Annotated in this window: 62 protein-coding genes and 5 tRNA genes (1 of these 67 only partly in view); 27 read left to right on the top strand and 40 right to left on the bottom strand. The window is 43.5% G+C overall.

Annotated features, from left to right (window positions below; all coding sequences use genetic code 11):
- Together ABI430_00335 and ABI430_00330 are read left to right on the top strand one after the other, a co-directional pair.
- Positions 1–264 carry the end of an ATP-binding protein gene (locus ABI430_00335; GenBank protein MEO8637334.1) on the top strand. The gene continues 1,959 nt to the left of window position 1, outside the view, so only the last 264 of its 2,223 coding nucleotides appear in the window; its start codon lies beyond the left edge, outside the window; the stop codon is at positions 262–264.
- 35 nt (positions 265–299) lie between these two features.
- On the top strand, positions 300–710 hold the full coding sequence (locus ABI430_00330; protein MEO8637333.1) for a response regulator: 411 nt from the start codon (positions 300–302) through the stop codon (positions 708–710).
- A gap of 133 nt (positions 711–843) precedes the next feature.
- On the opposite strand, the gene ABI430_00325 is transcribed toward ABI430_00330, so the two are convergent.
- The 9 genes from ABI430_00325 to ABI430_00285 form a co-directional block, all read right to left on the bottom strand.
- The gene (locus ABI430_00325) at positions 844–1,740 is read right to left on the bottom strand and encodes a zinc metalloprotease HtpX (GenBank protein MEO8637332.1); all 897 of its coding nucleotides are present in this window, start codon (positions 1,738–1,740) and stop codon (positions 844–846) included.
- Positions 1,741–1,829: 89 nt separating this feature from the next.
- Positions 1,830–2,312, bottom strand: a complete 483-nt coding sequence (locus ABI430_00320; GenBank protein ID MEO8637331.1) for an NUDIX domain-containing protein — start codon at positions 2,310–2,312, stop codon at positions 1,830–1,832.
- 102 nt (positions 2,313–2,414) lie between these two features.
- Positions 2,415–4,559 (bottom strand): DUF2207 domain-containing protein, encoded by a 2,145-nt coding sequence (locus ABI430_00315; protein ID MEO8637330.1) that lies wholly within the window; start codon positions 4,557–4,559, stop codon positions 2,415–2,417.
- Positions 4,560–4,668: 109 nt separating this feature from the next.
- Positions 4,669–5,223: a LemA family protein gene (locus tag ABI430_00310; protein MEO8637329.1), complete on the bottom strand. Its 555-nt coding sequence runs from the start codon at positions 5,221–5,223 to the stop codon at positions 4,669–4,671.
- Positions 5,224–5,247: 24 nt separating this feature from the next.
- A complete protein-coding gene (locus ABI430_00305) occupies positions 5,248–5,766 on the bottom strand; it encodes a hypothetical protein (GenBank protein MEO8637328.1) in 519 nt (172 codons plus the stop codon).
- Positions 5,767–5,880: 114 nt separating this feature from the next.
- Positions 5,881–6,240, bottom strand: a complete 360-nt coding sequence (locus tag ABI430_00300) for a hypothetical protein (GenBank protein MEO8637327.1) — start codon at positions 6,238–6,240, stop codon at positions 5,881–5,883.
- Positions 6,241–6,252: 12 nt separating this feature from the next.
- Positions 6,253–6,999, bottom strand: a complete 747-nt coding sequence (locus ABI430_00295; GenBank protein ID MEO8637326.1) for a hypothetical protein — start codon at positions 6,997–6,999, stop codon at positions 6,253–6,255.
- A 154-nt stretch (positions 7,000–7,153) separates the two neighbouring features.
- Positions 7,154–8,806, bottom strand: a complete 1,653-nt coding sequence (gene groL / locus ABI430_00290) for a chaperonin GroEL (GenBank protein ID MEO8637325.1) — start codon at positions 8,804–8,806, stop codon at positions 7,154–7,156.
- 126 nt (positions 8,807–8,932) lie between these two features.
- A complete protein-coding gene (locus ABI430_00285; protein ID MEO8637324.1) occupies positions 8,933–9,226 on the bottom strand; it encodes a co-chaperone GroES in 294 nt (97 codons plus the stop codon).
- Positions 9,227–9,408: 182 nt separating this feature from the next.
- On the opposite strand from ABI430_00285, the gene ABI430_00280 reads away from it, so the two are divergent.
- The 6 genes from ABI430_00280 (at position 9,409) to ABI430_00255 (ending at position 15,834) form a co-directional block, all read left to right on the top strand.
- Complete coding sequence (locus tag ABI430_00280; GenBank protein ID MEO8637323.1) at positions 9,409–9,801, top strand: hypothetical protein; 393 nt, start codon at positions 9,409–9,411, stop codon at positions 9,799–9,801.
- A gap of 23 nt (positions 9,802–9,824) precedes the next feature.
- Positions 9,825–10,079, top strand: coding sequence for a hypothetical protein (locus ABI430_00275; protein ID MEO8637322.1), 255 nt, complete (start codon positions 9,825–9,827; stop codon positions 10,077–10,079).
- Positions 10,080–10,193: 114 nt separating this feature from the next.
- Positions 10,194–10,424: a preprotein translocase subunit SecG gene (gene secG / locus ABI430_00270; GenBank protein MEO8637321.1), complete on the top strand. Its 231-nt coding sequence runs from the start codon at positions 10,194–10,196 to the stop codon at positions 10,422–10,424.
- A 257-nt stretch (positions 10,425–10,681) separates the two neighbouring features.
- Positions 10,682–12,421 (top strand): ABC transporter substrate-binding protein, encoded by a 1,740-nt coding sequence (locus ABI430_00265; GenBank protein MEO8637320.1) that lies wholly within the window; start codon positions 10,682–10,684, stop codon positions 12,419–12,421.
- A 134-nt stretch (positions 12,422–12,555) separates the two neighbouring features.
- The gene (locus ABI430_00260) at positions 12,556–14,481 is read left to right on the top strand and encodes a ribonuclease J (protein MEO8637319.1); all 1,926 of its coding nucleotides are present in this window, start codon (positions 12,556–12,558) and stop codon (positions 14,479–14,481) included.
- A 174-nt stretch (positions 14,482–14,655) separates the two neighbouring features.
- A complete protein-coding gene (locus tag ABI430_00255; GenBank protein MEO8637318.1) occupies positions 14,656–15,834 on the top strand; it encodes an MFS transporter in 1,179 nt (392 codons plus the stop codon).
- Between the two features lie 107 nt (positions 15,835–15,941).
- Here the strand turns inward: ABI430_00255 and ABI430_00250 are convergent, their stop codons facing one another.
- The 6 genes from ABI430_00250 to ABI430_00225 form a co-directional block, all read right to left on the bottom strand.
- Positions 15,942–16,814, bottom strand: a complete 873-nt coding sequence (locus ABI430_00250; GenBank protein ID MEO8637317.1) for a CAP domain-containing protein — start codon at positions 16,812–16,814, stop codon at positions 15,942–15,944.
- A 376-nt stretch (positions 16,815–17,190) separates the two neighbouring features.
- Positions 17,191–17,262, bottom strand: a tRNA-Arg gene (locus ABI430_00245).
- A 29-nt stretch (positions 17,263–17,291) separates the two neighbouring features.
- Positions 17,292–17,852 carry a Gmad2 immunoglobulin-like domain-containing protein gene (locus ABI430_00240; protein ID MEO8637316.1) on the bottom strand — a complete coding sequence of 187 codons (561 nt, stop codon included), beginning with the start codon at positions 17,850–17,852 and terminating at the stop codon, positions 17,292–17,294.
- Positions 17,853–17,975: 123 nt separating this feature from the next.
- Positions 17,976–18,734: a class I SAM-dependent methyltransferase gene (locus tag ABI430_00235; GenBank protein ID MEO8637315.1), complete on the bottom strand. Its 759-nt coding sequence runs from the start codon at positions 18,732–18,734 to the stop codon at positions 17,976–17,978.
- A 101-nt stretch (positions 18,735–18,835) separates the two neighbouring features.
- The gene (locus ABI430_00230; GenBank protein ID MEO8637314.1) at positions 18,836–19,195 is read right to left on the bottom strand and encodes a hypothetical protein; all 360 of its coding nucleotides are present in this window, start codon (positions 19,193–19,195) and stop codon (positions 18,836–18,838) included.
- Between the two features lie 55 nt (positions 19,196–19,250).
- Positions 19,251–19,508 (bottom strand): hypothetical protein, encoded by a 258-nt coding sequence (locus tag ABI430_00225; GenBank protein ID MEO8637313.1) that lies wholly within the window; start codon positions 19,506–19,508, stop codon positions 19,251–19,253.
- Positions 19,509–19,598: 90 nt separating this feature from the next.
- Between ABI430_00225 and ABI430_00220 the strand changes: the two genes are divergently transcribed.
- Both ABI430_00220 and ABI430_00215 read left to right on the top strand, forming a co-directional pair.
- Positions 19,599–19,769, top strand: a complete 171-nt coding sequence (locus ABI430_00220; protein ID MEO8637312.1) for a hypothetical protein — start codon at positions 19,599–19,601, stop codon at positions 19,767–19,769.
- A gap of 313 nt (positions 19,770–20,082) precedes the next feature.
- Positions 20,083–20,280 (top strand): hypothetical protein, encoded by a 198-nt coding sequence (locus ABI430_00215; protein ID MEO8637311.1) that lies wholly within the window; start codon positions 20,083–20,085, stop codon positions 20,278–20,280.
- Between the two features lie 194 nt (positions 20,281–20,474).
- Here the strand turns inward: ABI430_00215 and ychF are convergent, their stop codons facing one another.
- The 14 genes from ychF to zwf form a co-directional block, all read right to left on the bottom strand.
- Positions 20,475–21,659, bottom strand: a complete 1,185-nt coding sequence (ychF, locus tag ABI430_00210) for a redox-regulated ATPase YchF (protein ID MEO8637310.1) — start codon at positions 21,657–21,659, stop codon at positions 20,475–20,477.
- Between the two features lie 98 nt (positions 21,660–21,757).
- Positions 21,758–22,435, bottom strand: a complete 678-nt coding sequence (locus ABI430_00205; GenBank protein ID MEO8637309.1) for a hypothetical protein — start codon at positions 22,433–22,435, stop codon at positions 21,758–21,760.
- 166 nt (positions 22,436–22,601) lie between these two features.
- Positions 22,602–22,991: a cupredoxin domain-containing protein gene (locus ABI430_00200; GenBank protein ID MEO8637308.1), complete on the bottom strand. Its 390-nt coding sequence runs from the start codon at positions 22,989–22,991 to the stop codon at positions 22,602–22,604.
- Between the two features lie 12 nt (positions 22,992–23,003).
- Complete coding sequence (locus ABI430_00195; GenBank protein ID MEO8637307.1) at positions 23,004–24,107, bottom strand: sulfite exporter TauE/SafE family protein; 1,104 nt, start codon at positions 24,105–24,107, stop codon at positions 23,004–23,006.
- Positions 24,108–24,125: 18 nt separating this feature from the next.
- Positions 24,126–24,746 carry a DUF305 domain-containing protein gene (locus tag ABI430_00190; protein MEO8637306.1) on the bottom strand — a complete coding sequence of 207 codons (621 nt, stop codon included), beginning with the start codon at positions 24,744–24,746 and terminating at the stop codon, positions 24,126–24,128.
- Positions 24,747–24,769: 23 nt separating this feature from the next.
- Complete coding sequence (locus ABI430_00185) at positions 24,770–24,892, bottom strand: hypothetical protein (protein ID MEO8637305.1); 123 nt, start codon at positions 24,890–24,892, stop codon at positions 24,770–24,772.
- Positions 24,893–25,403: 511 nt separating this feature from the next.
- A complete protein-coding gene (locus ABI430_00180; GenBank protein ID MEO8637304.1) occupies positions 25,404–27,722 on the bottom strand; it encodes a heavy metal translocating P-type ATPase in 2,319 nt (772 codons plus the stop codon).
- Positions 27,723–27,725: 3 nt separating this feature from the next.
- The gene (locus ABI430_00175; GenBank protein ID MEO8637303.1) at positions 27,726–27,992 is read right to left on the bottom strand and encodes a metal-sensitive transcriptional regulator; all 267 of its coding nucleotides are present in this window, start codon (positions 27,990–27,992) and stop codon (positions 27,726–27,728) included.
- A gap of 201 nt (positions 27,993–28,193) precedes the next feature.
- Positions 28,194–28,544: a hypothetical protein gene (locus tag ABI430_00170; GenBank protein MEO8637302.1), complete on the bottom strand. Its 351-nt coding sequence runs from the start codon at positions 28,542–28,544 to the stop codon at positions 28,194–28,196.
- Positions 28,545–28,581: 37 nt separating this feature from the next.
- Entirely contained in the window at positions 28,582–29,163 is a 582-nt protein-coding gene (locus tag ABI430_00165) for an NAD(P)H-dependent oxidoreductase (GenBank protein ID MEO8637301.1), read from the bottom strand.
- A 110-nt stretch (positions 29,164–29,273) separates the two neighbouring features.
- Positions 29,274–29,480 carry a hypothetical protein gene (locus ABI430_00160; protein ID MEO8637300.1) on the bottom strand — a complete coding sequence of 69 codons (207 nt, stop codon included), beginning with the start codon at positions 29,478–29,480 and terminating at the stop codon, positions 29,274–29,276.
- Positions 29,481–29,554: 74 nt separating this feature from the next.
- Positions 29,555–30,520: an SIS domain-containing protein gene (locus ABI430_00155; protein MEO8637299.1), complete on the bottom strand. Its 966-nt coding sequence runs from the start codon at positions 30,518–30,520 to the stop codon at positions 29,555–29,557.
- A 471-nt stretch (positions 30,521–30,991) separates the two neighbouring features.
- A complete protein-coding gene (locus tag ABI430_00150; protein ID MEO8637298.1) occupies positions 30,992–31,621 on the bottom strand; it encodes a cyclase family protein in 630 nt (209 codons plus the stop codon).
- Between the two features lie 29 nt (positions 31,622–31,650).
- Positions 31,651–33,096, bottom strand: coding sequence for a glucose-6-phosphate dehydrogenase (zwf, locus tag ABI430_00145; GenBank protein ID MEO8637297.1), 1,446 nt, complete (start codon positions 33,094–33,096; stop codon positions 31,651–31,653).
- A 201-nt stretch (positions 33,097–33,297) separates the two neighbouring features.
- Between zwf and ABI430_00140 the strand changes: the two genes are divergently transcribed.
- The 8 genes from ABI430_00140 to ABI430_00105 all read left to right on the top strand — a co-directional run bounded on the left by ABI430_00140 (position 33,298) and on the right by ABI430_00105 (position 37,581).
- A complete protein-coding gene (locus ABI430_00140; GenBank protein MEO8637296.1) occupies positions 33,298–33,537 on the top strand; it encodes a GIY-YIG nuclease family protein in 240 nt (79 codons plus the stop codon).
- Positions 33,528–33,601 (top strand) — tRNA-Ala (locus ABI430_00135). Before ABI430_00140 ends, ABI430_00135 begins: the two co-directional genes overlap by 10 nt.
- Positions 33,602–33,821: 220 nt before the next feature.
- Positions 33,822–34,280: a DUF1801 domain-containing protein gene (locus ABI430_00130; protein ID MEO8637295.1), complete on the top strand. Its 459-nt coding sequence runs from the start codon at positions 33,822–33,824 to the stop codon at positions 34,278–34,280.
- Positions 34,281–34,296: 16 nt separating this feature from the next.
- On the top strand, positions 34,297–34,659 hold the full coding sequence (locus ABI430_00125) for a DUF2200 domain-containing protein (protein ID MEO8637294.1): 363 nt from the start codon (positions 34,297–34,299) through the stop codon (positions 34,657–34,659).
- Between the two features lies 1 nt (position 34,660).
- Positions 34,661–35,056, top strand: a complete 396-nt coding sequence (locus ABI430_00120; protein MEO8637293.1) for a hypothetical protein — start codon at positions 34,661–34,663, stop codon at positions 35,054–35,056.
- A gap of 227 nt (positions 35,057–35,283) precedes the next feature.
- Positions 35,284–36,492, top strand: coding sequence for a fibronectin type III domain-containing protein (locus tag ABI430_00115; protein MEO8637292.1), 1,209 nt, complete (start codon positions 35,284–35,286; stop codon positions 36,490–36,492).
- Between the two features lie 244 nt (positions 36,493–36,736).
- The gene (locus ABI430_00110) at positions 36,737–37,366 is read left to right on the top strand and encodes a SurA N-terminal domain-containing protein (GenBank protein ID MEO8637291.1); all 630 of its coding nucleotides are present in this window, start codon (positions 36,737–36,739) and stop codon (positions 37,364–37,366) included.
- A 141-nt stretch (positions 37,367–37,507) separates the two neighbouring features.
- Positions 37,508–37,581, top strand: a tRNA-Val gene (locus ABI430_00105).
- A gap of 144 nt (positions 37,582–37,725) precedes the next feature.
- On the opposite strand, the gene ABI430_00100 is transcribed toward ABI430_00105, so the two are convergent.
- Together ABI430_00100 and tgt are read right to left on the bottom strand one after the other, a co-directional pair.
- Positions 37,726–38,694 carry a D-alanine--D-alanine ligase family protein gene (locus ABI430_00100; protein ID MEO8637290.1) on the bottom strand — a complete coding sequence of 323 codons (969 nt, stop codon included), beginning with the start codon at positions 38,692–38,694 and terminating at the stop codon, positions 37,726–37,728.
- A gap of 134 nt (positions 38,695–38,828) precedes the next feature.
- The gene (tgt, locus tag ABI430_00095) at positions 38,829–40,085 is read right to left on the bottom strand and encodes a tRNA guanosine(34) transglycosylase Tgt (protein ID MEO8637289.1); all 1,257 of its coding nucleotides are present in this window, start codon (positions 40,083–40,085) and stop codon (positions 38,829–38,831) included.
- A gap of 139 nt (positions 40,086–40,224) precedes the next feature.
- Between tgt and ABI430_00090 the strand changes: the two genes are divergently transcribed.
- Positions 40,225–40,962, top strand: coding sequence for a TIGR00730 family Rossman fold protein (locus tag ABI430_00090; protein ID MEO8637288.1), 738 nt, complete (start codon positions 40,225–40,227; stop codon positions 40,960–40,962).
- A gap of 54 nt (positions 40,963–41,016) precedes the next feature.
- On the opposite strand, the gene ABI430_00085 is transcribed toward ABI430_00090, so the two are convergent.
- From ABI430_00085 to ABI430_00065, 5 genes are all read right to left on the bottom strand, one after another.
- Positions 41,017–41,958, bottom strand: a complete 942-nt coding sequence (locus tag ABI430_00085) for a phosphotransferase (protein ID MEO8637287.1) — start codon at positions 41,956–41,958, stop codon at positions 41,017–41,019.
- Between the two features lie 28 nt (positions 41,959–41,986).
- On the bottom strand, positions 41,987–42,349 hold the full coding sequence (locus tag ABI430_00080) for a GIY-YIG nuclease family protein (GenBank protein MEO8637286.1): 363 nt from the start codon (positions 42,347–42,349) through the stop codon (positions 41,987–41,989).
- Positions 42,350–42,378: 29 nt separating this feature from the next.
- Positions 42,379–42,449, bottom strand: a tRNA-Trp gene (locus ABI430_00075).
- 115 nt (positions 42,450–42,564) lie between these two features.
- On the bottom strand, positions 42,565–42,723 hold the full coding sequence (gene rpmG / locus ABI430_00070; protein ID MEO8637285.1) for a 50S ribosomal protein L33: 159 nt from the start codon (positions 42,721–42,723) through the stop codon (positions 42,565–42,567).
- Positions 42,724–42,944: 221 nt separating this feature from the next.
- Positions 42,945–43,220, bottom strand: coding sequence for a metalloregulator ArsR/SmtB family transcription factor (locus ABI430_00065; GenBank protein ID MEO8637284.1), 276 nt, complete (start codon positions 43,218–43,220; stop codon positions 42,945–42,947).
- Between the two features lie 267 nt (positions 43,221–43,487).
- Between ABI430_00065 and alr the strand changes: the two genes are divergently transcribed.
- A complete protein-coding gene (gene alr / locus ABI430_00060; protein ID MEO8637283.1) occupies positions 43,488–44,630 on the top strand; it encodes an alanine racemase in 1,143 nt (380 codons plus the stop codon).
- A gap of 195 nt (positions 44,631–44,825) precedes the next feature.
- On the opposite strand, the gene ABI430_00055 is transcribed toward alr, so the two are convergent.
- Entirely contained in the window at positions 44,826–44,990 is a 165-nt protein-coding gene (locus ABI430_00055) for a hypothetical protein (protein MEO8637282.1), read from the bottom strand.
- A gap of 157 nt (positions 44,991–45,147) precedes the next feature.
- On the opposite strand from ABI430_00055, the gene ABI430_00050 reads away from it, so the two are divergent.
- Positions 45,148–46,047 (top strand): PLP-dependent lyase/thiolase, encoded by a 900-nt coding sequence (locus ABI430_00050; protein MEO8637281.1) that lies wholly within the window; start codon positions 45,148–45,150, stop codon positions 46,045–46,047.
- 75 nt (positions 46,048–46,122) lie between these two features.
- Positions 46,123–48,312 (top strand): class I tRNA ligase family protein, encoded by a 2,190-nt coding sequence (locus ABI430_00045; GenBank protein MEO8637280.1) that lies wholly within the window; start codon positions 46,123–46,125, stop codon positions 48,310–48,312.
- A gap of 52 nt (positions 48,313–48,364) precedes the next feature.
- Here the strand turns inward: ABI430_00045 and ABI430_00040 are convergent, their stop codons facing one another.
- Both ABI430_00040 and ABI430_00035 read right to left on the bottom strand, forming a co-directional pair.
- Complete coding sequence (locus ABI430_00040; GenBank protein ID MEO8637279.1) at positions 48,365–49,495, bottom strand: hypothetical protein; 1,131 nt, start codon at positions 49,493–49,495, stop codon at positions 48,365–48,367.
- A gap of 281 nt (positions 49,496–49,776) precedes the next feature.
- Positions 49,777–50,691 carry a DUF475 domain-containing protein gene (locus tag ABI430_00035; protein ID MEO8637278.1) on the bottom strand — a complete coding sequence of 305 codons (915 nt, stop codon included), beginning with the start codon at positions 50,689–50,691 and terminating at the stop codon, positions 49,777–49,779.
- A gap of 116 nt (positions 50,692–50,807) precedes the next feature.
- Here ABI430_00035 and ABI430_00030 point away from each other — a divergent pair.
- Positions 50,808–50,880 (top strand) — tRNA-Ile (locus tag ABI430_00030).
- A gap of 442 nt (positions 50,881–51,322) precedes the next feature.
- Here ABI430_00030 and ABI430_00025 read toward each other — a convergent pair.
- Complete coding sequence (locus tag ABI430_00025) at positions 51,323–53,821, bottom strand: O-antigen ligase family protein (protein ID MEO8637277.1); 2,499 nt, start codon at positions 53,819–53,821, stop codon at positions 51,323–51,325.
- 169 nt (positions 53,822–53,990) lie between these two features.
- On the opposite strand from ABI430_00025, the gene ABI430_00020 reads away from it, so the two are divergent.
- The 4 genes from ABI430_00020 (at position 53,991) to ABI430_00005 (ending at position 56,392) form a co-directional block, all read left to right on the top strand.
- Entirely contained in the window at positions 53,991–54,440 is a 450-nt protein-coding gene (locus ABI430_00020) for a hypothetical protein (GenBank protein MEO8637276.1), read from the top strand.
- Between the two features lie 153 nt (positions 54,441–54,593).
- Positions 54,594–54,842: a helix-turn-helix domain-containing protein gene (locus ABI430_00015; protein MEO8637275.1), complete on the top strand. Its 249-nt coding sequence runs from the start codon at positions 54,594–54,596 to the stop codon at positions 54,840–54,842.
- Between the two features lie 11 nt (positions 54,843–54,853).
- A complete protein-coding gene (locus ABI430_00010; GenBank protein ID MEO8637274.1) occupies positions 54,854–55,678 on the top strand; it encodes an ABC transporter permease in 825 nt (274 codons plus the stop codon).
- 117 nt (positions 55,679–55,795) lie between these two features.
- Positions 55,796–56,392, top strand: coding sequence for a hypothetical protein (locus ABI430_00005; protein ID MEO8637273.1), 597 nt, complete (start codon positions 55,796–55,798; stop codon positions 56,390–56,392).
- The last annotated feature ends 137 nt before the right edge of the window (positions 56,393–56,529 follow it).

The following is a 56,529-nucleotide window of genomic DNA, read 5'->3' as shown; positions in this document are numbered from 1 at the left end:
GACAACGCCAAGATAATAGACCCCGATGGCACGGGCTTGGGTCTTTATATTGTTAAAGCAATTATTGATGCGGTTGGCGGCAAAATATGGTTTGAGTCGCCCGCCCGAATGACCGACTCTCGGTCGGGCGGGCCCGCCCGCCAAAGCCCACACGGCAAGCAAGAAGAGCAGGGCACAACGTTCTTTTTTAGCATTCCACTTTCGGGAATGAAAAGTCGTCAAGGCGAACAGCAATTGGTGGAATTGCCTTCCCAAACTCACTAGAGTATAATTACCATTATTGTAACTTCATTATTCAAATGGATAAAACAGAAGAAAAAAAAACGAATGTGCTACTTGTTGTTGAGGATGAAAATGCGATGCGCGTGGCTCTTATAGATAAGTTCAAGCGAGAGGGTTTTTTTGTGACAGAGGCAAGCAATGGTTCGGAAGGACTCACACGCGCCTTAAAAGACCATCCAAATGTTATCATTCTTGACATTCTCATGCCCGTGATGGACGGACTCACTATGCTCAAGAAACTGCGTAAGGAAGGCGGGGAATACGGTAAGAAAGTGCCCGTGATTCTTCTCACAAATGTGGTCCCCGACACGGAAAAAATAAACCAAGCCGTTGTCGAAGATGAACCGGCCTATTATATGATGAAAACCGATTTCACCATTGAAAATGTCGTGGAGAAAGTGAGAGAGAGGTTGGATAGAGTCGGATAAATCGTTAAAAAACCACGACAATTAGGTTGCGTGGTCAGGTAAACCAGAGAGATTTTCCGGCATTCGTGAAATAGTATGGTCGGATTGTGAAGCGCCCTTTCTACTCCGAGTAGAAAGGGCGCTTTCCTATTCGTTATTGCCTCATATCCCTCAAGGCTGCTATTCTTTCCGCTGTGGGTGGATGAGTGCTAAACATTCTGCTCCAGAGTGAAATTTTTTTGCCGGCACCGAACGGATTTGAGATATAAAGATGCGCCGTGGCATGATTGGCCCTTTTCATCACTCCGCCGTATTCCTCTAGTTTCGAAAGAGCGCTCGCAAGTCCTTCCGGATAGCGGGTTAAAAGCGCGCCGGATACATCAGCGAGGAATTCCCTTTTGCGGGAGATTGCAAGCTTAAGAAGTGTGGCGATGATTGGCGCGAGAATCATAAGAGCAATACTTATGATGAGCATGATAGGATGAACGTCCGAATTACCTCTTTGCTTCCTTCCGAACATGGTATTGCGAAGCAAAAAATCAGAAATCAGGGTGATGAAACCGACCAAAACGACTACAATCGTGGAGAGCAGGATGTCTCTGTTGCCCACATGCGAGAGCTCGTGCGCAATAACCCCTTCAAGCTCGTTTTTGTTCATTATGGAGAGAAGGCCTGTGGTCACGGCGACAACCGCGTGCTCTTTGTTTCTTCCCGTTGCAAAAGCATTCGGCACCGGGTCGTCTATTTTATAAATCGCAGGTATCGGAAGTCCTGCGGTGATGGAGAGATTCTCGACAATCGTATAAAGCTCGAAATTTTCTTCCCGAGATACAGGCTTTGCGCCTGCGATTGAAAGCACGATTTTGTCCGAAAACCAGTAACTTACTATGTTCATGACAATGCTAAAAACTACCGCAAAAACTAAAATTAGAGAGCTGTCGTAGAGATAGCTAGCGATCCACCCTAAAGCAATTACCACGACGAAAAATATGGTCATAAGAAACCATGTTTTTGCTATGTTTTGAGATTGGTGTGTGTAGAGGGTAGCCATGAGAATTCTTGTAACGTATAGCGTGTAACGTGTAACGTCTGAAAAAACTTTCTTTTCTCTTCTTACGTTACACGTTACACGCTACACGTTCAACTTTTTTTTGCCTTCAATATTGCATCAACCATTTCAATTTCTCCCGCGATGCCTTCTATCAAATCATATTTCTTTGCCTCGCTCGCGGAGACCCACGCCATTTCGACCGATTCTTCGCTCGATTTGAATTTTCCAGAAGCGTATTTAGCATAATACGTAAGAACAATAACAGGAACTCCGTTGGGCAAAATGAACGCGACATCTAAAAGATAAGTAGGTTTTCCAATTTCCAATCCGACCTCCTCCCGAACCTCCCTGCGAAGCGCCCGCTCTATGACATAATACCACTGTTTTTGTTTTGGCGATGAGGACGGCAGATTCATATAATCGTCCATCGAAAGCCCTCCTCCGGGCACGTGCCACTTTCCCGGAAAAATTTTGAGTCTCGAGCTTCTCTTCACTATGAGAAATTTTCCTTCACTGTTGTAAATAATGACCGCAGGAACAACTCTGTGTAATTCTTTTTTAGGGACGGACATATGTATGAAAATTTCTAATTTCTAATGAAAAATGATGTTTAAGTATCAAATTTTTATTTGAAATTCAGTTGAAAATTGGAAATTAGATATTAGAAATTTCTTCTACCAGCTTCCCCCTCCCCCGCCGCCTCCACCCCCACCAGACGACCCTCCACCTCCAGACCCACTTGACGATCCGGGTGTCGATGCCAAAGACGAATTGCTTGCCGTGCTAAATGACGTCATGTTCGAAGCAAACGCACCTGCGCTAAATGCAGACAAGGAGGAATCGTTATACCAATTTGGTTGTGGCAAATCTATCCCTTCAAATACTTTCGCCCACTCTTTTTCAACACCAAGCGCCATGGCATACGGAAGGAATTTCTCAAACTGTTCCGGATTTTTAGTCGGAGCGTTATGAAAATTAATCCTATCCCTTTCTGCAACAGAAAGATAAAGCTTGAATCCACTGATATGCTCCTTCGCATGTACACCTTTTTCACTCATGCGTGACATAAGAATCTGGAAAATAGTCCAAATAAGTACGGAAACATCGTATGCAATTACTGCTAGGGCATTCTGGAAAAATATTCCGATAAACGTGCTCCCGAAAATAAGAAAAAATACTGCCCCGACGATAATGCCCCCCGCTCGTGAAGCTTTTTTATTTCCTATAGTAGCTGAATACGTGGAATATGTTTTTTTTCCTTCAGGAAAATATCCCTTTTCAACAAGTGTCGACTCACAGTATCGCTCAATCATGTTACTCACAGTGAAAAAACGATACTGTAAATCAGAAAGTCGAACTTTGTTTTCAACCAATCGTTGTGACGATTCGATATCTTTCTTGGCTCCAATTGCCGCCATGCCTTCGACCAAATGTGCCGCAATTTTCGTCATTTTTGAAGCGTTTTTATCTGAATTCGCCAACGTTATCGTCCGTGCAATTTCGGTTGCAGAATTCAGCGCAACCATATTGGGCTCGAACAATCCATTTAAGAGCGCTGCCTGAAAAGTGTTGAGTGCACCGTCAGACAATTTTAATTTTTCCAACTCATAATCGTCTTTGGAAATAAAAACCCCTTTATCGGTAACTTTGGAAATTTTTAAATACCCCTTAGTGGCCAAATACACAATTTCCGCTGAAAGCGAGTTTCCAAATGACTGCTTAAAGATAAACCTTATCTGCATCGGTGATAGACCGTCAGGCACATCGTACTCCGGAACAATGACCCCCGTACCTTTCGGATCTCTCCCGTATTTTGACCATCGGCGGTACATGAAAATAAAGATAAGAATCGGCAGAATGAGCCAATACCAGCCTGCAGATAAAAAACCTATCCAAAAGCGTTCTGCGTATGGAGGTTCCACAACAACTCCCTTCGGAAATCCAACGGCAACAGTGATTCCTTCATAGGGATTTAGATATTTCTGCGCAAATGAAATTTCGTGAATACTACTATCATCAGAATCAAAACTTTCAACAGCACCGTAACTATCACATTCATCAGTTGAATCGGAAAAACCAGAATAGCAAGATATGGTTAGATCAGATTTTTTAAAGACGGATGGTAATTCGACTGTTACAGTCACATTATGTATCGGAATCTGCCATCCAGTACCAATTGCATTCCAATATATTTCGTCAAAATCCTTAAAAAATCCAACAACTAGGGGAACGGAATATTTGATTACATAGGTATGAGTGCCGGTAATAAGAACATCGGGGTCGCCAATTTTTATCCTTCGGTCATTGCCATTTTTTGAAGTTGTAAATTGATATTGATGATTATTCTCATCAGTAACACTAATATTTCTCAGATCCAATCTCATCTTCAAACCAGTCTTTGTCCTATAGTTAATAGGGACATCGCGATATATGCCGTGTTTGGATTCAGCGTCAAAGTTGTATGTAATAGTCTCCGCTACATCAATCGAAGCGTCACGGTTGACTTTTATTGAGACTACAAAACTATCTACTCGTTCTCCCTCTTTCTGTAGAACTTCCGCCGTATCATCAATAGCCGTATAATCATTGAACGTTCCGTTCAAGCAAGCTTTGATATTTACACAATACGAAGATAATTCTGCAGGAGTTGCAAATGAAGCTTCTTTATATTTTGAAAAAGTTGGATCAATACAATAATAATCGTAAGCCTCCTGATACCCAGTGGTATCAGGGCATGAATTTGATGTTTGCGCAAAAGCAATTGCGTTTGTACCCAAAATTGAAAATAGAGCCAAAAACCCAATTGTGAGAAATCGCATCCTCATATTTTTAAGCAAAGGGCTCGTTCACAAATAATCTATTTCACTATTTGTGAACTACCACTTGTGCCGTGTCCTTTTGCTGTAGAATCGCATTAACGGGCGGAGGCTAAAAGCTAACGTTCACCGGCTGTTTTGCAGCTTCATCTGCGCCTTCAAGCTCAAAGAATTCCATTTTTCCGAATTTGAATGTCTTGGCAATCACATTTCCGGGAAAAACATCAATAGCAATATTCAAGTCGCGCACATTGCCGTTGTAGAACCTTCGAGCGGCCTGGATTTTATTTTCCGTATCGGAAAGCTCGTTTTGAAGCGAGAGAAAGTTCTGATTGGCTTTCAAATCCGGATACGCTTCGGCAACCGCGAAAAGCGACTTCAGAGCGCCGGAGAGCATATTTTCATTTTTTGCTTTGTCTTCCGGATTCGTAGCCCCCATCGCCGCCGCTCGCGCCTTAGTAACATTTTCAAAAGCGGAAGACTCATGGGTGGCATAGCCCTTGACCGTGTTCACCAAATTGGGAATGAGGTCGTAACGACGCTTTAACTGGACATCGATATCGGACCATGCTTCTTTCGTTCGATGAATAAGAGAAATAAACTTATTGTAAGCAAATACGGCCCACAATATAAAAACGACGATTATACCGAGAATAATGTATAGCATATTAAATAATCTAAATAATAATTTCTAATTTTTTTGTTCAAGAAGAGCGACTTTTTTCTCTATTGAAACAACATACTCTGCATTTGCCTTCTTAGGAAGGGTTGTTTTTATTTCTCCGATATCTTTTTTGACAATCTTCATGTCACCCTTGAGGACGCCTACATCCTCTTTAAGAACACCTACATCTTCCTTAAGGATACCGACGTCTTCTTTGAGAACCCCTACATCTTTTTTAAGAACACCTACATCTTCCTTAAGGATACCGACGTCTTCTTTGAGAACCCCTACATCTTTTTTAAGAACACCTACATCTTCCTTCAGAACACTCATATCCTCCTTAAGAATAGTAACATCCACTTTAAGTTCTCCAATTATTTCGGTGTGAGAATCAACTGTACCTTGAATCTTGTCAATCTTTAAATTAAGGCCTGTAAATTGCTCTGAAATGCCCTTAACTTGGTCTCTAAAATCTTCTGAAACTGCTCCAATGTATCGTTTTACCTCATCAGTTGTATATTTTTCTTTTGGAAGTTTCTTTTTCATAATTATTCAGAATATCCCAATAATACAAGAGAGAGGTCAGCAACAAACGCCCAAAGTCACTTGCAGGGGAAATTTTCTTTTTCCTAACAGCTAATAGCTAATAGCTATCCGTAATTACATCGTCGATTTAATAGAGGCAATTTTCGCCTTATCTACAGATTCTCCAAGATCTTTGACCGTGGTTTCGAGGTCATTCATCTCTTTATCAACAAATGCCATATCTTCGTCTAAATCTTTTTCTATCTTTGTGAGGTCGCGGGAAAGCTCCTCGGTTGCAGAATCAATTTCTTTTTGGTCATCTGCCGTCATTGGAACGCTTTCGTCGGAGTCAATGTCTTCCTGAATAATATCTTTAATTTGCTCGCTGGTTTCTGAATCGAGGTCATGGTCGGCAAGCAAGGCAAAAATTTTCTGCTTTCTCTCCTCGTTCATTTTGCTCGCTTTTATTTTTTCGATAAAATTTTGTTTGTCCATATGTATAGATGATTAAGCTCTCTGCGTTGATAATGCTCCCAAGAGCCCGATCTTTTCTTGCAGATCTTCTCTTTGTTCTCGGAGTCTTTGAGCTCGTTCAGAATTTGCGGATTCCGCTTTTTCAACTTGGCCGTACTGCTCAAGAAGGCGGTTCATTCTAATCGCGTTCATTTTTTCTCGAAAGGCATCTTTCCTTTTCATTATTTCAAAGCGAGCCGCAGCCATGGCGTTTTCTCCAAAGCCTACAATTTTATCATATCGGTTTTTTACACCGTCTTTGACTTTGGTCAGCCCTTCCACAGTTTTCTCTTTTGCATAAAAAGCCACATCTTTCCCAAGCTCAACCTTATCTTTTGCAAATTCCTTTACCTGTTCACCTTTATGCTTAACCCATTCTTCCGCTTCCGCGCCTTTTTTCCCAAGATACTCGCCCGTCTCATATGCCTTTCTGCTCGTCCATTCATCTGCAACTTGCGCTCCTTTTTTTGCTAAGACGTCCGCAGAAAGTGTCGCGGCAACCGCCTCACCCCCGAACGATTTTGTCCGTGACCAAAAACGGGATACGGTTCCTCCAACTCGACTGGCAAGTGCAATCGCCTGTTCCTTTTTTCTGGAGAAAAAACCCCCTATTGACGCCATACGTTCTCTTCCCTTTGCAAATGGATTTTCAGCAGATTTTGAACTTTCCACTTTTTTTCCTTCACCACCTGTCGCGGACTCCGCCCCTGCGTGCTCCGCATGTAACTTTTCGTGCTTCATAAAAAATAGAGCTTAGATTACTAATGCGATGATTATATAACACTAACAATTCCCCCGCAAACGCCGAATACCTGTAACGCAAAACGTGTAACGTGAAGCGTCAGAAAAGAAAATTTCTCCCCTTCTTACGTTACAAGTTACACGTTACACTCTTTTAGTATCCTCCCATGTCTGGCGCTCCTCCCCCCGAGGGCTTCTCCTCTTTCGGTTCGTCCGCAATAGCCACTTCCGTCGTAAGAAGAATCGCCGCGGCAGATGCGGCATTTTGAATTCCGCTACGAGTTACTTTCACAGGGTCAATAATTCCCGCAAGAAGCATGTCGGGGATTAACTCATGCGTAAGCGCGTTGTATCCGCTGTTTCCCTTTGACTTTCGAACCCTCTCCACAATAACCGCCCCGTCTTCTTTGCCGGCGTTCACTGCAATCTGTTTCAATGGCGCTTCCAAGGCTTTCAGCACGATGTTAAATCCGACTTCGCTTTCGCTTTCCATAATTCCTCCGTCCGTGGTTTTCCTAGAAGCATCGCTTCTTACTTTCTCCGCCGCCCGAATGAGGGCTGACCCTCCGCCGATGACAATTCCCTCTTCGATTGCAGCCTTTGTGGCATTCACCGCGTCCTCAATCTTCAACTTCAAATATTTCATCTCGGTCTCCGTGGCCGCTCCCACCCGAATGACCGCCACTCCGCCCGAGAGCTTGGCAATTCTTTCCTCAAGTTTTTCTTTATCAAATTTTGAATCGGTATTCTTGAGCTCGGTACGAAGCTGAGAAACTCTCTTCTCGATATCCGATTTCTTGCCCTTGCCTCCGACGACAACTGTTTTCTCTTTGGTTGCGATGACCCGATTGGCGCGCCCGAGCACAGAAAGTTCCGCATTCTCCAATTTGGTGCCTGTTTTTTCCGAAATCACTTTTGCTCCGCAGGTAGTGGCGATATCTTCGAGCATCTCTTCTTTACTGTCTCCATATCCCGGCGCTTTGACCGCGAGAATGCTGAATGCTCCCCTGATTTTGTTCAACACGAACGTTGTAAGGGCTTCGCCGTCAACATCATCCGCAATAATCACTAATTCTTTCTTCCCGGTCTGCGCAAGTTTTTCGAGCAGGGGCAGAATTTCTTTGATTGTCGAAATTTTCTTGTCCGTTATCAAAATGTTCGCGTCGGAATACTCCGCCTCCATTCGCTCCGCGTTCGTAATCATGTAGGGAGAAACATATCCTTTGTCGAACTCCATTCCTTCAACTACTTCGGAGTCCACGCCCGTCGTCTGCGACTCCTCCACCGTGACCACACCGTCCTTGCCCACTTTGTCGATCGTGTCTCCGATGATTTTTCCGATTTCCTCCGACTCCGACGAAATACTTGCAACCTGCCGAATCTCATCCTTCGTCGCAATCGGCTTGGCAATAGCCCGAAGAGCTTTCACCACTTCCGCCGACGCTTTTTCAATTCCAATCCGAATGCCCATGGCGTTCACTCCCATCGTGGCATGACGCATTCCTTCGGCTACAATTGCCTGCATGAGAATTACGGACGTAGTTGTGCCGTCTCCCGCCATGTCGTTCGTCTTTTGCGCGACTTCCTTCACTATTTCCGCTCCCATGTTTTCAAACTTGTCGGAAAGAGAAATCTCTTTTGCGATAGATACTCCATCGTTTGTGATGGTTGGCGCTCCGTAGCCCTTATCCAAGACGACATTTCTTCCGCGAGGACCGATGGTGATTCTCACAGCGTCTGCCACCTTATCAACTCCTGCTTTCAGACGTTTCCGCGCGTCTTCGTTGTATAGTATTTGTTTAGACATATTTTAAAAAATTCGAAATCAGAAATTCGAAATCCGAAAAATAGTTAAATACAAAAAAGATGAGACGAAGATTTTTTGATTTAGAATTTTTTGATTTTTTCGAATTTCGTGCTTCGTATTTCGTGCTTATTTAATGACTGCCAATATATTTTCCTCCTTAATAATATAATACTCCTCGCCCTCAACTTTCACCTCATCAAATCCGTATTTGGAAAACAATACTTTATCGCCAATTTTTACTTTTACTGGCACAAGTTTTCCATTGTCGTCCGTTTTTCCTTCACCAACCGCTACTACTCTCCCTTGTTCCGGCTTTTCTTTCTCAACTGTGTCAGGAATGATAATGCCCGATGTGCTTTTCTTTTCATCTGCCGAAATCGGCTTCAAAAGCACTCGGTCAGCAAGTGGGCGGACAGCTATCTTTGGCTCGCTCACCTTTTCTGCTTTTACCATTTTTTCTTTGGCTACTTTTTTGGGCATAGAAATAAAAATATGTAACGTGTAACGTCTGAAAAAAAGGGAAGAATCTTTATCCCTCGTTTTTACGATACATGTTACATGCTACACGTTTCGTGATTAATAGCCTTAATTATAGGCATTTTTTGGCTTTCTTCAACTTGACAAAATCTACCACACGTGATAACGTAAAATTCGTTTTGCTCGTTCGAAAACATCAGCCCAACAACCCTGGCTCAATCAAAAGAGACCAGCTTACTAATGGAAACGGAGGAATTATGACGGACAACAAAGTAACAGTGAATGCGGAATGCAGAGATTGCGGAGGAACTGGTATTTACTCGAGCTCGGCAGCTCTCCCGACCGGTTCTGGCATCATCTGCAAGGATTGTGGAGGAAGTGGCAAGCGAGTTATCAGCTTCACCTCGTTCACTCATCGCAAGGAACGGACAGACATTCAGACCGTCTTCTTGGAGCGATGCGGGTCAGCTGCAATCACTTATTCTGAATTTCTGGTACGCCCCACCTTGGCGACCTAATCAAAAGTGAAGGGAAAGCAAATATGTCGCAAGAAATATTTTCCGTTGCCGATGATGTGGAATGCCTGGTCGGATGGGATGTTCCGATGCAAACTTTCTTCGGTCAAGTTTATCGGGTGGATGAAAAGGGTGAACGTGCAGAAGATGAGCCGATTCTCTGGGTTGGGAAAAAACCTGAAGCAATCCGGACGGTGGATCATCTGCAAGAACTACTACGTCCTCGTACGGTCATTCCTCCAGTGATCCGCAGAAGACTCTTCGAGATTGAGATCGATTGATGTCAACCGCCCGAGCACCCTAGCTCCGGCGGTTTTTTTCTTGAATCATGAATCTGGATTCGAGCACAGCCCGAGATTTGCTTCAAATCTCGGGCTGTGCTATTCTTCTTGGTAATGAATACCCTCTCGGCAATTCTTCCATACATACAAATCGCTTTGTCTGTGCTTCTCGTCGTGGGCGTTCTCCTCCAGCAATCGAGTTCCGGTCTCGGTGGCGCTTTCGGAGAAGCAAACAATATGAGCGGATTCCATACCAAGCGCGGATTTGAAAAAACTCTTTTCAATGGAACAATCATTATTGGTATTCTTTTTGCAGTGAGCGCCTTTGTAGCTTTGCTCATATAACCTGCGTAGTTGGCGAATTTCTTCGTCGCCAGCCCGTCCGAACGGATTCCCGCCAGAATGACTCTGTCGGGCTGGCATCCGGGCGGACTCCGTATACTCCCGCGCAGTAGATCGCACTACAGCTTGGTCGCATTACTCGCTGGCTCCTTGAACTTCATCCAACTACTCAGGTTCTATCAAAAATACAATTCTCTCCGCATCTTTCGCATCTTTTTTTGGCTTTTCTCTTTCTTCTTTACACTTTATAACTATCTTCAATGCCTCCTCCAATCGAATCCGAATCAAATTCACTATCTCTAAGCAAGACAATACTAAAGTCTTTCTCAATTACCGAGAAGGTCATTTTCGCGCTTGCCTCAATCACCCTTACGTTAAGCGCGCTTGCCCTTCTTTGGCAGGTAAATGAAAATTTCGTTGTTACTGTTCCCGCAAGAGGAGGCACGCTCGTCGAAGGGGTAGTGGGTTTTCCCCGTCTTGTGAATCCCCTTCTCTCGTATACAAATGCAGGTGAAGACATGGGAGCCTTGATTTACTCCGGCCTTTTGAAAGCCGCTCCCGATGGCACGCTTATAAACGACCTGGCAAAAGAATATACGATTTCAGAAAATGGACTTACGTATACCTTTGTGCTCAAAGACAATATCTTTTTCCATGACGGGAAGCCGGTGACGACGGATGACATCGAGTTCACCATTAAAAAAGCAGTTGACCCGGCCTTAAAAAGCGCCGAGAGGGTGAAATGGGAAGGCGTCACCATAGAAAAAGTGGACAAAAAAACAATCAAATTCACTTTGAAAAATCCCTACACCCCGTTTCTTGAAAATATGACGTTGGGAATCTTGCCGGAACATATCTGGAAAAACGCCGACCTAGACCAGTTTACTTTCAGCCAGTTTAATACCGAGCCGGTGGGTTCTGGGCCCTACAAAGTGAAAAGTCTGAAAAGAAATGAAGAAGGTATTCCCCTTTATTACAAACTGGAAGCATTCGACAAGTATGCGCTCGGAGAACCCCTAATAAAAAATATCATTCTCAAATTTTACACGACAGAAGCCGATCTCCTGGTAGCTTACAAAAGAGGAGAAATCGATACCGCAAATGCCATCTCCGGCGAGAATGCCTCGCTCATAGTGTCAAAAGACGCGGAGATTCACAAATCTCCCCTGCCCCGCGTATTCGGAATTTTTTTCAACCAGAATCAGTCGGAAATTTTAGCGGACATCAAAGTTCGGGAGGCGCTCAACCTTGCGCTTGATAGAGATGAAATCGTAGCGAAAGTACTTCATGGATTTGGAGACGCCATAGAGGGACCTATTCCCCCGGGACTTATTCCGGATTCTCAAATTTTGCCCCAGACGAAAGATGATATTGAGTCGAGAACTGAAAAAGCGAATAAAATTCTCACCATCGCGGGGTGGAGTAAAAACGCAAGCGGTATTTTAGAAAAGAAGGACAAAGATGGAGCTTCCACCCCACTTGCGTTCAGCATATCCACCGCAAACACTCCCGAACTTGCGCAAACCGCAGAACTGGTCAAGGAGCAATGGAGAAAAATTGGCGTAGAGGTGACCGTCAAGGTCTTTGACCAGGGAGATTTCAATCAGACCATTTTGAGACCGAGAAAATATGAGGCGCTTCTTTTCGGAGAAATCGTCGGGAGGGATTTGGACCTTTATCCTTTCTGGCATTCGGCAGAGAGAAACGACCCTGGGTTGAATATCGCTCTTTACGCGAACAGCAAAGTCGACAAGGCTCTCTCCGAGGCTCGCACCACTTTGGACCGCACTGGGAGACTCGCTGAACTCAACGTCGTGCAACAGGAAATCAGCAAGGACCTCCCCGCATTGTTTCTGTATTCGCCCGAATATATTTACATCCTTCCCAAAAGGGTAAAAAATTTCAAGATGAAGGAAATCGTAAGGCCGGAGGAGAGATTTGTGAACGTGTACGAATGGTATATAAATGAAGATAAAGTGTGGAAAGTTTTCGCTCGATAAAATCACTAAAAAACTACTAATTAATAACAAAGCAAGCACGAAACACGAAATTCGAAAAAAACGAGAAATTCTAAATTCAAAACTTTACTTTTTTTTTGACTTTGTTTTTTCGGATTTCGAATTTTACTAACTATATGGAAAAAAATATTCAACGAAACGAAAGACCAGGAGAGGCTAGGAGAGGAGGATTCGCGGAAGGAGCTCAACGTGGAAGAGGGGTAAGACGCCCGCATCCCGCGGGTCCTCCCAAAAGAAACCCGCTGTTCGGCTCGCATTCGGAAACGCATGCCCCAAAAAAGTCCCGAATGTCGGCGGACAAAAGATTTCACCGTACAAGACCTCTGATTCGGCCCAAGGCGGATGACCTCATTCCCCCAATAGGTAACGACGTCATACGCATCATTCCCTTAGGCGGAGTGGAAGAAGTGGGAAAAAACATGACAATCGTCGAGTACAAAGACGACATCATCATCCTAGACGCCGGCTTCCAATTTAAAGAAGAGGCGACGCCGGGAATTGACTACATTCTCCCCAATACGAGATATCTGGAAGAGCGGAAGCATAAAATCCGCGCTCTTGTCATCACTCACGGACACCTCGACCACGTCGGAGGCATCCCCTACATCATGGACAGAATCGGCAATCCCCCCCTCTACACCCGCAACCTGACCGCCATCATGATTCAAAAGAGACAGCAAGAATTCCCGCACTTGCCACCCCTAAACATTCAGATCGTGGAGAAAGAAGATCGGGTGCGTATAGGAGGCATGCTCGTCCGATTCTTTGCAGTAACCCACACGATTCCCGACTCAATGGGTATCATTATTGAAACTCCATACGGCTCTATCGTGAACCCGGGCGATTTCAAACTGGATCACGTAAACGGAGTGCCGACCGACCAAGAAGAGGAAGAATACAAAATCTTTGAAAAAGAAAAAACGCTTTTATTCATGACCGACTCCACGAATATCGAGAATCCGGGATTTTCAACGCCCGAAAAATTGGTTCACAAAAATCTCGAAGAAATCATAAAAAATATAAAAGGACGCCTCATTATCGGCACCTTCGCTTCTCAACTCGAGCGAATGATTAAAATCATCGAGATAGCGGAGCGTTACAATAAAAAAATCGTAGTGGAAGGCCGAAGCATGAAGACCAACATCGAGATTGCGACCCAGGCCGGCATCCTCCACGCAAAAAAAGACACCCTCATATCCTCCGAAAATATCGAGAACTATCCTCCGGACAGGATTATCGTGCTTGCCACCGGCGCTCAGGGAGAAGAATTTGCGGCTTTGATGCGAATGTCTACCCAAGGCCACAAGCACATCCGTTTCAACAAAAGAGACACCGTTCTTCTTTCTTCTTCCATCATTCCGGGCAACGAGAAAACAGTTCAGAAGCTCAAAGACAACATCGCGAGACAGGGTGCGAAAATAATCCACTACAGAACATCAGACGTATTCATCCATTCCACAGGACACGGCAATCGTGGAGAAATTGAATGGCTCCACAAAAAAATAAAGCCAAAATTCTTTATGCCGATCCACGGCAACCATTACATGCTTCGGCTCCACGCCGAGCTCGCGATGAATCTCGGAATGAAAGAGGAGAATATCGTTGTGCCGGACAATGGAACGATTGTGGAAATTCGCGATAAGGGCGAAAAATTGGTGAGACTGCCCGAAAAGGCGCCTTCAGGCATAGTTATGGTGGACGGATTTGCGATTGGCGATATTCAAGAAGTTGTCATACGAGACCGGCAGATGCTTGCACAGGACGGAATGTTCGTGATCGTCGCCACGATTGATGTTTCAACGGGAAAACTTCGCAAATCCCCGGACCTGATTTCTCGCGGATTCGTTTATCTTCGGGAATCCCAAGAACTTCTGCGCCAGACCCGCTTTATCATAAGAGACACGATTGAGCAGTCGACAAAAGGGATGAACCCGATCAATTTCGACTACGTAAAAGGAAATGTCACGGATGAGGTTTCAAAGTATCTTTTTCAAAAGACAGCCAAACGACCGATTGTGATACCGGTACTTCTAGGAATATAACCCTGAAAATTTCTAATTACCAAAAATGAAATCCGAAATCCGAAGCACGAAATCCGAAAAAATCCAAAACATTTAAAAAGAATAAACGTAGAATCAAAGCATGCTTAAAATTTCTAATTTAGATATTTTTCTAGTTTCGAATTTCGGATTTCGTGCTTTTTAAAGTCCAAATTTATGTCTTTCCGCTTTTCTTTAAGAAAAAACTTGAACGGAAACCTCTTCTCCCTCTATCTTATCGGTTTTTTCTTTTCACTCCACATCGCTCTTCCCGCGTACATAAATTCGACATTTCTCTCGGGCTTTGTCACCGAGCGCTATGTGGGACTTCTGTATGCTCTCTCTTCGCTGTTAACAATCGTCTCATTCTCAATGATTCCGAGAGTACTCTCGAAGTTCGGAAACTACAAAACAGCAACTACGCTCGCAGTCGTCGGGGCAATTTCGCTGGTTATTCTTGCCACGAGTCATAACCCCTATATTGTCGAAGGCGCTTTCATTATAAATTTCGTCATCATCTCGCTCGTAAGCTTCAATATCGATATTTTTCTCGAAGAATTCTCCCCAGTCCGTTCAACGGGAAAAGTAAGAGGGACCTTTCTTACCTTCACAAATAGCGCGTGGGTTATCTCCGCTCTTTTTGCGAGCTTCATACTAGCCGCAGGCAATTATTCCAAAATATATCTTGCGAGTGCTATTTTAGCACTGCCCGTTATTGGGCTTCTCGGAAGCCAGTTTCGCAAATTCAAGGACCCGCAGTATCATACTTCCTCCTTACTTAGAACTTCGGCCGAAGTGTGGAAAAACAAAAATGTGCTTGACGTATTTCTCATGAATTTTTTGCTTCAATTTTTTTACGCGTGGATGGTGATTTACACTCCTCTCTATCTTTACGAAAATGTGGGTTTTACGTGGAGCGAAATCAGTCTCATGTTTGCCATTATGCTCCTAGCTTTTCCCATTCTTGACTGGCCTTTGGGAAGACTTGCAGACACTCGGTTTGGGGAAAAGGAAATGCTCACTATCGGATTTATCATCATGGCCATATCAACCACTCTTATCATTTTTATTCCCGGGCACAATTTTCTGCTTTGGACTTGCCTTCTTCTTGGAACTAGAATCGGCGCCGCCATGGTAGAGGTCATGAGCGAAATATATTTCTTCAAGAAAGTGCCAGACACATCTTTGAATACCTTGAGCTTCTTTAGAACTATGCGCCCGATTGCTTATCTTGGAAGTCCCATTCTCGCAACAATAGTTCTGGCTTTTTTTGACATTAAATTCCTTTTCATTTTTTTAGGAATCCTAATGCTGTATGGTCTTCGATTTTCACTTACGATGAAAGACACAAGATAATCGGAGCCGAGGTGTTAGCTTTTAGGTGTTAGGTGTAAGAAATAGTAAGAAATTTTGAGATTTTTCTTCATTGACTTACACCTAACACCTTACACCTGCAACCTTCTTCAGACTCCTTCCGCGCATTTATTATATTCCCTGACTTCGGCATTGTAGGATGCAATAAGGGTCTGCGTGTTTTTCACTAGCGTATTGTATTCATTCACGACGGCATTGTACCCCGTAACTTTTGCGTTATACTCTTTTCCCGATTTTGGCTCGGAGACATCGAGCGCATTTTTTTTCGCTTCCAAATCTTGCTCAAGAACAGTAAGACGGGCCTTATTATCTTCAATTTTCCGCTTTAGGCTCGTATCGATGGATATGCAAGAAGAAGCCGGAACTCCGAAAGTCTGCACGGCAAGCCAGGCAGTTTTTCCCTCGAATGTGCCTTTTCTGACCGCAATGCCTATGTCCTCAAAGCGTTTTGTGAGGATATTTGCTCTGTGCCCGGGGCTTGCCATCCATGCCGCCACAAGCGCGCTATCGTTAGCGAAATTCCCGAGGGCGAGATTCTCTCCGATTGCAATATAGTCATAGCCGGCGCTTTTCGCCAACTCCGGCGCGCCGATTCCCTCCGGTGAAATGTGAGCGAAAAACTGCTCGGCAAACATTTCGTCAAGTTTTTTCTCTGCGGCACTATTGAGTTTAGTATTGATTTTAAGCGGTAAAATTCCGCCAGCCACTCTTTCATTGTTGGTGTATAAAAGAACGCCGTCCCTCGAAAGTTTGGAATCAAATGACCCCCCAAAAAATTTCAAAGGAGCGGGGTTGGCAATCTTCTCCGGAATGATAGAGTCCAAAAAATCCCCCGTTATTTTCTCGACATTGCTCACTCTCGTCCCCAGAAACGACTCGCCAATGGGGAAAAATAAAATGACGACAGCAACAATTGCGACAGAGATGTAGATAATCTTTTTTTTCTTTATAGCTTTCTTCATTATATTTAGTATAACATAGGGACATATTCAATTCTTTCGATTCCTGGACGCAAGCAAAGTAGCTTGGCTCCACCAGGAATCGAAGCTTACAGCTTCAGTACCCCGATTGGATTTTTTGTTCATTCAGAAATTCCAAAAAATGCTCAATCGGGCTTCGATTCCTGGACGCAAGGTAAGTAGTTACCTTGCTTGGGAGCATAAATTTACTGCGTAAAATTTATGCTCCCACCAGGAATCGAAGCTTACAGCTTCAGTACCCCGATTGGATTTTTTGTTCATTCAGAAATTCCAAAAAATGCTCAATCGGGCTTCGATTCCTGGACGCAAGGTAAGTAGTTACCTTGCTTGGGAGCATAAATTTACTGCGTAAAATTTATGCTCCCACCAGGAATCGAACCTGGATCGCGAACTTCGGAGGCTCGCATTCGATCCATTAAACTATGGGAGCTTGAGATTGTAAATCTGCAGTTGAAAAATTTAATGAGAGGTAGAAGTTGTGGCAAATTTTACTGGAACTCGAAGCTCGTCATCCAATTCCCTTTTGTCCGATGGATTGTCTTTGTGGAAGATGAGAGTGCCCTTTTGCGTCCACGGATTCTTAAATTCTAAAGTAGACTTGAATGGCACAAATTCCGTGGTCATCCATTCGCCTTGCGCTTCCGCTATAAAAGTCGAAATACGTTTACCGCCCTCATCCAGAAGCTCTCCGCTAAAACTACCTTCAAAAAACCAATTCCCTCTCGCCTCTCCTTCTATAAGAAACGGGCTTGAAATAATTTCGTCCACTTTTGGATTGCTTACACGAATCAGATTTGATTTGTCCCCCATGGGCGTCGGAATCGGAGTCACTTTCTCGACGAACAACGTGCCGTCGCTTCCCCGGCACATGCGGGGGTAGCTCTCGAGAATAATATTTCCGGCTTTTGCGCACTCTTCAAAGCTACGAAAAACGACTTTGGAGTTGTTTTTGTAGATGAAAACACCTCCGATTACGAGGATGAGGATCACAATCAATATAATTTTGGTTCTTTTTGACATATCTAAGTAAATTCGAAGCACGAAATCCGAAATTCGAAAAATAACTAAATTCAAAATGTATAGGGAAAATGATTCGTTTTTTTATTTAGATTTTTTTCGAATTTCGAGCTTCGAATTTCGTGCTTATAAATTAGCTCCTAATTTAACTCCTTCAATCATCATAAAAAGGGGAAATTCTTTTCGCGCGCGGTTCTCGGCTTCCATTCGCGCCCCGGGCTCGCTCTTCGCATTCCCCGTCCATTCTTCAAGCCGGGAGACGACAAATCCGGCTTTCGTCAATAATTTGAAATAGGTTTGTAAAGGGCGATGAAATGAGACTGTCTTTTTGCCGTTTTTTTTGCCGGGCTCCATGTCCATCTGCGCTTTCACTTCCGACAGATAAGCATCCACTCTCCGATATTGCACTTTCACCTCTTCTTCATACCCCCAGCTCGATTTTTTGGGAATCCGGAAAGCGGGGTGGTTCAAAACAAGAAAAATTTTGCCGCCCTTTTTTAACACCCTTCCGCACTCGTCAAAAACGCCCTGCGCATTTTCAATATTTTGAATTGCCAAAATAATCGTGATTGTATCTACCGAGCCATCCGAGAGCGGTGAAAGGTCATCTGCAGACCTTGCGAAAAATTCTATAGAACTCGGTGAATTCTTCTTAGCGATTTGAATAAGTTCGGGCGCAATATCAACACCGATTACTTTGGCTTTCTTCTTAGCAAACTCGCGAGCAAAAAATCCTTCACCGCAGGCAAGGTCTAGCAAAACAGTGCCCTCTTTGATATCGAGAAGCCGAAGAATGTTCGGCAAGATAACATCACTCTGGTATGTACCTTCTCTCTGCAACAAATCGTGATACCAATCACCCACTTTTCCCCAAGAAGTGTCCATGATAGTACTTATAACCTTATGACGAATAACAGAATGACTGAATAACCAGAAAATATTCTGCGCGTCGTCCGTTATTCAGTTATCGGTCATTCAGTTATATGTTATTTCTTAGGCTTCGTCTCGAGAGCTTTCTTAATATGCTTCCACTGGTCGCGAAAATGTTTTGAGAGCTCCTCCATTTCAGTTGTGTCAACTTCTTTGAGCGCCTTGTATTTCGCTACGACTTCGTTCACGATAGTGTTGTAAATTTCCTCGTTCATCTCTTTTACGCTTTCCATCTTTTTCATCACATCCGCCTTCGCGCTCTGCATCCAGGCCTTTATTTCCTTTCGTTTTTTCTTTCTTGCATCAGAACCATACAAAAGATATGCTCCCGCAGCGGCAGCGGCCAATGTCGCAATGCCTGCTCCCATCAATATTTTTTTTCCCGCACCCATTCCACTTTCATGTTTTTTTGTCATATTAATATGATACTAATCCACGAATCCCTTCGTTGATTTGTGTTAACTTTTAATTTTACTTCTTCTTAAATACTTTTCTAAAAAAACGCATAATATGTCCGAGCTTCCATCCGTTATCTTTCACATTGCTTCGAAGCTCACCCAAGTCTTCAATCACTCTGTCGCTCTCTTCTTTGACCTTGGTTGAAATATGGTCGACACTTTTCAAAATTCGAATAGCATACACAAGCGCGACAATTAAACCTAGGGTAAGAAGGATTACTGCGATGGTGGTAATAAAAAAGAAAATGTCAGCGTGAATCAAGCTATCCATGCATTAAATATAGCACAGAATAGGTTCTATTTTGTACATTACTAGTGTCGTGTTATGTGGTATAATAATAAAAGGCACAGAAACAAACCTATGAGCACACCAGACGAATTCAAGCCCACAGAGCCTGAACCGGAGCAACAGACCTCGGAGCCATCACAGGGAGAGATTCCCGAAATCAGCTCGCGCCCTGACACTCCTGAACCGAAGGACGTTCGCTTCAACTTTAAGCAACATCGAACCCTTCCCGATATTTTGGAGTAGTCTCACGAACCAGAGCAATCTGGTTTTTTTTTATATTTAGCATTGCAATCGACACACTTGCATTTACCACTAACTCTTGTATTATATAGCTATCACCACGAAAAAGCTCCTGTAAGGCCCGTCCTTACGGGGCCTTTTTCTTTACATGGGTGTACTCAATCTTTGTTTTAGCGTCACTAAGAAAAGCGAGAAATTTTTCAGCTCGCGAGCTTTGACATGGCAGAAGAAAGATGTGTCAACCTGCCACGTTGACACAAACACCGCCTTCTTCCGAACTTGACAAGTGGTCTCATCTTTGCTACCATATCAGCAGATGAAAGCTACTAATCCGTCCAATTGGGATGGTCGTGATCCTTACGAACTTTTTCCAAGAGTTGCAACGTATGATGCCGATGTTTCACTCGAAAAGCCAATCGAGCAAGTGGATGAAGAACTGCGTGAAATCGGTCTCGATCCACAGAAACTTTCGTCAAATGCTGAAGCAGCTCTGAAAAAAGCCTTGAAAAAATAGGACTCGATTTCCCCAAATGCTTCGCTCTAGCCCGGCGAAGCATTTTTCCTAAATTTTAAACTCTACCTATCCCTCGCGAGGCTCGGGATCTCGGATTTAAAATTTTGCTAAATTTTAAACTCTACCTACCCGTTCGATTCGCTTTGTTGGCGAATCTCAGGGTGATTGAATTTAAAATATAATCTCTTACGAGATTATATTTTAAATTCAATCACATCCCCGTCTTTGACCACATATTCCTTACCTTCCGTTCGGACCAGTCCTTTTTCTCGGGCTGATGCATATCCCGCCCGTACCGAACTACCGTCCTCGGTACGTTCGGGCGAGGAACCGGCTTCGAGAAGCTTGTCCCATTCAATAACCTCGGCGCGAATAAATTTATCTTTGAAATCGCCGTGAATTGCAGTACCTGCCTCGGGTGCTGTCCAACCCCGCTTTATGGTCCACGCTCGCGTCTCGTCCTCGCCAGTCGTGAAATAGGTGATGAGATTCAAAAGTTCGTAGCCTTTTTTAATTAAATTATCAATGCCGTCATCTTTTGAGCCAAGTCCTTCCCGAAGTTCTTTTTTGTCTTTGTCTTCAATATCCTTGAGTTCATGCTCAATTCCCGCATCAACTATTACATATTTTGCTCCCGTTTTATTAAAAAAATCCATAAGCTCCTCCCATCTCGTGTCTTTTCCCCCATTCGTGGCATTCGCATTCATTTGTGGATTTGCATTATGCCTCTCATCCAAGTTAGTACCTCCGGCTTTTTTATTCAAAACATAGAGAAACGGCTTAGCGGTCAAAAGATGGAGAGACTTTAAAAACGGTTTTTCAAATTCGTCCACTGTAACTTCCGAAGCCAGCTTGCCAGCCTCGAGCATGGCAATCAATTTCTCGATAAGTTTCCCCTCGATAATCGCCTCTTTCTTCCCCGCCTTCACATCCTTGCCCAGACTTCCGCTTCTTTTGCTAACCGTCTGAAGGTCGGCGAGAATGAGTTCGAGATTTACAACTTCAATGTCCTTTAGTGGATTAATTTTCCCATCCACGTGGATAATATTTTCATCATCAAAAATCCGCACTACCTCCGCAATCGCATCAGTCTCTCTAATATTGGAAAGGAATTGATTGCCGAGCCCCTCTCCATCCGACGCTCCTTTCACCAATCCGGCAATATCCACGAACTCAAGTACGGCAGGAATCGTCTTTGCCGATTTGCTAAATTCCGAAAGTTTCCACAACCTCTCATCCGGAACAGCAACAACGCCCACCGAAGGGTCGATGGTCGCAAAAGGATAATTGGCAACAAGAACGCTCTTCCGCGTCAGCGCGTTGAACAGAGTCGACTTACCGACGTTTGGGAGTCCCACGATTCCTATACTTAATGACATTTTGAAAGCTTAACATATTGATTTTATTTAGTCTCAAAATTCAGTGATTTCAAATATTATAATTCACATTTTTAATAAAACCCCTTAATTTCCTTACCTCATTTTCTCTCTAGCTTATATATTTTTTCCCCTTCCTCACCAGCCCATTGATAAAGATAATCTCCGTCTTCAGAAATATATATGGGAATACCGAGGCTTGCAGGCTGCCCAGATACTTCATGGAAGTAGAGTTCTACAGTTTGATATGACTTTCTTTCGCCAATCATCCAAGTACCTTTTCCGTTAAGTTTTCCTGATTGATCTGCCCGCCAAAAAATTTCTCGTGGTAGGAGGCGGGCATTAAATTGTCCATTTTCATCCAAGATAAGTTCGGCCCCATTCGAATTAACCCACATACCTGCAACAGTATAGGCTCTGTGTTGAAAGTTAATATGTATCCCGTTGTATTCTTCAATCAATTTTGAAACTTTAATACCAGAATATTCTACGTAGAGAGTCTTATTGTCTATCCATCGGGTCTTAAGATCTCCAAGTCTTGCCCGAACTATTTCTTTTTCGTCCAACGTAATATATCCAACATCTTCACTAATAGCGCCACAACGCTTTTCTGTATATACTGCCTCATGCATTCCATTAGGAGATTTATAGGATCCGATAAATTCGTTATCACAAATATTTTTCCCTAGAAAATAAATACCTCCCATAATTAAAAGAATGATACCGAGAATTACCCCCATAGATATTCTTAAAATTTTAAATAAAAGTTTTTTATTCATAATTTAGATTCAATAAAGCAGGAGATAGATTATTATAAAGAAATCTGGTTTAGCAAGATGAAATGGTTATATTGAAGGAAAATAGAATGAGTTTCGTGTCGATATGTCTAGGTGTATTCACTCTATTCCGATAATTTACTTCGCCACCAATCTCACTATTCATGCGTTAACTTTGAAACTCAACTTCAAATGGGTACATCCCCATTCCACAGCTTCCTTGGAGAGTTCCGAGTATGCCTAACCCAATATCAATATCCGTGCTTCCTGATTGTGGAAGCGATTTACTTACATTCATGCTTGGAATGCGAACTGACGATGAACAGTCAAATGTGCCATTCGTGTTAAATCTCAAAATCGTCGGGATGCCCGCCTTGGCAGTACTTTTTCTCGGCTGATATCCCCCTTTAGCCCATATTTCTATAATCTGCTTGCCATCAACAATGCTTACATTATTTTCGGGAATAGCGCGAGATGGCCGAGAACTTCCACTGGTTACCCAAAAAGAACCTCCAATAATAGCACCTGAAAGCACGAGTGAAATGAGTAGTGGTTTCATAGAATAATGTAACTAAAAATTAAAAATCGGCGGAAGAAGCCCTATCACTACAAAGCTGTTAATCAGATTAAATAACGCAAACAGAATCACAATGAGTCCAGCGGACTTGAAAAAAACTCCCGCTTTTGAACTTTTTTTAATGCTGAATGAACTGACGCTAATCAATGCAAGAACTGGCAAAGTCCCCAAGGCGAAAGCGAGCATGGTGAAGCCACCTTTTAAGAAACTCCCAGTCGTGAGGGTATAGAGTTGCATGGACTGCGTGAACCCGCATGGCAAGAAGAAGGTCGCTATACCGACAAGTAGAGGCGTAAGGGCCCGCCCGACCGAGAATCCTCGGCCGTTCGGGCGGGTGTGACTCAACTTTGAGACTCCGTGAGCATGCTTTGCGATAAATTTAGGCATCGACGGCTGAAGTTTCTTTGCCCATGGAAATACATCGAGGAGATTAATTCCGAGAATAAGCATGACAATTCCGATGATCAAGCTCAGGGTAAAAGTTGCTGAAGTACTAAGAGTAAATACCGCACCGAGCGCACCAATAACTCCGCCGAGAATGAAGAATGCTACAATGCGTCCGCCATGGAACATGAGTTGAGGTTTTATCTTTTCACCTCGCTGACCCTGATGGCCATCAAGAGACCGAATGGGCTCTTTTGCAAACGTGGCGGACATCGAGAGTAGAAGGCCACCGACCACCGCCATGCAGGTTGAAAGTGACGCGATGATACCAATCACGAACGCCGTGCCGTAGGTGACATTCCCCCCACCCACCCAACTAACGATACCGATCTTTTGCAAAACAACAAACAAGACGGCGAATCCGAGCGCAATAGGTACTGCAATTTTAAAGTCCGACCATTTCTTTTCCTTGATTTGTTTTTCAACTGAAACTGTATAGCCGTGTGACTTGAGGGGGATAGTCAATTCTTCAGCGATTTGTTTAGGTGTTTTATTTCCAAAATCCCCGATTACTTCTACTGAGTTATTTTTAAGGCTCGATTTAACGTGAGTGATGTTCGGCATATCGGCTAGTTCGCTTTCGGTCATCAAAATACATGCATTGCAGTGCATACCATGCACATGAAAGGTATATTTTTGTGTTTGAGCAGTCATGTTTATTCTTGGTTTATATTACTTATACCACTCTCGATACCACGTCTGCATTTGCTGGATTTCCTGTGACTGAGAACTCTGGATATTCTTTGCGAGCTGTAGCATTTCTGGACGCTCTGTTCCGTATTCAAGCATACGAGCCATCATAATTGCCATCTGGTGATGAGGAATCATTTGCTCGATAAATTCTTTGTCAAAATCGGGTGCATTTTTTAACGCGTCAATATCCTGAGTACTTCCCATATGCATACCGCTTCCTGACATCATTCCACCGGAAAATGTAGTGCCCTGCTCCGACACGTTTGTTCCAAACCAGTCCTTGTACCAAGAACGCATTTCCTGATTTTCTGCTGTCTGCGCTGTAAGTATCGCCTTTGAAAGTGTTTTTAACTCTGGATGTGTTGCTTTTAAAAGCGCGAGATTCGCCATAGCAATGGCCCCTTCATGGTGCGGTATCATCTGCTCAATGAAGTGCTGGTCTATCGAACTGATACTAACTGTTCTTGGAGAATAATTCGTGTTTCCTCGGAACATCATTCCTTCGTACCTCATAATGGGCGTGAAGACTGTAGCAAGAAGAAGTCCTAACACAATTCCCCCGATTCCGAATAGCATTTTGTTGTTTTGATTGTTGTTCATATTGTTTTGGTTATTTTTATAATTTATTCCCCAACATACTTCACAGAATCGGCTGTAAAGTGATTTTTACAGTGGATGGCGCAAAAGTAGTATGTTTTACTTTTGTAATCTGCTGACGCTTTGATATTATTCGCATCCAGCTCCATTCCGCAGACAAGATCAATGGCCAAAGATGGATCAGTGAATTTATAGTTTTTATTATTTTTAGATTTTTTTGTTTGCATAGATTTATGAGATTTGAGGTAATAAAAGAAATCCTATGCAATGATGGACTATTTTCAAGTAGGGAAAGCCAGCGAGTAATTTTACGAGAACGAGCGATCGAACGTTCAGGATCATGCAGGACCCGCCACAAAGACAGACCGGCGGAAGTATGATCATGCTGTTTTGTATTGAAAACCCCTGTACTCAAAAGCAGAGTAACCAGAAGTAAAAAGAATAATGCGAACGACACTGGACGAGTTACGCTGAAAAATGAAATATATGCCTGAATATGATGAATTGGCATTGCTGTTATATTTTTGGAACACAGAGTATTATTAACCGCCGATGCAATACATCCGGAAGTATGATTCAATTCATGGCTCATCGAATTAAAGCCAAAAACCCCCACCATGAGGACACCGGCGAGAAGCAATAATGAGAGGTATTTTTTCATTATAGTTTTTTAGCCTTAATTCTTAGTGAGTTCGAAACTACAGATACGGAGGACATCGCCATCGCAAAACCAGCAAAAACTGGGTTCAAGAGCCAGCCAAAGATGGGGTAGAAAACTCCAGCGGCAAGCGGAATTCCGACAATGTTGTAGAAGAACGCCCAAAAGAGATTCTGCTTGATGCCACGCATGGTAATCTTTGAGAGTTTGATTGCTTTGGCGAGCTTTGAAATATCTCCACCGAGCAAAGCGATGCCTGCCGATTCTATCGCTACATCAGTCCCCGTCCCCATAGCAATACCTACATCGGCCTGCGCCAGTGCCGGAGCATCATTCACGCCATCACCTGCCATTGCGACTACATGTCCCTGCGACTGAAGTTCCTTTATCTTTGCTAATTTGTCTTGTGGCAAGACGTGGGCAATCACGTCATCGATTCCAACAAGTGACCCCATATACTTCGCAGCCTTCTCATCATCTCCAGTGAGCATGACCACCTTGATTCCAAGTGCGTGAAGATTTTTTACCGCCTCGACTGACTCTGTTTTTATCTCATCAGCGACCGTAACAAAACCGAGCACTTTATCTTTTGTCGCAAGAATGACTGGTGTTTTACCTTGTGAAGTAAATTCATTTAATTTTGTAGGTTCAAAGGAAATCTTGAGATCACTTACCAGTTTCGCATTCCCGACATAATATTCCGTGCCCTCAATTGTCCCTTTAATTCCTTTACCTGGGAGACTTTCAAAATTCGAGACATCACGGATAGGGATATTTTTTTCTTTCGCGTAATTTACAATCGCATGCGCAATCGGGTGTTCTGACTTTTTTTCAAGCGATGCAAGAATCGATACAAGTTCTTCGTTTTTTTGATCTGATAAATTTTGTATATCAACCAGTGTCGGTTTTCCAATCGTAATCGTCCCTGTCTTATCTACAATGACTGTATCAACTTTGTGGAGTTTTTCTAGAGTCGCGGCATCTTTGATAAGAATTCCTTCTTTGGCACCTTTACCAACTCCTACGATAATCGCTGTCGGAGTGGCCAATCCAAGAGCACATGGGCAAGCAATAACCAAAATGCCCACAAATGAAACGAGACCAAATGATAGGGCTTGAGAAAATCCAAGATATTGGGAACCGACAATAAGCCATGTGCCGAGGGTCAGAAACGCAATGACGAGCACGATTGGCACAAACACGGATGAAATCTTGTCCGCCAAGGCTTGAATCGGCGCTTTGCTTCCCTGCGCATCCTCAACCATTTTAATAATTTGCGCGAGCAGTGTCTCGGAGCCAACTTTCGTGGCTTTGAACGTGAATGACCCACTTGTGTTTATTGTTCCTGCCACAACACTTTCTCCAATCTTTTTTTGCGCAGGCATCGGTTCGCCGGTAACCATTGACTCATCAACGAAAGATCCTCCTTCGATAATAACTCCATCAACCGGAATTTTTGCACCGGGCTTAATGATAATCAAATCTCCATGCTTCACCTCGTTTACTGAAATCTCCACTTCTTTACCTTCGCGGACAACAAGCGCAGTCTTTGCCTGAAGATTGAGAAGTTTTTCTATAGCGTCACCTGTTTTTATTTTTGAGCGTGCTTCAAGATATTTACCAAGCGCAATAAAAGTAATAACAACAATCGTCACATCATAGTATTGATAGTCCACATTTATAAAAGGTCGCAGGGTTTCCTCAAATGCTGTGACAGTGAAACTGTATAAATATGCGACGACGGTTCCAATACCGATGAGAGTGTCCATATTTGCCTTGCCAAAGCGCAAGAAGCGATAGAGGCCAAGTAGATAGGGCTTGCCCACCACTAAAAGCATGTAAGTCGCCATGAGTGGCAAAAGATGATGAAAAAATTCCCTGACAGTAAGACCCATTTCTCCGAGAGACCCATATTGAGAAAGAATATCCCAACCCATAACAAAGATGGCGATAACGGCAATCGGAATGGCTGAAATAACTAAAAACTTTTGGCGCGTAACTTCGGCAAGTTTTTCCTTCTTGGACTGATTCAAACCAAGATGTTCGGCATGCTCATTTGGGGGCATTCCCATCTCGCTCGCGCTCGGCATCGTCGAAGTATCTTCCCCTTCCAAAACAAGAGAATACCCTAATTTTTCTATTTTTTGGGAAAGGTCATGGGCATTTGTCTTCGATTCATCAAAGGCGACCTTCACCGCTTCGGTGCCGTAGTTCGCTTCGGCAGAATGAACACCTTCCGTCTTTCTGAAAGTTTTTTCGATAATGCCGGCGCACGAGGCGCAATGCATTCCTTTTACTTTGTACGTCTTGGCTTCATTCATGATTTATTTGCGCTTGAGGCGATACACTTTAAGAATTTCATCTACAGCCTTTTTTTCCTTGCTCTTTTTCATCTGGTGAACTACACATGTCCCTAAATGATTCTCCATGAGGGCATCCTCGATGCCGGAAAGAGCCTGCTTGACCGCGGATGTTTGAGTTATAACATCGATACAATATGCGTCTTCTTCGAGCATGGTCTGCAATCCCCTGACCTGACCTTCAACTATTTTGAGTCGTTTCATTGCCCTCTCTTTTATATCTTTTTTCATATAGAACAAGTATACCCCCTAGGGGTATTATCTGTCAACATGTAAGTCATGCTTTCAAATTAATTCCCTCTCTGTTTGTTCCAAAATTCTCGAAAACGCCCGCTTTGCTCATGCAATTCATTCAATATTTTCGAAGAAATTGCCTATAGTAGGCAAAGACCCTGCGGTAAGAATGGTCCATAAATCAGATGAAAAAATAATTTAGTTCATCTTGCCAGTAAGTCTCTCGTATCGGGTACGAATAAATTCTTCTATTGAATCATCTCCCGGAAAATCACACTCCTTCACCGGGTACAGTCTATTCGATGGAGTGCTCCCAATAAGAATGTAGTAGAGATAATATTTGTAAATATTGAGCCCACCGAGTCGAACCTTCATCTCATCAATATATTTCTTATTTAAATCAAAAAATAACACAGGTCCTTCGGCGTCCCTTACGACTTTGAGTTTATCTTTAACCTCTTCCCCCTTCTTAATAAACTCTGCTGGGATACCGTTCTCCACTTCTTCAACTGTGTTCTTATTTTTTTCTTCTGGAAAAATTTCAGTCATATATTTTGTGTAATAGAATTAAATCGTACTCCAGTTTCTAACACCGGCTCCCTAATTTTTTCATTTTGGCCTGCCATATTTTGTGGCGCTCATCATTAATGCCTTTCATCGGACCAACCTTGGTAACGCGCACGGGCGAGATGCCGGCGAAGCCCATGATTCCATTCTTTATTTCATTGCTAAAGTCGCCAAACAAAAGTCTCTCGATAAACGGATTCGCGTCCATGGTGATAATCACGTCCGCGCTCCGTCCCTTAAGAAGCCGCTGCCAGCCCGAATATCGGCCAGGAAGAAAATGGTAGGCAAACCCCGGAAGCCAGACGCGGTCAAAAAAACCTTTGAGGAGCGCGGGCATGGTGATAAACCAGTTTGGATAAAAAAGGGCGATATGGTCGGCCCACTTCCAAGCTTCCTGCGCCATTTTTAAGTCCGGCTCAAGCTCCTGAATAACTTTGTAGCCCTTGTGTAAAATCGGGTCAAATTTGAGGTCGCCCAAATTAATCCGCTTCACCTCATACCCGGCTTTTCGAGCACCCTCCTCATAGGCATCGGCAAAAGACCCGCAGAGCGTTTTCTCGTTGTTGGGATGACCAAGAAAGACGAGGACTTTTTTTGTCATAGGTATAAAGTTGATAGTCTATAGTTGTTAGTCTTTAGTAAGATTAAGGAGATAATTTTCTAATTCTTTTCGATTCTATAAACTATTGACTAACAACTATGGACTACCAACTAGTTCACTAATTTACGAAGCTCCTGTTCGTGTGTTTTCATCACCTCCATGCTTGCCGTCATTTGGTCCGCTCCTTTGTCCATTTTCTCTTTGATTTCTTTCGCAACTTTCATAAAAAGCTCCGGATTTTTGTTGAGCATCGCCATAATTTTCATCTGCTCTTCAGCGGGAACGTCTTTAAGCTTGGACTCCACCATTTTTTTCATCAGGAAATCTTTGAACATTTTATGACACCGCACCACCTTGACAAACACCCTTAGTAAATCAAGATGGTGTGGTATTAACGCATCATTTTTTTAAACTCCTCCACCATAGGTACTTGTTCCGGTTCGGCTCCATAATGGAGAGCGGTATAATATGCTGTCCAGTCGGCAAGAGTCAAGGAATTGAAGACCTTCTCAAAAGTGGCGCTACCGGCAAGAACCATCATAGTGACAGGCAATCCTCTTTTTTCGAAGAGTTCTCGACATATTTTCATGCGTTTCAAAATGTTCGGATGATCCGACGCGTCTTCGATGAAAAAAAAATGGAATTTCGACGAGAGCTCTTTTGTGGACGGAATGACGTCGAATCCGGTCATCTCGTTGTGATTGAGCTCGGGAAACACATTAAAAAATGCGGGAATTTTTCCTGTTTCATTAAATTTTATTTTCCAGTTGTAAGCAATCTCTTTGTTCGAATTGGACGTATAGATAACTGGCACTTTTCCTTCAAAGCTCAGAGCGAGCTCCTCTCCAGACTTTCGAAGGCTTTCTGGCTTTAAAATTCGAGAAAGTGAGGTGAGCTCATCGTTTAAAGCCTCCCGCCCCATCAATTTCACAAGCGACTTGAGCGCATATCCCAGGGCCATTCGGGGCTGAATACCGGTAGAGGGAATGACGATGTACGGAAGCTCATGTTTCTTTGCAAAATCGATAAGTTTTCCGCCGGTCGCTATCACCGCGATTTGAAGACCCTTCTCGAAGGCTTTTTCCGCAAAATCAAGAGTCTCTTCGGTATTGCCGGAATATGAAGAAGCGATGCAGAACCTCTCCTTTAGGTCAGCATCGAGAAGCCCTGGAAGACCATAGTCGCGATGAATAAAAATATCCATGCTGGGCTCTCTCATTTTGAGAAGCCCCACCGCCAAGTGCGACCCGCCCAAGCCACATACCAAAAATTTTCTGGCAAGCTTGAGAGACTCGGCATTTACAATTTCCGGCTCAAACGTAAACTGCTTTGCAAATTTTTGGATAGCTTCTTCCATCACGCGTAATTATATACCGCCCATTGGTTTTCGTATACCTCCCAAAGATGAAGGCATTTCACGAAACTCTCAACCCTAAAATACTTCATGACCAAATACTCAAAGCAAGAGAAGAACTTTTTCGTGGAGCAAAATTCACGAGAAGTAATATGATGTAAATGCTGATTTTCGGTAACACTTAATTATTGTCTAACAAGCCTCCATGTATAAGCCGCCCATCTTCGCATCTTTTCCTCCTCTTTTACTCCTCTTTTTTCCTTTCCTCCTCTTTTTAAAAACTACTCTTTTTCCCCGCCACTTTAAGCACGCTATAGCGTGCTTAAAGTGGCGGGGGAGTTTTTCCGCAAATATCAAAAAATTTCTAATTGCCACCCAACGCTAACTCCATGCTAACTCTGCGCTTCAGCGTAGAGTTAGCATTGGGTGGATTGCTAAAAAATTTATTTCTATCGCCCGATGCAAAAGAAAGAATTAATTTTTCTTGTCTAAAAGAATCACGCGAGCCGGAGCTCCTTCGAGCCCGATAAATTTGAGCGGAAGACAAAAAAGCTCGTACACCCCTTCTTCGACATCTTTGAGATTCAGCCCTTCGATAATGGGAATATTTTTTGAAAGAAGCGACGTATGGGGACGATGGTCCGAGCTCCCACGCTGTTTAATCGAAAGATAATCAATGCCGAAAAGTGCGATTCCAAGCTCTGCAAGATAATCCGCGGCATCTCCGTCAAGATACACGTAGTCTTCGCGGAAAACTTTGAAACCAATCAAAGAATTTTGTGTTTTTGCGAGAATGCGCTCACCCGCTTTTACCCCCTTCTTTTTAAGCTCCTGAATTTTAATCGCTCCCGCGGAACTCGTAAAATCCAATACTTTACACGGCCCGACCAATGTTTCAAGCGGAATCTGGTCAAGCGTCTTTGCACCCAGTATTGCGTGCGACGGAGCGTCGACGTGAGTGCCGGTGTGCGAGCCCATTGTGATTTTGGAGAGATGCGTCGCAGACCCAGGCATCGTCGCATGAGCCTCGACAGTAAGAGCGACATTCCCGGGGTAAATCAGGGTGTGTTTGTCCAATGGAAGTGAAATATCGATGATTTTCATAGAAATTCAAAGTTAAAATATCAGCTGGTTCACATAATCATTTGGCGTGGATGCTCCCCCGCTTTATATATCAAAAGCGGAATCTTCTGCCACTCTTTCCCTATTGGAGTTATGATTTTCCACTCTGTTTTAACTTCATCCGTCGAAGAAAAGAGGGTTTGGTCTCCGCGAATGCAATCAAAGAGCACTCGCTCGTATGCGTCGGGAATAAGATGGTTTTCCGAATCCGAATCCCGATAAGAAAACGAAAGCGATTGTGTATCGAGGCCAAACTCGAACCCCGGGCGCTTCGCCCAAAACAAAATCGAGATGCCTTCGTTCGGCTGAATTCGGAAGGTAAGAACATTTTCATGGCTGTGCTCTCCCCTGTTCGGCGGACAAATACAGACTTTCGGCTCTTTGAAATAAATAATGATTTCAGATTTTGACTCGGGAAGCTCCTTTCCAGCTTCAAGATAGATGGGCACGCCTTTCCATCGTTTGCTATTAATTTCCATTTTTAGCTTGAAATACGTCTCCGTCGTGGAGTCCGACGCGACTCCCTGCTCTTTCCTATACCCCTCATATTGAGCGCGAGAGGCATATGACTCTACCCTCCCTGCGAACGGGCGGACATCCTTCAAGACTTTGACACGGGCTTCGCGCACTGCTTCCCCGTCAAGCCTTCCCGGATTTTCCATGGCAACAAGGGCAAGCATGGAAAGAAGATGATTCTGCCCGACATCTCGAAGAGCGCCGAGGTTGTCATAAAAATTTCCCCGCTCCGCCACTTTGCCTCGGCCACTTTCCAAAAGTTTGATTTCCACTTTGTCAATATTGTCTCTGTTCCACAATGGCTCAAAAAGCCCGTTCGAAAAGCGGAAAGTCAGAATATTTTGAATTGTCTCCTTCGCCAAATAGTGGTCAATTCGGAAAATCTGCTCTTCCGAAAACAGTTTGCCCAAGAGCATATCGAGCTTCTCCGCTTCCATTTGGTCTCCACCGAAAGGTTTCTCCACAAGCACGCGGGACCAGGCCATTTTCTCTTCCGGCGTACCCGGAGCGCAAGGAATCGTGAGGCCCGAAGCAGAAAGATTTTCCAAAATTGGCCGATACAGCTCCGGAGCAGTTGCGAGATAAAAAAGCTTGTTCATACATACTCCCGCGTCGTGGTCTATTCCGCTTAAAATTTTCGACAAGCGAATATAAGTATCGAGCTCATGTATGTCTCCTTTTTCATAAGAAGCGAGGGAGACAAATGCCTCCAATGCATCTTTTGAATAGTCTGAATGTTTTGCAATCAAAAGCTCCTTAATCTGCATTCTAAACTCCTCATGCGAAAGCGCTTTTCGGGAAAAACCCACGATTCGTAAAGGCGAAGGCAGATGTCCCGCCTCAAAAAGGTCAAAAAGAGCATGCACGAGTTTTTGCCTGAACAGATTTCCTGTCGCCCCAAAAATAACTATGACTGTCGGACGAAAAGTGTCACTTTTCATAATGGAAGTTTATATTAAAAGTAAGCAGAATGCACGAGATGGGTGGCCTTATACAAAAAATTGCAATATGGTCAAAATAATGTAAAATCTCCTTGATACGCCCAGAATTCAATTAACTTTTTTTATTGGGCCCTTAGCTCATCTGGCTACCTGCCCGAACGATCGAATCTGTTCGGTCGGGCGGGGAGCACCTCATTTGCAATGTTTACAGTATATGTTCTAAAAGATAAGGATGGGAAATTTTACAAGGGTTATACCGGAAATTTACAAAGACGGTTAAATGAGCATAGATCGGGGCATACAATATCCACGAGAAAAATGAAAGAATTGTCTGTTGTGTATAAGGAAGAATATGCTACATTTGAAGAAGCGCGCGCTCGAGAAGTGTATTTCAAAAGTGCGGCTGGAAGAAGATTGTTAAAAAAGAAACTGGGCCCTTAGCTCATCTGGCTAGAGCGCCTCATTTGCAATGAGGAGGTGGCAGGTTCGAGTCCTGTAGGGTCCACAAAAGACAAAATATCTGCCCTGCGGAAGATTTATAGCTTTTGGAAAGCGCAGTGATGTTTTTGTTTGAAGCTTTGTGAAAGGCAAAAACCACGAGCTGGGGTCGAGAAAAATTTCCGTCAGGAAATTTATTCGTGACCACAATTGAGATTGCGGAAATCTCCGAGTGGCGGCGAGGAGATTATCTGTGACCACAATACGCAATCGCCAGCGTTTAGAACATGAAAAAATATCAAGACGTAAATTCATATATAGCGAGCTATCCCAAAGATGTACAGGTACTCCTTAAGCGTGTGCGAGCAACAATCAGAAAAGCTGCGCCGAAGACCGAGGAAGGCATTAGCTACGGGATGCCCGCATATAAACTAGGTGGTATTTCTCTTGTCTATTTTGCCGCATTCAAAAATCACATCGGGTTTTATGCAACTCCGAGAGGTCATGCGGAGTTTGCAAAGGAACTTTCAAAATACAAACAGGGCAAAGGTTCGGTACAATTTCCAATCAATAAATCGCTACCACTCGGTTTGATAAGTAAAATCGTAAAATTTAAAGTTAAAGAAAATATTAAAAAAGCACAGATTGAGAAAATGACCGTGTGCAGTCGAGGACATACATTTTATAAAAGTAGCAACTACCCTAAATGTCCAAAATGTTGGCCGGGGTATTATACGAGAAAATAACTAATCATAAAATAGTATGAAAATAACCCCCGAACACAATAAACGTATCGCACACGTGATTTTCGCCACGGTCTATCCTATGTATCTCGCGAAAGTGGAAAAGAAGGGCAGAACAAAAGCAGAGTTACATCAAGTCATTCTGTGGTTAACTGGCTTCGACAGCAAGAAGCTGAATGAACTAATAAAAGAAAAAGTAACTCTTGAAACATTTTTTGAACGTGCGTCACTCAACCCCAATGCGCGCCTCATCACTGGAGTAATTTGCGGGTATCGTGTGGAGGAAATTGAAAATAAGGTAACACAAAAAGTGCGGTATTTGGATAAGTTAGTAGATGAGTTGGCAAAGGGCAGGAAGATGGAGAAGATTTTAAGAAAATAATATGAGAAAAAACATTTTAAAAAGTATCGGTGCGGGTCTTGCGGGAATTGTTGTCGGCGCAAGTTTATCATTCGGTACTGACTTTATACTTGAAAATTTTGGAATACTTCCGCACGGAAATCTTTATGTATCCACAGGGCTTATTTGGGTGGTTCTCATCTATCGCAGTGCGTATAACGTGCTCGGATTCTATCTTGTCGCCAGACTTGCACCAAACTATCCAATGAGACACGCACTTGTGCTCGGTGTCATTGGTACTCTGGTCAGTGTCGTCGGTGCAGTAGCCACCGCAAACATGAACTTGGGTCCTACTTGGTATGCCTGGACACTTGCGTTCCTTACCATGCCTGCCGCATGGCTTGGTGGGAAGTTAAATGAGCGGAGCATGAAGCAGTAAGTCTCCTATAGCACAACCCAAAAAAATCGCCAAAAAATTACGCGCCCAAGCGAGAGTTATGCACTGTCACAAGTTGACGGATGATAAATTAGTTATATAATTAAAAAAGAATAAAAGTTCCTTCAAAAAAAGGTTTTTGAGTTTGGGTGAAAGTCCGTAATTGTAAACTGGCATTGTGTCATGTTGATTATAGGCTGTCAGACCAAATTCAAAAAAGGAAAAAACGTATGAAGAGATCCGTTCGCAGTTCTTTTGTTGCAAGCACCCAGTCGCTCATTGGAGCCGTACTGGCTTTGTGGATGGGTGTGGGATGCGCCACCTCATCAAAGACGCCCCAAAAAGGCACCTCCCATCAACAGCCGTCTGCAGAGAGCTCCCATGGTTTCGCCCTGGAAGCTCCGTCTGCAGTTTCTGTGCTGCCACCCCTAACATTCGGGGTGAATCCGCGCTCGACACATTCGTTAGTGCCTCTCGCGGATGCAGAAAGGATGGCCGCGGCTATCTCGCCCATCACGCCACGTGCGCAGGTAACACTTCCGCCGATGCAAACTGTCACTTTGGCTTGGAGTCTGAGTCCTAGCGAGGAGGTGATTGGCTATGCCATCTATTACGGCGATGTTGCGGGCGTCATAACGAATGTAATTGATGTGGGCCCTGTGCTCACGACTACCATTCCGTTTCTACAAGCGGGAATCACTTATCACTTCTTCGCAACAGCCTACACCATCGACGGAATCGAGAGCTTACCCTCGAACGTGGTCACATATAACGTGCCCACAACACTAGGTCTGTTCGAATTTGCATCCTATGGAATTGAGCTTGATGGCAATCCAGGAACCAATCTCTTTTACTACTGGATGCCACAGACAGACATTCTCCGTATTCGTATCCAATTCAAAGGAGGCTGGGTCAACGCCGGGAAGACTTTCGTTTTGAAGGTAAGCGGAAACGTGGGAGCCCCAGACGAAAGCTGGACAGAGAAAGCAGCCATCACAATTCCTCCCGAAGGGTTGACTCACCGGTCAGAGGCTTATTATGACCGTCCTATGGAAGGGCTACCTTTTGATGCGACAAACAGTCCGTATGGGTTTGTGGCGCGACTGGAGCAAACCGAGGCAACGACTATCACGAGTGTGACTTTGCCGGATACGAATTCGCCGATAAACCTCAATTTATTGTTTCAAGGCCTGGACCTTCGGGGTCCCCGAGCTCGCCTCCTTCACAGCCATTTGCAGAAATTCCCTGGAATTTCGTCATTCGAGGAAGTGGAGCGGGAATATATTCCGTTCGAGCGAATCCCGATCTGGATTCGCCTCGAGAAAACTGGAGCGATACCATTTTCTCCTTCCCATTGGTCTACGGGGTTAACGATACGAATAACCCTTTCTTGGCACAACCGTTTGTGGCTTTCATCCACACTTTGGAAAAGCCAGTAGGTCCACAACGGTTCTTTCAGTCCGTTTTTTCACCCCTCGTCGTTCCGTAGAGCAGTCCACGGGTGGTGTTTATGTAGAATATCGTCTAACGAGGTCACAATTCGTTGTGACCTTTTTTTCAAATTCTTTCAATATGAGGGCGGGATAAACCGTATTGAGGAGCGAAATTGGCTTACTGGAATTATTAAATTGAATACTATATAATTACCGCACTTAATAAAATTATAAAATAATAGAAACAAATATGGAAAACGAACAACAAAATATGGAGAGTGGAAAGAAAGGAAAAATGAAGAAGAGCACTAAAACAATTATTATCATCGTCATCATTGTTATTCTCGTAATCATTTTCTCGATTGTCATGAGACAATCCTCTGCCGCGGCCACAGTCGACGGCGCCTCAATCAGCAAATCGAGCGTTTCTCAAAGACTCGAGACACAGTACGGAAAGCAGGTTCTGGATTCATTCGTAGCCGAAAAATTAATTCAGGAAGAAGCGAACAAAAGGGGCATAAAGATTACCGCAGAAGCAGTTGACGGGGAACTCGCTAAAATAAAATCGCAAGTCGAGTCTCAAGGCGGAAAGTTCGATGATGCCTTGAAAATGCAGGGAATCAGCGTAGATGAATTAAAAAAGCAGATTAACCTACAAATGAGTCTCGCGGAAATCCTTAAAGATAAAATTCAGGTAACCGACCTTGAAGTAGCCACGTACGTCAAGGACAATAAAATTACGATTCCCGACGGAAAAGACGCAGAAGTAATGGCTCAAGTTAAATTCGAGATAAGCCAGCAGAAGTTAGGAAGCGAGGTTACAGCTTGGTTGAGCGACGCCAAGGCGAAAGCGAAGATACAGTATTTCGTCAACTATTAAATCCCCTATTCGATAAAAACAGTCCGCCTAAGGCGGACTGTTTTTTATTACTTTCATTACCTATTTTCTCTGGAAGCTTGCAGATTACTTCTCTCTTGCCTACAATAAAAAGAATAAATCGAGACTCAAGATTCTCCTTATGGACGATTAGCTCAGCTGGTTAGAGCGTGCGATTCACATTCGCAAGGTCAGAGGTTCGACCCCTCTATCGTCCACAAAGCGTTAAGGAAATCTTCCCTGCGGAAGATTTGTAGCTTTTGGAAAGCGCAGTGATGTTTTTGTTTGAAGCTTTGTGAAAGGCAAAAACCACGAGCTGGGGTCGAGAAAAATTTCCGTCAGGAAATTTATTCGTGACCACACTATTTTTTCTCCAACGCCAGCATAATCAAATGATCTAAAAATTCCGGCAGGTTACTCCCAACTGCGTGCAGGGCTTTTGGGAAAAGCGACTCCTCGGTGAGACCCGGAAGCGTGTTTGTTTCCAAAATATAAATTCCTCTTCTTGGAGTAACGATAAAATCAGACCGAGAGTAGTGCCGAAGCCCGAGCGCCTTGTGAGCCTTGACCGCAAGCTCCGCAATGAGAGCTGTTTCTTCTCTCCCGAAATTACCCGGACAAATCTCCTTGCTTCCTCCGCCATATTTCGCCTGATAATCAAAAAATTTCGATTCTGATGGCTTCACAATTTCTATCGGAAGCAAAGCGGAGACGGGCATCCCCCGCCAATTTTCTATGACACCACAGGTCGCTTCTCTGCCGGGAATAAATTCTTCAATCAATGCTTTGTCCGAATACTTCAGAGCTTCTTTGAGCGCTCGCCCGAGGTCTGCGATAGAGTACGCAATGTTCACGCCCACTGAAGAACCTGTCCCAGCTGGCTTCACGATAGAAGGGTGAGGAAATGTTTTAAAAATTTCAATCACTCTTCCCGGCCGGTCTTCTCCTCTTTGAACCACAAGATGAAGCGGAGTTTTCAAGCCGTTATTCAAAAACCACTCCTTGGCAAGCACTTTGTTCATGGCGATTGCGGAGGCAAACGCCCCCGATCCCGTGAAAGGAATGCTGTGGGCTTCCAAGAGTTGCTGGACTTTTCCGTCCTCGCCATACTCTCCGTGGAGCGCATTAAACACGACGTCAACATGCGGAAAAATTTCATGGGGTTCCCTTCGAACTCCCGCCATGTGCCACACGCCGTCTTTGGTGATTAAAATATCTTGGGTCTGAAATTTGCCCGGCATGTTTTTAAGCACGCTTCCGCCTGTTTTGAGAGAAACGTCATATTCGGAAGACGGTCCTCCGCGAAGTACTCCGACTCGGATTTTTGACATAAGATAACTATAACATATAACTTATAACTGAATAACCAATGACCAATAACCAAAGAAATGATATTCTGGTTATTCAGTCATGTGGTTATCTGTTACATTATTCAGTCATTCAGTTATACGTTATCAGTTATCGGTTACTTAGTTCCGTACTTTCTCAAAAAATCATCTTTAAACTCGTTAAAATTTCCGTCGAGAATCGCGCTCCGCATTTTGCTTACGAGCCCAACGATAAAATAAAGATTATGAATCGATGCCAGCGTATTCGCTAAAATTTCTTTTGCTCGAAAAAGATGCGCGACATACGCCTTCGTAAAATTCTGACATGTATAACATCCGCAGTTTCTATCAATTTTAGAAAAATCCGAGCGAAATTTAGCATTTAAAATATTGATTCTTCCCCGCGCGGTGTAGAGTGTCCCGTTCCGCGCCATTCTCGTTGGCGCGACACAATCAAAGAGGTCGCACCCGTTTTCTACCGCTCCAAATAAATCATGAGGCTCCCCAATGCCCAGGAGATGGCGTGGCTTTTCTTCAGGCAGTATCTTATTCACCCACGCCACTGCAGAATGTATATCTTTTTTTTCAAACGACCCGCCAATGCCAAAACCGTCAAATTCCATTCCCCCGATGAATTTCGCGCTCGCCTTACGCAAATCTTCAAATCTTCCTCCTTGCACGATTCCAAACAACGCCTGATTCTTTCCTGTCCGAGTAAGTCTGCGTTCAGTCTGCGTCTGTCCGCGTGTTCGCTTATGTTCCATAAGCGAACGATCCGCCCATCGGTGAGTCCTCTCGAGCGCCGATTTTTGATACTCATAGGAAGCCAGAGGCGAGACACACTCGTCAAACGCAAAAATAATATCCGCGCCGATTGCCCGCTGAATCTCGATGGATTTTTCTGGCGAAAAAAAGTGCCTGCTCCCGTCAATGACCGAACGGAACTCGACTCCCTCGTCGGTAATTTTTGCCATTGGCATTTCATCCTTTTCCTCTTTTAACACGCGAGCTTTCTCGAGAATTCCGCGAGGCAAAGGGTTGGGCGAATTTTTAATTTTGGAAATTTTCTGCCCATATGCCACCCCCAGAGAAAAGGCCTGAAATCCTCCTGAATCGGTCATCGTGGGACCCTGCCAATTCATAAAGTCATGGAGCCCTCCGGCCTTGGACACAATTTTTTCACCCGGCTGAAGATACAGATGATAGGTGTTCGCAAGCACAATTTGCGTACCCACCGATGCCACCTGCTCTGGAGTCAACGACTTGACCGTTGCCTTCGTCCCCACAACCACAAACGCGGGAGTCTCGACTGTGCCGTGAGGAGTCGTAAGCACGCCCGCTCGGCCGAGTTTTCTGGGGATTTTTTTCTCAATCTTAAATTGAATAGCTGACATAGTTATTAATTTATAACATATAACTTGTAAATTGTCCTAAACCCGTTCAGGTCGGACTAGGGCAACGCAGAAAAATGAGACTTTATTTTCAAACGCTACATGTTACAAGTTACAAGTTACATGCTACAATACCCGAACAATGACTACAGAAGATAAAAATAAAAAGAGAGCAGACGCTCCTGAAACCGTTCCTTCGACCAAGCCTATGACTGCAGAAGAAATTGAGCTGGACGAAAAAAAGAGCCTCGCGCTTATTGCCGAAGAGTTCAAAAACGGTTTTGATTTTATAAAGAAATACGAAAAATCGGTGAGCGTGTTCGGGTCGTCCCGTTTTTCGAATGAGAGCGAACACGCAGAGGACGCTCGGATGCTTGCCGGCAGAATCGTCCGCGAGCTCGGATACGCGGTACTAACTGGAGGAGGTCCCGGAATAATGGAATTTGCCAACCAAGGCGCAAAAGAAGCGGGGGGGGAGTCGCTGGGACTTACCATCAAGCTCCCGAAGGAACAGGGGTCCAATTCATATCTCACCGATAATGTGGGCTTCTATTATTTTTTCACCAGAAAGACAATTATGCTCTTCGCAGCTGAAGCGTTTATTTTTTTCCCCGGAGGCTACGGCACGCTCGATGAATTCTTCGATATTATAACCTTAGTGCAGACAGGTAAAATTCCGAAAGTGCCAATTATCCTTGTCGGCTCCGATTTCTGGATTCCTCTCCAAGATTTTATAAAAAAGAATATGGTGGATACACACCAATCGATCAGTGCCTCTGACATGGATCTCTTTAAAATAATAGACGACCAAGACGAAATCATCGAGCTTATCCGCAAATCCCCCGTCGCGAACTGGTGGAAAAATTTCGAGTTGGATTAATTTTTTTGAATCCGGAGCAGGAAATTCAGTCTGGCCATTAATGAAGCTTCGGAGTTACGATTTTTTTGAATAAATGGTTGAGGTGCCAAACTTAAGACTTTCTATTTTTTCCTTATATATTGCAATTGACTCGTGAGCTTTGACACGTTCTCCTCCCCCCTTCCTGAAAGCCTCGACAATTTCCATCAAACCTGACAGGAATGCGTTACAAATGAGGCGTCCACGAGAAAGTATGTTTCCTGACTTTTCTTCATAAGATGAAACGATGTATTCAAAATAACTTGGGTAGTCTCGGATATAACGGGAAAATTCTTTGGCCATTTCACCATATTCGGCATTCCCGAAATCAATAACCCCTGAGATTTTCTTGTTTTTAATTATGATATTCTCGTGGTGTGAATCATTATGAATAAACTGAAAAACTGTTTTATCAAATGTCTGGTCAAAAATCGCTCTTGCGTGTTTAGCCAAATTTTTTAATTCATCGGGCACATCAATACTAGACAGAATGGTGTTATATTCTTTCTCAACTTCTGGATGAAGACTCGGGGATTCATCAATTTTTATTCTTAGTGACTTTGCTTCATCCTTATTGACCTTTTTACCGATTTCCGCGTGAAAATTTCCTAAAGTCGCGCAAATGCTGAACCTCTCCTCTTCCGAAAGAGATTTCCACACGTCTATCATCAAATCACCTTCAAGATACTCATATCCATACATGAGAGGATTTTCTGAAACAAAAACAACGTGTGGAGTAGGGAGCGATAAATTCAAATCAAATAATTTCCTAGCGACACCTGCCTCGATAGGTAAACTATTTTGTGGTTGAACCTCTCGCTTCTCTCTTTCTTGTTTAACAATATACTTGTGCCCATCCCGAGTCTCAACAGAATAGGCATTGTTACAAGAACCCGTTCCTTTCAATATAAAAACTGCAACCTCGTTGCCAAGAAGTTCCTGAATCTTTAGTCTAAGCTCATTTTGGCTTAATTCCATACCTTTTTGACCACACATTCAAAATAATTTATTGCAGATGTTTGTTAATAAATGCTCGGCCGGAACCAGACTTTAAATATTTTTCAAATTCAAAAGCCTGATATTTATTTGGGGTTGCAAAATAGAAATCTAATTTAACAGGAAGACGACTGGCTGTAGCTGGAACCTGACCTTTCTCATGTCTTTTCAATCTGCTTTTTAGATCAACTGTGCAACCTAAATAATATCCATCCTTACACTTTAAACTGTAAATATAGTGCGCTGCATTATACAGTGGGTTAAGAGATGCCTCCCCGCTTTCGCTCTTCTTCGTGCGGGCTTTGCCACGCCGAAGCCGAGCTTCAGCGAGGCGAAGCCCAGCTTTCGCTCTTCTTCGTGCGGGCTTTGCCACGCCGTAGCCGAGCTTCAGCGAGGCGAAGGCGGGCCCACCAGGAATTGAACCTGGGACTTTCGTTTTGGAGACGAAAATTTTACCGCTAAACTATAGGCCCATTGAATCAGTTTATAGCTACAAGCTTATAGGAAAAAGCTGAATAAGAAAAGGTGTTGATGCACCCTTCATTAAACAACTCTTCAAGCTAACACCTGACAGCTAATAGCTAACAGCTATTTTTTCCCTTCCTTATGCTCCGTCCTCTTTCGGCACGTATTACAATACTTTTTAAGCTCGATTTTTCTCGTGACGAGCTTCTTGTTTTTACTGCTCCAGTAGTTAGTGCTTTTGCAGATTTTGCAGACTAGTTTTATTAAGCGTTCTTGCGACATGAATGATTTTCTTATATACGGAGTTCCCTTTTTTTACCCCATTTCCAATAATTTTGTTTTGACACTATAGCTTATATTCTCCAATAACACAATCTTGCCGATTCCGATAGCTTGTTTATTTAGATGCCCCAATCGCCACATATTAAACATGCTTTTGCCTTATTCCACCTTTCGTGCGAATGGTAGAATGTATCGGCCTGAAATTTATCAAATTACTTTGTTCATAATGTTGACAATAGGCACTCAATAACTTTGTTTTGGGGCGATTGCAATCGATACCAGACTTCCGTGCTTCGTTGCTCTTTATCTACAAGATCAACAGCAGAGAGAACCCCCAAGTGTTTCGATGTAGCCCTGATTGACAGCTTGATTGAGTAAGCTATCTTTCCAACAGAACCCTCTTTTTCTTTTTTCAAATAAGCTAACATCGCCAACCGCCTTCGATTTGCGACGGCCTTTAGAATTCGTTCCGATTTTTTAAAATTTTCTTTATCCATTTTTTTATAGGTAATTATCATCTTTATAATTATATAAAATTACGTTCTCTACGTTCTGCGTTCTACGTTCTCATTATAGCACTATCCTACCATATTCCACCATTCGCACGAATAAGGTATATACCGAACTTGAATTGTATCTGTAAATCCTCTGAAAATCCACTGCGCTCCGAAATGATGGAAAAAGAATTGAGAACAATTGGACAAACTCAGATAGTTGAATTGAGACATCACTATTGTTACCATTGGGTCATAAAGATCACTCTTATGAGAACAATCCTCCGATACATACGTAATCACCGGTTTCAATACGACCCCCTTATTGAAGTCACTATTTCCAAAGAAAACATCCTCTCCAATTTGAGATATTTCCAATCCCTTTTCAAAAAAAGCGCCGTCGCTCCAGTGCTAAAAAGCAACGCATACGGGCACGGCCTCGTGGGAGTGGCGAAAATCCTCGACCCTGTTGGTCTCCCCTTTTTTGTCGTTGATTCATTCCATGAAGCTCTCATACTTCGTAACGAAAGAATCAAAACTCCCATTCTCGTCATCGGTTTTACCCGTACCGAGCACATCGCCAAGAATCGGCTCAAAAAAGTGTCCTTCACTATCACAAGCCTTGAACAGCTCAAAGCTTTATCGAGAAGCATCACCTCCCCGACGGTTTTTCATCTTAAAATTGATACGGGCATGGGCAGACAGGGCATACGGATAGACGAGCTAGAAATGTCAGCGGAACTCATAAAAAATAATCCGAATTTTCTTCTTGTGGGAATCGCGTCTCATTTCGCCGACGCGGACAATCTGAACGAAATATACACTAAGGATCAAATCCAAAGGTGGAATGAAGTAGTTCTCAAAGCTAAAACGGTTTTTCCGAATCTCACTTTTTTTCATATTTCGAACACCTCCGGATACTTTTATGAAAATCTCGTTAATGCCAATGTGGCCCGTGTGGGCATCGGCCTCTACGGAATCCGATTAAATGTAAAGCGGGATGCGGAATTGGTTTTGTTGCCGGCGCTTCAAATGAAATCCATTATTTCCGGAGTCAAGATGTATGAAAGAGGAGATAAGATTGGATATAACGGGACATTCGAGGCAAAAGACAAAATGGTTATCGCAACGCTTCCTTTGGGCTACTACGAAGGATTAGACCGTAGACTTTCCAATAAAGGATTCGTGGAGATAAAAAACATTTTCTGCCCCATTGTTGGACGAGTCAGTCTGAACATTACTTCAGTTGATGTGACAAATGTAAAAAATCCTCAAATCGGAGATGAGGTGACTGTAATAAGCAACAATCCGAAAGAAAGAAATTCTCTCGAGAATATCGCCAAAATCTGCGATACTACTCCTTACGACATTTTAGCTCACATTCCGAGTCAGATAAGACGAAATATCATATAACACGCAACATGTAACGTAAGAGAAAAGAAGAAGCTCTCTTAGACGTCTGAGCGAGCTATCTCTTTTTGAGAGCATTGCGGGAAATAATTTGAAAATAGATAAGCCGAAATATCATATAACACGCAACATGTAACATGTAACGTCAGAAAAATCTGTTCACATGCTGCGAGTTACAAGTTACATGTTACATGTTCCTCATTTCCCTTCGTCAACAATAGTCGTTTCAATATTTCCGTCTTGTATCTTGCTCACCATAAGCGAAATACCGCAATGGTTGCATTCGACTATCGTTCCCTCGGCGACATTTGCATAGAGAACGGGATCAACTTCATTTTTACATTCTGGACAAATTAGTAGCATAAGAAGCTGTTAGCTGTTGGCTTCTAGCTTCTAGCTAAAAGAAACAACTGTTTTGTTAGATAATAGGCTAATTTTACTCGAAAATTCACTTTAGGCAAATATTTTTCCAAGCAAACGCATAATAGCTAAAAGCTAAAAGCTAGTCTACAATACAAGAATGTTGACACCTCACGAACAATACCCCGCCCTTGCAAAAGCACTGGGCATATCAGCGCTCTATTTCAAACGTGAGGACCTTCATCCATATGGCTCGCACAAGGGCCGTTCAATCCCGAAAATGATTGAGCAGTATCTCGCGAAAGGCACACAGCATTTTGCTATTTCTTCTTCAGGAAATGCGGCATATGCGGCAGGGCTTTATGTTCGGGAATATAATCTGAAAAATAAGAACAAAATCAAACTCGATATTTTTGTGGGCAGAAACATTAACAAAGAAAAACTCGACTCGCTTCTAAAAATCACCGACCCCAATATCACAATTCAAAAAGTCGAGCGACCGCTTCAAAAACTTTTTGGCGTTCTTAAAAATCCCAAGGTAATAAGTTTACGTCAATCAAAAGATGACAGCGCGCTCGCGGGATACGAAGAGCTCGCTCGCGAACTTTCCGAAATCCCCAACTTGCAGGCAGTTTTCATTCCCACTTCTTCCGGCACAACAGCCCAAGCTCTCGGAGAGACATTCTCAAAGCTCAATTTCAAAATCCAAATCCATATTGCGCAAACCAGTTTCTGCCACCCAATCGCCGAAGTCTTTGGCAATCCCCCCATATCAAGGCCCGACCTTGATGAAAAAAATGAGACGAGCTCGATTGCCGATGCCATTGTAGACAAAACTGCGTACCGAAAAGACAAAGTCGTGGAAATAATAAAAAAATCCGGCGGATTCGGCTGGATTGCGACAGACCAGGAAATTTTGGATGCCCAATCGACCGCATTACAATCAACGGGCATTGTCCTTTCTCCCAACTCCGCCCTCGCCGTCGCCGGCCTCCAAAAATCTCTCAAAAACGGCTGGACATTCGACGGCACAGTCGCGTGCCTGATTACGGGGAGATGATGTATACTTATTACCAAAATGGGCTCTCTACCCAAACACTACATTCACAAAGAAGTCGAGCCCCGCATTTCCAAAATGTGGGAGGATGGCAACTACTTCACCCCCAAAATTGACCCATCAAAAAAACCATTCTCACTATTTCTTGACCCTCCAAACGCAAGCGGTGGTATGCATGTTGGAAACATCCTCATGATTGCTCTTCAAGATATCTTGGCCCGTTATCACCGAGCTAAAGGTGATACTACCCTATGGATCCCTGGTACAGACCATGGCGGATATGAGACTCAAGTTACATTTGAACGAGAATTGGAAAAAAAAGGTAAAAACAGATTTGATTACATTAAAAGTGAACTTTTTACAGAAATACAGCACTTTGTAGAACATAATAATGAGTTAATAAAAAAGCAGACAAAAGCTTTGGGAGCGAGTGTAGACTGGTCACGGTTTCGCTTTACGATGGACGAACGATCACTAAAATCAGTCCGGGAAACATTCAGAAAAATGATTGCTGATAATCTTATTTATCGACGACCGTATATGGTTAATTATTGTTCCCAGTGCGGAACAGTTTTGGCAGATATTGAGCTTAATGAGAAAAAGGAAAATACCTCTCTTTATTTCATTAAGTTTAAAGTCGAAAATAGTGAAGAACATCTCGCATTAGCAACTACACGTCCTGAATTTCTTTTTGCCACTACACATGTATTAATCCATCCAGCGGATAATAGGTTTGCACATCATATTGGAAAAATATTGAAAAATCCAATTTCAGGACATACGGTCGAAGTAATTGAAAGTAAAAGAAAATTTGACCCATTGACATGCGACCCTTATCTTTTTCCTTTTTCTCCTTCATATAATAATTATGACTACGGGTATACTTTGCGTAATTCTATTCCATCGCGAAATTTGTTGGATTGGAATGGCAATATGATTGAACGGAATCCAGGTATGAAGCCCGTTGAAGCGCGCAACAAAGAAATTTTATTCTTGAAGGAACTAGGAGTAATCGAAAAGATAGATAAATCGTACACGGATTCTGTTTTTCTTTGTAAACGCGGACATACAGTTGAAAGTATGATTATGCTTACATGGTTTTTGAAGCTTGATGATGAGAAAAAGTCATTAAAAAAACCTGCTCTTGAAGCAATGAGAAAAAGTGGACTTACTGTTTTTCCGAAATGGAGAGAGAAAGCATTGACTGGGTGGATAAACAAAATGCATGACTGGCCAATAGCGCGACAAAATGTATGGGGTATTAAAATTCCTGTCTGGTATGATATTTCCGATCCATCAAAGTTTATGATTTGGTTTGTTGATAGAGCCAGAAAGCAACATTATGGCAATTTAAAAACATTCTTAGAAACCGGTATTTCTCTAGGAGAAATATGTGATGGTTTAGAAAGAATTTATGCTTCTGAAGGTGAACCGTGGGTATTGGAAAAAGAGAAAAATAAATCTTATTTACCGGAAACAGATACGTTTGATACGTGGTTTTCTTCCGGACAGTGGGGTACAATCGTTTTCGATAACTTCTCTCCTGATTTTTCTTACTTTTACCCGAGTGACTCGTGCGTTCCTGGTGATGACTTACTTAGACTATTAATCGCAAGACAAATTCTTTTAAGTTACTACCTGACTGATCAATTGCCCTATAAAACCGTATATTTGCACCGTCTCATAAAGGGCTCAGACGGTCAAAAAATGAGTAAAAGCTTGGGAAACGCCGTCGATCCTGAATACTATTTAGAAAAATTTGGAGCAGATGTCACTCGCATGGCTCTTATTTCATATACACACCTGCAAGAAGATTTTATTTTTGAAGAGGAACGATTGCTTTTTTATCAGAAATTTTCACAAAAACTATGGAGCATAGGAAAATCTGTTTCATTGGCCGAAGAGTATGCATTCGCTTTTTCCAACTCTCTGCAATTTTCTTCAAATGACAAGAGAATTGCGGAGGCTCTTCATAAACTTAGTTCTTCCGTAAGCTTCTCTCTCGATAGGTTTTCGTTCGCAATAGCTCAGGAAAAATTGTGTGATTTTATTGTAAGCTTGGAAAATTACATGCACGATATAGAAACGCAATCAGACAATCATAGAACTTCCCTTTCCGTTTTGAGGCATGTGTACGCACAATATTTATCTCTCTTACATCCTTTCATGCCGTTCATGACAGAGGAATTACACGCAAAGTTGTATAATTCGTCTTCCACATTGGCCGCTACTACTAACTCAGATAAAAAGAAAGAGCGGGGATCATGAATAATGACCCTCCGCTCCTTTTGATTTTGCCAACAACTCGAAAGTGTTGGACTTAAAGAACACGCACCGCGGTGGCTTTCCGTTTTCCGTCAGGTTGTTCTTCGAACTTGACGGCAACTTTGCTCATCTTCCGCAAATGCGGAAACGAGGAATAATAGACCGGTTTGCCCCTGCGATTATGGAGCTGCTTAAAGTGAACGAAGCAGTCCTTCTTGTCCTCACACAGGAGGAAACCGTAACGTATGCTTGGAGGAAACATCTTGACTGTGGCTACTTGCCACCCCCCTTCCATCTGAAGTTCAGTTGGTAACTCCCACTCCTCCGGCTCCCAATGTGCAATGACGCACTTGTGAAGCGGGGTTGAGGCACCAATCTCGATGGCCGACGTGACCACTCCGCCGGCCAAATACTTGAATGACCGGAAGAAATCTGCACCAGGGTAGGCGTCTTCCGCAAAAAGGGGAACAACAGACGCAACATGCCCCTTTATCACCACGCTCTGCAATTTGCATTTTTGCGCGTTTTCCGGCGTCGTTCTCACAACCTGGCCACCATAGGCCTGGTTCAGAGTCAGAGTGAAGCGTCCGAAAATTGACGCAAGGCTGATGTTGAGAAGGATGAAGCGGCCAGACTGATCTATGAAGACCAGGTCAATGTCGCTTCCAACTTTATCAACCGTGCTCGGAATGTCCTTCTGAGCACGCGCCATCCATGTAATCGGAATCGAAAACGTTGGAACATCTTCTTCCGTGCAATCCTTTGGAGGACCATTCTGCGCCCAGTACAGCCTGACTCCATCCGCCAGTTCCCGTTGAAGAGAAAAGGTGATTTTGTTCGGCTGACCAGTAATGTGCAGGGGAACAACCATCGTGAATATATCGCCAAGGGGATGAAAATATTCCCCCATGGTAAAGTCATTAATCGAAACCGATACCGAACCAAAATGCTGGTTCTCGTAGGAGACCGAGCGGGTCACCGAATCGGAACCGAACATCGGACGATTTACTGGGGGTTCGACTGCGGGTTCACCGGCTTCTTTCTGGATGTCATCAAGCGCCCTCTCGAGCGCCCGCATCCCTTCATCTTCCACCAGACCGGCATTCCGATTTCCCGTTTCGTGCCGAGCGCGAAGTTGCTCTCTTGTGAGAGGCTTCAGCGGGGCGGGACGTTCAATGTCTTTCATTTTTTTTCCTTTTGTTTCTTTTTGTTTGTTGTTGTTTGATGTTGTTACCGTATTTTGAGAAAAACGATTAGGACCATTCGCATGAGTGGCATTCGCAACGCCACAATCCGCCTAGAGGCGCATGGTACAGAAATTCGTCCCAAAAGACGGTAACAACCCGATTGCAAAGAGCACTTTATTTCTGGGAGTATTATAGCATATCTGGGGTAAAAGTCAAGGACAGAAACCCCCAAAAAAGCCAGTGATTTACTGGCTTTTTTCGGGGTTTTGAGATACGGCTACTAGTCGAGTTCTTTTTTAGATTTTAGGAAAAAATAGAGGATGACGACAAATGTTACGAGCGGGGAGAGCCAGCTTGCGATATGCGCTCCAAAACTTTCAGAAAGCATGATGAGTCCCAAGAAAAGAATCGAGTACATCGCTCCGTTTTTCAAATAACGGTATTTTTTTATTCTTTCAATGTTGCCTACGGTAAGTTGTCTCAAGACAAGAGCCCCCAAGCCGTTGCCGATAAGAATCAGTGGAACAGAGAGCGTGAAGGCAAAAGCTCCCAAAACTCCGTCAATCGAAAAAGTGCTGTCAATCACCTCAAGATACAAAATTTTGCTTATATCAGACTTGGCGCTCGCGCCCGAGATAAGCTCTCGTTCGCTCTTCTCAGCATTTTCTTTAAAGCCGTGCGTGATGAAAAAAACAGTAGAACCGAGTACCGCCCCGAACGCCATAAATGGATTTATTTTGAGAGCGAACCATACTACCATGGCGAGAATGATTGATACGAGAGCGAAAAACCAATTGCCTTGCGAGTGAAAGAATTTCTCTCCAAAAAGTCCGTAATTTTTTGGCTCCAAAAAAAGCCAGTGAAGAAAAAGAAAGATGAGAAAGATCCCTCCTCCCGCAAGAAGGATAGGTGCTGCCGATTCTATCGCCAAATGCACTTTAGGGTCATTGCTAAAAGTCGCGGTAAAAGCCTGGACGGGTCCGAGCGAAGGAGTGGCCAAAAAAACGATAAGCCACGGCAAAAGACCGCGAACCACCACGACCGCAAATAAAAGCCCCCAGAAAAGGAACCATTTTCGCGCTTTCTTTCCCATAGTCGAAAGCACTTCGGCATTGATAATGGCATTATCAACACTGCTGATGATTTCAAAAAGACAGAGGCCGGATATGGTGAGTAGAATTGAAAACCAGGTCATAAAATGAAGTTAAAAGTTGAAAGTGTAAAGTAGAAAGTATAATTCGAAAGTTGGGAGAGATTCCAAAAAAAGTTGTCACCACGTCCCGTTTTTGCTATATTCTGTAAAGATTTTACGCGCGCATAGCTCAGTTGGTAGAGCACATCACTGATACTGATGGGGTCCTAGGTTCGAATCCTAGTGCGCGCACCGAGTCTGCGAGGGGCAAGCAAGAAAGCAAACTATTTTGCTTTCGCCTAGGATTCGAAAAGCTTCTCCCATATCCCCCACCACTTTGCAACAAAGTGGTGGGGGATGGGAAAGCTGTACTGAAGCAGTAGGCTTCGAATCCTAGTGCGCGCACCGAGACTTTTGAGGAAGCGCAAGTAGGTAATGCGATTACCTACTTCTAGGATTCGAAGCCCGATTGAGTATTTTTCGAGTCATCCTATGACGAAGAAAAAATCCAATCGGGGTACTGAACATGTAATGTTCGAATCCTAGTGCGCACATCTCATTATTTAAGGATTCGCAGATTTGGGCGAAGTTCGAGGAGCCAGCGAGTAATGTGACCAAGCTGTAGTTCTGATGCTACTGCGCGGGAACATACGGAGCTGGCGACAAAGAAATTCGCCAAATCTGTGAATCCTGCCTACTCGATTTTCTTGCCTGCCTTAATAGCTCCAATCAAATCCTCCCCCCTCTCCTTAAACGTTGCGTCAAGCGAAATAGCTTTTTGCAACTCCAGAACAGCATTCGTCCTATCGTTTATTTTGATGTAGCTCAAAGCAAGAGAAAGATGCGCTTGGAAATTTTTCGGGTCCTTCTCTATCCATTTTTTCCAAAGGGCAATCGCCTGCGGATACTGTCCCGAAACGCTAAACGCGCTCGGAAACCGCGCGTCCGACAAAAGCAGTGAATCCCATCTTGTGCCCAAAAGTTTCTGCGCTCCCGCATTGTCTTTCGAGTAGATGAGACCCAAAGCATAGATGACCCGTGCATCATCATACGTCGTATCAAGTTCGTAGGCTTTTTGAAACAGCTTGACCGCCTCGGGAATTTTGCCTGCATTTGCATACGCTTGCCCAAGCTCCAAAAGAATAGGCTGTTTCTTCGGGGAAAGTTCGACGGCTTTCTCGAGATACGGAATGCCCGCATTTGCTCCTTCAATTCGAAGAGCCATCGTGCCCGCGAAAAAATAATACCGAACGTCGAGCGGAGTCTCTTTAAGCTGTTGGTCAAGCTCTGTTTTCGCCAAAGTATAAAACGCGTCCTTCACTTTCTGGTCAGCATCTGAAGCAGACACCTGCTCCGCCGATTGCGCCAAAAATTCTCTCACCTCGCTTTTGCCGAGAAAACCATAGGAGAGAGCGCGTTTAAAATATTCGAGATTTTTTTGGAATCCTTGCTCCTGCGGAGAGATTGCCGAAATAAGATTTCGCGCCGTCTGGATTCCCCTCATATTTACAAAATAGAGAGAAAAGAGAAGCGCAATGGCAATCAAAATCGGAGCGACAATATCCGTCTCGTCTTTCTGTACTTTGTTTATTTTCTTATTAGATTTTACCGCATTCGCGACGGGAAGTACCCGAGTGCCCCCGTAAGTATAGTGGAGAAACGCGAGAACTGTGAAGAAAAAAATGTAACTTACGATGTTGTCAAAAACGGTAAGGTTCTCTAGAAAATAGGCGATCAAAAGTCCGGCAATAATCACCCTTTCCGAAAAAGGCATGCGAGGCGAGTCCCCGCGTCTATCTTTCCAAAGGTAATAAAATGCGACAACAAAAATGAAGAGGTACGCAAGAAGTCCGAGAATGCCTCCCGCGGTGAGCCAGTCGAATATAACGTTGTGAGCGCGATCAAACCAGGCTTCCTGATTATACATCGCCGGGTCATAGTGTGCATAGAAGAGATAATTAAAACTCTCCTCCCCCCATCCCAGAATCGGCCTCGCCTCCGCACCCTCAAGAGCCGCTTTGCCAATCAAATACCGCGACTTCCCTTCCCCAGAAGTGAAAAATGTCTTAATGTCCGAATTGAAAAGCGAGCTGAACCGAGATAGGGTAACATTATTCTTTACAAATTCACTGTCCTTCTCGCTCACAAAGACAGCGGACAAAATGATAATGCCGGCAATGACCGCGATGCTTATTCCCCGTAGTATTTTATTTTTTTTCTCAAACAGGGCGAGGAGAACGAAAATAATCGTAAGTCCGAATATGCTTCCCAAAATCGCCCCTCGCGTCGCAGAATAGTAGAGAGGAATCGAAAATAGTGCCATCGTGAGAAGATAAAAACTTAAAGCAACTTTATTTTTAGCACCGTCTCCCCATTTTTTCGACTTATACCAAACAAATGCGAGAATAATAATCGCTACGAGAGAGAGGATGAACAACCATGTATCGAGAGGACCAAAAAAGAAATTCTCTTTCACGCCGGGAGGAACGACCCCCGCATATTTCGCTTGAAGATCGGACAATCTTGCAAAATATGAAAAAAATTGATTTATTAAAAAAAGGATACTTCCCAGCATTCCGCTTGCAACAATATTTCGGAGTTCTCCTGCATTTCTTTTCACCGCAAAGAGTAGCGCGAAGAAAATGAGAAACAAGAAATACACGCCAAGATAGCTCGCGTTGCCGAAAGTCCCGTCAACTCTCACTCCGCCTTGGTTGATGACAAGCTCTCCGCCTAACTGCAGAGCGCAATAGAGAACCATGAAAATGCCGACACCGATGTTGGTATGAAGAAACCAACTCCATAATTTCTGCGTTTGAAACATTGTCGCCGCCACGAGAAAATATGCGAGCAAATGGACATGAGTGACTAATCCCTCCATTCTTTCAAAATTGCTCCAGATGCTCTTAGATGGATTGACACTAAAAATGTCAGCGACAGCGATAATTCCTAAGAAAGCGAGAAGTGCCCAAAGAATGAGCGACCCCTTTGGCCGGTATTGAGGATGAGCGACCACAAGCGCAAGCCACGCGGCAAAAACAATTTCCACGATAATTCTGAACGCAAAATTTTTCCCCGTGATAAAAGGAAAAAGAAGGCTTGGAAAAAAGTGTCCCTCTGCAATAATAAGCGGAACGAAAGGAACGAGAAAGAGACCGGAAAGCGCGATGTATTTGAGAGTTTTTTGATACACGAAAATGTAAGTAAAGGTGTAAGGTGTGAGGTGTGAGGTGTAAGGTGTAAGGTCGAAAATATTACTTCACTATCATACTCAAATTTAGGGGCTCTGCAAATGCAATTATCTCTCCCTTTTTATTGAGATTGTTTTGTGGTATGGTACGATGTGGTAAAATGAAAAAAATATGAAGTCAAAAAAGACAGTCTTCGTCTCAGGCACATACGAACTCCTTCATGGAGGTCACGTTCAATTCTTCAAAGACGCAAAGGCAGTCGGGGGTCCGGGTGCTCGTCTTGTTGTTTGCTACGCGGACGACGCAACGGTACTCGCTTACAAGAAAAGAAAAGCGATTCTTTCTGAAGCGCATAGGCGAGGAATCCTTGAAGAATTGCGGACAGTCGACATCGTAGTCATGGGACGCAAAATGAAGGACCCTATTTTCGACTTTGTGGAGGCGTTTGATTCGATTAAACCAGACTTTTTGGTTTCAACCGACGACGACAAACACGCTGACCGAAAAAAAGAGTTCTGCGAACTGCGCGGAGCAAAATACGTTCAGATCAGGAAGTCGCTCGACTTTACTCCGATTTCGACAAGTGAGATGAGGAAAAGACTTCTTGAGTCTGAATCTTGAGAATAATTCACAACCGCTTTTTCAAACGGAGTGGGTAAAATCTTCAGTGTTGTGAGCCATCTTTAGGGGTGGCTTTTTTCTTTTGCCTTTCTATTAAATGACACCTTTTGACACCTTTTGACACTTCTTGTTATGTGGCATACAATTACGCGCATGAACCAGAAAATTAATTCTGATGCCGTTTATACAACGATTGAAACCAGAAAAATCCTCAAGATCAGTCAAAGCACGATTAAGCGCCTCCTTAAGAGAGGTCTGCTTCGCGCAAACAAAGTTGGCGGACAGTATCGAATCCTTGGAAAAGAAATTTTGAGGATTCTTTCCCCCAATCTGGAAAAGGAAGCGGTCAAGTCATACATGGGACTCAAGAAAAAAGTCGTGAAAAAGATAAACAAATGGTAAACTAGCCAACAATGAGCACTTCTTTAACAATCATTAGACCAAGGAAAATATTCCATTTGCGGGACCTGAAGGAGATCTGGGCATATCGTGAGCTCCTGTATTTTTTTACCTGGCGCGACCTCAAGGTTCGCTACAAACAGACCGCCATCGGCGCTGGCTGGGCAATATTTCAACCGTTCATCACGATGGTTGTCTTTACGGTTTTTTTTGGACAATTGGCTAAGATGCCTTCCGACGGAGTCCCCTATCCGATATTCGTCTACGTCGGACTATTATTTTGGCAATTCTTCTCGAGCGCGCTTTCTGAAACGAGTAGCGTGCTCATAACCAACCAAGCCATCATCACCAAAGTCTACTTCCCGCGCCTCATCCTTCCTATCTCATCGGTCGTGACCAAGCTCGTGGATTTCGCTATAGCATCAGTCATATTGGTCGGGCTCATGGTCTACTACGGGTACATGCCGAACCTAGCTGGATTCCTGCTCATGCCACTTCTTCTCCTCATTAGCGTCATGGCGGCTATTGGAGGTGGTCTTGTTTTGGCAGCTGTGAACGTCAAGTATCGCGATGTGCGCTATGCCCTGCCTTTTTTCATCCAGATTCTTTTGTTCTTAACGCCTGTTATTTATCCTGCGAGCATCGCGGGAAAATATTCGAAGTTGCTCGCCTTGAACCCCATGACCGGCGTCATCCAAAACGCCCGCGCCGCTCTCTTGGGCACCGCGCCCATAAATTGGACGCTCATCGGCATCTCATTTTTGGCCTGCCTCATTTTGCTTTTCGTTGGCATTTACGTCTTCAAAAAGGTTGAGAGATATTTTGCGGATATTATATGAAAATGCTATACGTTTCAGTTATTGGTTATTTTCCACCTATATCCGAAACGTATGAACTTGACCTATATTTTGGAGGTGATATACTCATCTCAAGATATTATATAAATATACAATAACATGAGATACACTGAATTACTCGAAAATCTTACGGATTCCATATTTTCAATCCAGGACCTAAGAATCATGGGTCAAAAGGTCATACCCGCCCAATTCACATCCCTTGCAAAGAGCAAGCAGATCATCCGTCTCAAAAATGGGCTTTACGCCATAGCAAACAAGAAAAATGAGCTGACTCAAGAAAATATCTCGTTTAGGCTCTATCAACCCAGTTATTTGAGTCTTGAGTGGGCTCTGCATTATCATGGATTGATTCCGGAAATCGTATATACGCCAACTTCTATAACAACTCGAAATACCAGACAAATAAAGAACGACTTTGGTCTATTTGTGTATAGACATATAAAGAAGGAACTATTTTGGGGATATACAATTCAGGAAACAGGTGCGCGGATGTTTCTCTTAGCTGAACCGGAAAAGGCCCTGCTTGATTATATTTATTTCAATCTAGCGAAAATACAGAGCGCAGACGATATCGAAGGATTACGTCTCAATCCTATCACACTAAACAGTCTCAATAAGGAGAAGCTGGCGAAGTACGCCAAGATATTCGACAACAAAAGAATTACAAAGATTGTAGAAAGTTTAATGAAATAGACATGCTTAATTTCCAACAAGTGCGAGAAAATTTCGACGCAGAAGTCTTCCGTGACAATCCAAGGGGGGCTTTTATCGAGTACCTACAATGCGAACTTCTGGATTCTATTTTCAAACAGAATCAAAGCGAAAAACTG

It is taken from the genome of Candidatus Taylorbacteria bacterium (assembly GCA_039934295.1).
Taxonomy (GTDB): Bacteria; Patescibacteriota; Minisyncoccia; order Phycocordibacterales; family HO2-43-120; genus HO2-43-120.
The sequence above is the reverse complement of the archived record's forward strand: the minus strand, read 5'-3'. Positions and strand labels throughout refer to the sequence as shown.

What these genes read in the sequence shown, in the direction of transcription:
- ABI430_00330 (MEO8637333.1), top strand. Translation starts at nt 300, where the DNA reads ATGGATAAAACAGAAGAAAAAAAAACGAATGTGCTACTTGTTGTTGAG.
- ABI430_00325 (MEO8637332.1), bottom strand. Translation starts at nt 1,740, where the DNA reads ATGGCTACCCTCTACACACACCAATCTCAAAACATAGCAAAAACATGG.
- ABI430_00320 (MEO8637331.1), bottom strand. Translation starts at nt 2,312, where the DNA reads ATGTCCGTCCCTAAAAAAGAATTACACAGAGTTGTTCCTGCGGTCATT.
- ABI430_00315 (MEO8637330.1), bottom strand. Translation starts at nt 4,559, where the DNA reads ATGCGATTTCTCACAATTGGGTTTTTGGCTCTATTTTCAATTTTGGGT.
- ABI430_00310 (MEO8637329.1), bottom strand. Translation starts at nt 5,223, where the DNA reads ATGCTATACATTATTCTCGGTATAATCGTCGTTTTTATATTGTGGGCC.
- ABI430_00305 (MEO8637328.1), bottom strand. Translation starts at nt 5,766, where the DNA reads ATGAAAAAGAAACTTCCAAAAGAAAAATATACAACTGATGAGGTAAAA.
- ABI430_00300 (MEO8637327.1), bottom strand. Translation starts at nt 6,240, where the DNA reads ATGGACAAACAAAATTTTATCGAAAAAATAAAAGCGAGCAAAATGAAC.
- ABI430_00295 (MEO8637326.1), bottom strand. Translation starts at nt 6,999, where the DNA reads ATGAAGCACGAAAAGTTACATGCGGAGCACGCAGGGGCGGAGTCCGCG.
- groL (MEO8637325.1), bottom strand. Translation starts at nt 8,806, where the DNA reads ATGTCTAAACAAATACTATACAACGAAGACGCGCGGAAACGTCTGAAA.
- ABI430_00275 (MEO8637322.1), top strand. Translation starts at nt 9,825, where the DNA reads ATGTCGCAAGAAATATTTTCCGTTGCCGATGATGTGGAATGCCTGGTC.
- secG (MEO8637321.1), top strand. Translation starts at nt 10,194, where the DNA reads ATGAATACCCTCTCGGCAATTCTTCCATACATACAAATCGCTTTGTCT.
- ABI430_00265 (MEO8637320.1), top strand. Translation starts at nt 10,682, where the DNA reads ATGCCTCCTCCAATCGAATCCGAATCAAATTCACTATCTCTAAGCAAG.
- ABI430_00260 (MEO8637319.1), top strand. Translation starts at nt 12,556, where the DNA reads ATGGAAAAAAATATTCAACGAAACGAAAGACCAGGAGAGGCTAGGAGA.
- ABI430_00255 (MEO8637318.1), top strand. Translation starts at nt 14,656, where the DNA reads ATGTCTTTCCGCTTTTCTTTAAGAAAAAACTTGAACGGAAACCTCTTC.
- ABI430_00250 (MEO8637317.1), bottom strand. Translation starts at nt 16,814, where the DNA reads ATGAAGAAAGCTATAAAGAAAAAAAAGATTATCTACATCTCTGTCGCA.
- ABI430_00240 (MEO8637316.1), bottom strand. Translation starts at nt 17,852, where the DNA reads ATGTCAAAAAGAACCAAAATTATATTGATTGTGATCCTCATCCTCGTA.
- ABI430_00235 (MEO8637315.1), bottom strand. Translation starts at nt 18,734, where the DNA reads ATGGACACTTCTTGGGGAAAAGTGGGTGATTGGTATCACGATTTGTTG.
- ABI430_00230 (MEO8637314.1), bottom strand. Translation starts at nt 19,195, where the DNA reads ATGACAAAAAAACATGAAAGTGGAATGGGTGCGGGAAAAAAAATATTG.
- ABI430_00225 (MEO8637313.1), bottom strand. Translation starts at nt 19,508, where the DNA reads ATGGATAGCTTGATTCACGCTGACATTTTCTTTTTTATTACCACCATC.
- ABI430_00220 (MEO8637312.1), top strand. Translation starts at nt 19,599, where the DNA reads ATGAGCACACCAGACGAATTCAAGCCCACAGAGCCTGAACCGGAGCAA.
- ABI430_00215 (MEO8637311.1), top strand. Translation starts at nt 20,083, where the DNA reads ATGAAAGCTACTAATCCGTCCAATTGGGATGGTCGTGATCCTTACGAA.
- ychF (MEO8637310.1), bottom strand. Translation starts at nt 21,659, where the DNA reads ATGTCATTAAGTATAGGAATCGTGGGACTCCCAAACGTCGGTAAGTCG.
- ABI430_00205 (MEO8637309.1), bottom strand. Translation starts at nt 22,435, where the DNA reads ATGAATAAAAAACTTTTATTTAAAATTTTAAGAATATCTATGGGGGTA.
- ABI430_00200 (MEO8637308.1), bottom strand. Translation starts at nt 22,991, where the DNA reads ATGAAACCACTACTCATTTCACTCGTGCTTTCAGGTGCTATTATTGGA.
- ABI430_00195 (MEO8637307.1), bottom strand. Translation starts at nt 24,107, where the DNA reads ATGACTGCTCAAACACAAAAATATACCTTTCATGTGCATGGTATGCAC.
- ABI430_00190 (MEO8637306.1), bottom strand. Translation starts at nt 24,746, where the DNA reads ATGAACAACAATCAAAACAACAAAATGCTATTCGGAATCGGGGGAATT.
- ABI430_00185 (MEO8637305.1), bottom strand. Translation starts at nt 24,892, where the DNA reads ATGGAGCTGGATGCGAATAATATCAAAGCGTCAGCAGATTACAAAAGT.
- ABI430_00180 (MEO8637304.1), bottom strand. Translation starts at nt 27,722, where the DNA reads ATGAATGAAGCCAAGACGTACAAAGTAAAAGGAATGCATTGCGCCTCG.
- ABI430_00175 (MEO8637303.1), bottom strand. Translation starts at nt 27,992, where the DNA reads ATGAAAAAAGATATAAAAGAGAGGGCAATGAAACGACTCAAAATAGTT.
- ABI430_00170 (MEO8637302.1), bottom strand. Translation starts at nt 28,544, where the DNA reads ATGACTGAAATTTTTCCAGAAGAAAAAAATAAGAACACAGTTGAAGAA.
- ABI430_00165 (MEO8637301.1), bottom strand. Translation starts at nt 29,163, where the DNA reads ATGACAAAAAAAGTCCTCGTCTTTCTTGGTCATCCCAACAACGAGAAA.
- ABI430_00160 (MEO8637300.1), bottom strand. Translation starts at nt 29,480, where the DNA reads ATGAAAAAAATGGTGGAGTCCAAGCTTAAAGACGTTCCCGCTGAAGAG.
- ABI430_00155 (MEO8637299.1), bottom strand. Translation starts at nt 30,520, where the DNA reads ATGGAAGAAGCTATCCAAAAATTTGCAAAGCAGTTTACGTTTGAGCCG.
- ABI430_00150 (MEO8637298.1), bottom strand. Translation starts at nt 31,621, where the DNA reads ATGAAAATCATCGATATTTCACTTCCATTGGACAAACACACCCTGATT.
- zwf (MEO8637297.1), bottom strand. Translation starts at nt 33,096, where the DNA reads ATGAAAAGTGACACTTTTCGTCCGACAGTCATAGTTATTTTTGGGGCG.
- ABI430_00140 (MEO8637296.1), top strand. Translation starts at nt 33,298, where the DNA reads ATGTTTACAGTATATGTTCTAAAAGATAAGGATGGGAAATTTTACAAG.
- ABI430_00130 (MEO8637295.1), top strand. Translation starts at nt 33,822, where the DNA reads ATGAAAAAATATCAAGACGTAAATTCATATATAGCGAGCTATCCCAAA.
- ABI430_00125 (MEO8637294.1), top strand. Translation starts at nt 34,297, where the DNA reads ATGAAAATAACCCCCGAACACAATAAACGTATCGCACACGTGATTTTC.
- ABI430_00120 (MEO8637293.1), top strand. Translation starts at nt 34,661, where the DNA reads ATGAGAAAAAACATTTTAAAAAGTATCGGTGCGGGTCTTGCGGGAATT.
- ABI430_00115 (MEO8637292.1), top strand. Translation starts at nt 35,284, where the DNA reads ATGAAGAGATCCGTTCGCAGTTCTTTTGTTGCAAGCACCCAGTCGCTC.
- ABI430_00110 (MEO8637291.1), top strand. Translation starts at nt 36,737, where the DNA reads ATGGAAAACGAACAACAAAATATGGAGAGTGGAAAGAAAGGAAAAATG.
- ABI430_00100 (MEO8637290.1), bottom strand. Translation starts at nt 38,694, where the DNA reads ATGTCAAAAATCCGAGTCGGAGTACTTCGCGGAGGACCGTCTTCCGAA.
- tgt (MEO8637289.1), bottom strand. Translation starts at nt 40,085, where the DNA reads ATGTCAGCTATTCAATTTAAGATTGAGAAAAAAATCCCCAGAAAACTC.
- ABI430_00090 (MEO8637288.1), top strand. Translation starts at nt 40,225, where the DNA reads ATGACTACAGAAGATAAAAATAAAAAGAGAGCAGACGCTCCTGAAACC.
- ABI430_00085 (MEO8637287.1), bottom strand. Translation starts at nt 41,958, where the DNA reads ATGGAATTAAGCCAAAATGAGCTTAGACTAAAGATTCAGGAACTTCTT.
- rpmG (MEO8637285.1), bottom strand. Translation starts at nt 42,723, where the DNA reads ATGTCGCAAGAACGCTTAATAAAACTAGTCTGCAAAATCTGCAAAAGC.
- ABI430_00065 (MEO8637284.1), bottom strand. Translation starts at nt 43,220, where the DNA reads ATGGATAAAGAAAATTTTAAAAAATCGGAACGAATTCTAAAGGCCGTC.
- alr (MEO8637283.1), top strand. Translation starts at nt 43,488, where the DNA reads ATGAGAACAATCCTCCGATACATACGTAATCACCGGTTTCAATACGAC.
- ABI430_00055 (MEO8637282.1), bottom strand. Translation starts at nt 44,990, where the DNA reads ATGCTACTAATTTGTCCAGAATGTAAAAATGAAGTTGATCCCGTTCTC.
- ABI430_00050 (MEO8637281.1), top strand. Translation starts at nt 45,148, where the DNA reads ATGTTGACACCTCACGAACAATACCCCGCCCTTGCAAAAGCACTGGGC.
- ABI430_00045 (MEO8637280.1), top strand. Translation starts at nt 46,123, where the DNA reads ATGTGGGAGGATGGCAACTACTTCACCCCCAAAATTGACCCATCAAAA.
- ABI430_00040 (MEO8637279.1), bottom strand. Translation starts at nt 49,495, where the DNA reads ATGAAAGACATTGAACGTCCCGCCCCGCTGAAGCCTCTCACAAGAGAG.
- ABI430_00035 (MEO8637278.1), bottom strand. Translation starts at nt 50,691, where the DNA reads ATGACCTGGTTTTCAATTCTACTCACCATATCCGGCCTCTGTCTTTTT.
- ABI430_00020 (MEO8637276.1), top strand. Translation starts at nt 53,991, where the DNA reads ATGAAGTCAAAAAAGACAGTCTTCGTCTCAGGCACATACGAACTCCTT.
- ABI430_00015 (MEO8637275.1), top strand. Translation starts at nt 54,594, where the DNA reads ATGAACCAGAAAATTAATTCTGATGCCGTTTATACAACGATTGAAACC.
- ABI430_00010 (MEO8637274.1), top strand. Translation starts at nt 54,854, where the DNA reads ATGAGCACTTCTTTAACAATCATTAGACCAAGGAAAATATTCCATTTG.
- ABI430_00005 (MEO8637273.1), top strand. Translation starts at nt 55,796, where the DNA reads ATGAGATACACTGAATTACTCGAAAATCTTACGGATTCCATATTTTCA.